Raw genomic sequence first — 47,200 nt, 5'->3', positions numbered from 1 at the left:
TTTGGAATTCCTCACTGGAGGAGACCCGAAGGGGCTCCGTAAGTGAATTCTACAAGCGTGCGAGCGCCAGGGATGCCCCTCCCTCCGCCCGTTTTGGCGATAAAGGCTTGAGCGTATACCTTTCACATCTTTTATTTATTGTATATAATACTGAGAATTATTATGGCAAAGAACTATCCCCTTATTAAACCTTATTTAAAATGGGCCGGGGGCAAAAGGCAACTATTAGCTGAAATAAAAAAATATCTACCCAAAAATGTAAGTACCTATACTTATTATGAGCCTTTTATAGGAGCAGGGGCGGTATTTTTTGAATTGCAACCCCAAAAGGCTATAATTAACGATATTAATACCCAATTAGTTTTAACCTATACCGTAATAAAGAACCATGTTGAAGAACTAATTCGATCATTGCAAAAATATAAAAATAGGAATGATGAAGACCATTTTTATAAAGTAAGGAATTTAGATCGGGATGCTATAAAATTCAATAAATTGACCGATGTTGAGAAAGCTGCCCGCTTGATATTCCTTAACAAAACTTGTTTTAACGGTTTGTATCGCGTCAATTCCCAGGGTCTTTTTAATGTTCCCTATGGAGGGTATAAAAATCCTGCAATATGTGAAGAAGTTGTATTACGACAGATTAACGATTACCTTAATGCCAATGAAATTACCATTTTAAACACAGATTTTGAAAAGGCAGTTCAAAACGCTGACAAAAAGTCTTTTGTGTATTTTGATCCACCCTATCATAGTCCCGGCAAAACTAATTTTACCGGATATCAGGCAGACGGATTTGGAGAGGAAAAACAAGAACGCCTGCGTGATGGTATGCTCAAATTGACAAACCGGGGAGTAAAATGCTTGCTCAGCAATTCTGACACAGAGTATATTCGCGAACTATATAATCATGATTGCTTTGATGTCATATCTATACAGGCAAAGAGATTGATTAATGCGGATTCCGCCGGCAGAGGAAATGTTCGTGAAGTTTTAATAAAAAACTGGAAAGAGTGATCTCCTTTTATCGAATTAGGCGCAGGGCTCAACGTTTCCCTGCTTTACTTTATAAATAGTTTTGAGAAAAACCCAACAGCGCACCCCAATAGTATCGTTGTAACAATAATAATTGGAAGGCCACTTGGATCAAGTTTATATATTAAAAATGTAATTGGCAAAACAAATAAAATTGATACAATAATACCATTTAAGAAAGAAATTGATACAAAATTTATTTTTGGAATAAATAGTCCCAAAACAATCCACACAAAAAATGCCGAAATTATAAATACCGTATCCATTTTCCTTATTATCATTGGGGTTGTATCAATAATAGCAGCAATTAAACCGATCACCAATGAAATTAAGTAATTCTTCATTCAATCCTCCAGGGGCCTTACTTTACTATTTTTTAAAAATTCATGTCAAGTTCCTTTTTAATAATTTTCAAACAAATTTTAGGGTGTATTGGGTAGTCTCGACAGGCTGTCATTTTCATACTTGACATTTCCCGCCATTCTATTGCATACTAATCTACGAAAGGAAAATAGCTTGAAAAGTTCCGTGGTGCTCAGAACAGATAAAACCCCCTCTTTTATGCAGGCCTACTATTATTATTTTTATCTGTCCTCGAATCCTGCGGAGCCGGCGGCCTTGGCTTAGACTAGGGCTGTAAACCTTGTAAACCAGGGGGACTCCGGGGCAATGAAATTGCCAAGGGGCCTCCCTTTTTTTATTTCTAAATTTTTATTAAGGAGATTTGTCATGATTATTGCGATTAAACCGGGAACTACAAAAGAGGATATCCGGGCTTTTACCACCCATCTGGAAAGACAGGGGATTAAGGTTGATTATTCCGAGGGGGCGTCCCAGACTGTTCTGGGTCTTGTGGGGGATACCACGGGGATCAGTGAGGAGGCCCTTTCGGCCCACCATCTGGTGGAAAAGGTTATCCGGGTGCAGGAGCCCTATAAGCGGGCCAACCGGATGTTTCATCCCCAGGATACGCGGATCGATATTCCCACAGGCGATGGCGCCCAACGGAGTATCGGCGGAGAGCAGCTGGGGATCATCGCCGGACCCTGTTCGGTGGAGACCCGGGAACAGATTGTGGCGGTAGCCCGGGCGGTCAAGCAGGCTGGGGCGGGCTTCCTTCGGGGGGGCGCCTTTAAACCACGAACCAGCCCCTACAGTTTCCAGGGGCTGGGCTGCGAAGGGCTGGATCTGCTTCTGGAGGCGAAGAAGGAGACCGGGCTGCCCATTGTAACCGAGCTCATGGCTATTCATCAGCTGGAACTTTTTGATGAGGTGGATATCATCCAGGTGGGCGCCCGAAACATGCAGAACTTTACCCTCCTTAAGGAGCTTGGCTGCTGCCGCAAACCCATACTGCTTAAGCGGGGCTACGCCTGTACGATAACCGAACTGCTCATGGCTGCGGAGTACATCATGGCCGGGGGAAATGATAAGATCATCTTATGCGAACGGGGTATCCGCTCCTTCGACAGCTTTACCCGGAATGTCCTGGACCTGGGGGCCATCCCGGCGCTGAAAAAGAAGAGCCACCTGCCGGTGATCGTGGATCCCAGCCATGCCACGGGTCTCGCCTGGATGGTGCCTGCCATGGCCAAGGCCGCCCTTGCAGCCGGGGCGGATGGCCTGATCATCGAGGTCCACAACAATCCTGAGGCGGCCCTCTGCGATGGAGAACAGTCCATTACCCCGGAACAATTCGGAACCCTCATGGGTACCCTAAAAAAATATGCGGAACTTGAAGGAAAGAAAATTTGAAACCCATAGAAGATTGTGTGGTTGGCATCGTGGGGCTGGGCCTTATGGGTGGAGCGGTGGCCATGGCCCTCCGTCCCCTGAAACCGGCGAAGATACTGGCCCTGGAAGCCGACCGCCTAACCCTGGATGCTGCCAAAGCCGATGGAGTTATTGACGATGGCTGGCTGGCCGGGGAAGAGGGCGGCGAACAAACAGCGGCAATGCTGAACCGCTGCGATCTGGTGTTTCTCTGCCTCAACCCCGCTACGCTGATCCGGTTTATAGGCAGATGGATGGGGGCCTTTCGTTCAGGATCGCTCATAACGGATATTGCCGGCATAAAGGGGAACATTGTTGCTGCGGTAGAGCGGACCCTGCGGCCGGACCTGGACTTTATTCCCGGCCACCCCATGGCGGGGAGCGAGAAGGGAGGTTTCGCCCAGGCGAAGCGCTGCAGCTTTCAGGGGAAAAACTACATCCTTACCCCCCTTACACGGAATAAGCGGGAGAACCTGGATTTTCTGAAGGCCCTCATCCACGGTATGGGTTTTGGACGGATCACCGAAACTACGGCGGAGGAACACGACCGGAAGATAGCCTTTACATCCCAGCTCTGCCACGTCATCGCCGCCGCTCTGATCGACTGCGAGGCGGACAAGGAAATTACCCGGTTTGGCGGCGGCAGCTTCGAGGATCTTACCCGCATAGCCATGCTTAACGCCCCCATGTGGACCGAACTCTTCCTGGAAAACAAAACAGAATTACTGCGGCGTATAGAACAGTTTGAAGGAAGCCTGGACGCCCTGAAGACCCTCATCTCAGGCGATCAGGGTGAGGCCCTGGAACAGCGGCTTGGGACAGTACGGGATCGGCGGGCCGCTATGAATTAAAAAAACAAACTAAAAACGACTAAAGCACTGGTGTTGTATTTTTTACCTACACAATTGAGATTAATTCTTCCGGCGTCACCGCCGGGACCAGTGAATTTTTAAAATCCTTGGCGTTTCGGGTTACGATATAATCCGCCTTTTCCCGATAGGCCGTTGCGGCAACCACCGCATCCTCAAAATCAGAAATCCCCAGGGAGAGAGCGGTATTGATGTCCTTGGCGGCGGTATCGCAAAAACCAACCAGAGTAGAAAGCTTTATAATAGTGTCACGGGATTTTTGGGCATTACCAGGGTTTTTGTTGATAATATAGTAAATATCCGTAACCGCCCCAGCGCCGATAAAACAATTGAACCGGCCTTGGAGGGCAAGTTGAATTACCCGGTAAGAACTTTCATAAAATTCCCCACGGCACTGAAGTACATCCAGAATAACATTGGTATCCACCAGGACCTTCATTGCCGGGCCAGCCTTTCCGCTCGGGCCTCCTCAAGGGTTAGCGGATTATCAGCGGCTATGCCCACCAAGCTGTCTAGAATGGCCTGTTTATCCTGAGTAGCGCTGGATAATTTAGCCACAATCTTGCCATTCCGGGTAATATACACATCATCCTGTATTATTTCATCCAGATAACGGCCAATATTTGCTTTTAATTCAGATGCGGTAATAAGCACAAAATTCTCCTTGTAAATCGTCTATTTATACTATATTATAATCAGACTATTTTATCAATGATAATCGTACCTATTAGCAAAAAATGCTGAACGGGTAGGGCTCGTCTTAGACAGAATACTAGTCGCCGGTGACCAGTTTGCCCTGTTTTTCCAGGGAACCAATGAACACCGTGCTTCCCACAAGGAGGGTAAGGCAGAGCGCAAGGATGCAGGGGTAAAGGTTCATGCTGACCCGCGAAATGACCAGCCCGGTAAACATAGGGGTAAGGGATGTGCCGATATACGAGACGGCAAACTGCCAGCCCATGATGGCCTGGGAAATCGCCATGCCGAAACGCCGGGGTGTTTCGTGGAGCATGGACGGGAAGACAGGAGCGTAACCAAAGCCGATAAGGAGAAAGGCAAAGAAGGAGAATATCTGCGGCAGGGGCAGGGCGAGAAGGATAATGCCCAGGGCGACAAAGAGACAGCCCAGGAAGATCAGGTTTTTATTGCTGAGAAAAGCGCTCACCAGGCCGGAAATGAAACGGCCAACGGTAAGGCTCATAAAATAAAGGGACAGCCACTGGGCGGCGGTATGGGCGCCCACTCCTTTTTGCATGACGAGATAGGTGGGACCCCATATGTTGATAATTCCCTCCAGGGATACATACGAAAAGAACGCCAGAAGGGCAGCTTTAACCCCGGGGATACGAAAGATGTTTTGCTTTACTTTTGTTTCTGTTTTTTCCGTGATGTCCGGGTTTTTAATTTCAAAGGGTTTCCACAGAAATAGTGTTGCTGCTAAGACCAATACAATACTCCATTGTATCAGGGAGATTGTCCGGTACCCGTGACGCCACTGGTCGCCCTGGGAGATGAACCAGGACATGATCACCGGGCTCAGACCGGCGCCGATGCCCCAGAAGCAGTGGAGCCAGTTCATATGCCGGGCCTTGTAGTGGAGGGCCACAAAATTATTCAGCCCCGTATCAATGGCGCCGCCGCCCAGGCCCAGGGGCAGGGCAAAAAAGAAAAACCAAAAGAAGGACGGCATGAAGCTGAATCCCAGGAGCCCCGCTGCGGTCAGGGTTACGGACACCAGGGTTACCCGGCTGGTTCCAAAGCGTTGTATTACCCGATGGCTAAAGAGGCTGGAGATGACGGTGCTCCCGGTAATGGCTGCGGAGGCCAGCCCGGCGAAGTAGAGGGGTACGCCGAAGTCACGGTGCATCACCGGCCAGGCGGATCCCAAAAGCGAATCCGGCAGACCCAGGCTGATAAAGGTAAGATAGATGACACACAGTAAAAATGTTGCCATTATTTCACTACGATATTAACAAGTTTACCCGGTACGGAAATGACCTTGACAATGTTCTGCCCTTCGATCCACTTGAGAATCCCCGGCAGAGCCAGGGCGGTCTTTTCAAGCTCTTCCCTGGACGTCCCTGCCGCAGCGGTAAACTTATCCCGGATCTTGCCGTTCACCTGGGCCACCACGGTAACTTCGTTGTCCGCAGTAAGCTTCTCGTCCCAGGCGGGCCAGGTTTCCCGGGACACCGAACCGGTGCGGCCCAGCTTTTCCCAGAGCTCTTCCCCCAGGTGGGGCGCGTAGGCGCTTATCATCAGTACCAGCGGTTCCCAGAGGCTGCGGGGGACCTCTTCCAGTTTCGCCAGCTCATTGGAGTAGACCATCATCTGGCTGATAGCGGTATTAAAGTTCAGTGTTGCGGTGTCCCTGCTTACCTTCCGGATAGTTTTATGAAGCAGCCGCACCAGGTCTTCGTTCCCCGCGCCGTCGCTTACCGGCTTTTCCGCGATAGCCCAGAGCCGTTCCAGGAACCGGGACACCCCGACGAGCCCCGCGGTGAGCCAGGGCTTTGTCACCTCCAGGGGTCCCATGAACATCTCGTAGACCCGCATGGAATCGGCGCCGTAGTTTTTTACGATGTCGTCGGGGTTGATAACATTTCCCCGGCTCTTGCTCATCTTCAGGTTATCTTCCCCAAGGATCATCCCCTGGTTAACCAGCCGCTGGAAGGGCTCCTTGGTATTGACCAGCCCCAGGTCGTAGAGGACCTTGTGCCAGAAACGGCTGTAGAGGAGGTGCAGCACCGCATGTTCAACACCGCCCACGTAGAGGTCCACCGGGGCCCAGTAGTCGATTTTGTCCTTTGCGGCAAAAGCAGTACTGTTGTCCGGGTCCAGGTAGCGCAGGTAATACCAACAGGACCCAGCCCACTGGGGCATGGTGTTGGTTTCCCGCTTGGCCTTGCCCCCGCACTTGGGGCAGGTGGTGTTCACCCAATCGGTGATCCCCGCCAGGGGGGATTCCCCGGTACCGGTGGGAGTATAGGACTGGACATCGGGCAGCCGCAGGGGCAAGTCAGTTTCGGGCAAGGGAACGATGCCGCAGTGATCGCAGTGGACCAGCGGGATCGGCTCCCCCCAGTAACGCTGCCGGCTGAAGATCCAGTCCCGCAGCTTGTAGTTCACCGCCTTTTTTCCCAAGCCCTGGGCCTCAACCCAGGCGGTAACTTTGGCCTTAGCTTCCGCCGTGGGGAGCCCGGTAAACTCGCCGGAATTCACCGACCAGCCATCGGCCACCGTACACTCCGGCGGCTCCGCGGAGTAATCCTGTCCAGGCGCGGGTTTTTCGTTGGATACCACTTGGATGATGGGCAGCTTAAAGGCCTTGGCAAAATCCCAGTCCCGTTCATCGTGGGCAGGAACCGCCATGATAGCCCCGGTTCCGTAGGAAATAAGAACATAGTCCGCTATCCAGATGGGTATCTTTTTTCCGTTCACCGGGTTTATGGCATAGGCGCCGGAGAAAACCCCGGTCTTCTCCTTTGCTAAATCGGTCCGTTCAAGATCGCTCTTCTTTGCCGCCCCTTCAATATAAGCGTTCACCGCAGCCTTTTGATCCGGCGTAGTAATCTTGTCCACCAGGGTATGTTCCGGCGAGAGGACCATGTAGGTCGCCCCAAAGAGGGTGTCCGGCCGGGTGGTGTAAATCTCCAGGGCGTCACGATGCCCGTCAATCTTAAAGCTGACATTTGCGCCCTCGGAGCGGCCTATCCAGTTTCGCTGCATGAGCTTGACCGGCTCCGGCCAGTCCAGGCTGTCCAGGTCTTCCAGGAGCCGTTCCGCATAGGCGGTGATCTTCAATATCCATTGGCGTATGCGTTTTCGGGTTACCTTGGTTCCGCAGCGGTCGCAGCAGCCGTCCTTTACTTCTTCGTTGGCCAACCCGGTTTTGCAGGAGGGGCACCAGTTGATGGGGCTCTCCGCTTCGTAGGCCAGGCCCTTCTCAAAGAGCTTGAGGAAGATCCACTGGGTCCAGCGGTAGTACTTCTCCCCGGAGGTATCAACTTCCCGGTCCCAGTCGTAGGAAAAACCCAGGGACTTGATCTGGGTGCGGAAATGATTGATGTTCGCCGCGGTAGTCAGCGCCGGGTGGGTTCCGGTCTTGATGGCGTAATTCTCCGCCGGCAGCCCAAAGGCGTCAAAGCCCATGGGGTGCAGCACATTGTACCCGCTCATACGCAGGTAGCGGCAGTAGATATCCGTGGCGGTATAGCCTTCGGGATGCCCCACGTGAAGCCCCTGGGCGGAGGGGTAGGGGAACATATCCAGCACATACCGGCGCTTTTCTTTGGGGAAAGACGGGTCCTCCACAGCCTTAAAGGTCTTAAGCTCTTCCCAATACTTCTGCCATTTGGGTTCGATGGTCTCAAAGGGGTATTTTGCCATGGTGATACGGACTCCTTACATAGTATGGCTTATCATATACGGCAGAGGGGGGGCGTTTCAAGACGGGGTAAAAGTAAAAGGAACTGGTTTGCCCTTGCCCGGCATTGGCTTAGATGTTATTCTTAAAAGGGTGGAAATAGGGCGTTGTTGTTACTGTAGGAGGCAAGATGTTATTAACATTTCAGGGGTTTTTTGAAAAAGGTCGGTTTGTTTCCAGTGAACCGGTGCAAGTGCCGGAACACAAAAAAGTCATTGTTACTGTTTTGGATGACGCAATATCACCGGTAACAAGTGAGGCGGTGGATAACGGGAAACGGCAGGAGGCTTTTGAAGGCTTAATGGAAATAATTAAGAATTCAGAAAAAACAGTACCCGCGGATTTTGACTATAAAAAAGAGTACCGGGAGTATTTGGATGAAAGATATGGCAATACTAATTGATACCAATGTTGTTATAGACTTTCTCGCTAAACGCGAACCGTTTTTTAATAATGCCGCGATAATAATGCAGAAATGCTCAGATAATGAACTGGCCGGCTATATTGCGGCACATACTGTGCCCACTGTTTTTTACATTCTGCGGAAACAATTCTCCGTAAGCGAAAGAAGAAATAGGCTATCAAGGTTATGTGGATTTATTGATGTTGCCGGAAACGATAAACAACAGGTAATTAAAGCAATTGAAAATGAACGTTTTGACGATTTGGAAGACTGTTTGCAAATGGAATGTGCCAAGGCTGTTGACGCAGATTATATTGTTACCCGGAATACAGATGATTTTAAAGATTCCCCTATACCGGCAATTTTACCGGAAGACTTTTTGAAACAACTTGCGGAAACAGCGCAGCCCTAAAAAGGGTACGTGAGAAAAGCCTTATCATGGAGAAAGGAATGTTTGAGAAATTAAATGACTCTGGCATTCTGATAAAACCCGGTGATGAAAACGAAGCCTACCTTACCCAGCAGCTGATAACCTATATCGGTAACAAGCGGTCCCTGTTGGGCTTTATCGGCGGCGGTATCAAAAAAGTTCAGCAGCGCTTGAATAAGGATAAGCTTGCCATGTTTGATGTGTTCAGCGGGTCCGGCATTGTGGCGCGTTACTTTAAACAATTTTCCGGTCTTCTGGTTGTGAACGACCTTGAAAAATATTCCGAAGTTATAAACGAATGTTATTTATCAAACCAAAGTGAATTAGATATGGCAGTACTCAGAAAGTACTACGATGACATCATTGGTGAATTAGCAGGGAACGAATTGAGACGGGGTATGATTTCCGATCTATACGCCCCGGCGGATGAAAGGAATATCAAACCGGAGGAACGGGTTTTCTATACGGTCAGAAATGCCGGGTATATCGATACGGCGCGGCAATTGATTGGGAATTTGCCGGAGATGGATCGGAAATACTTTCTTGCTCCGCTGTTGTCAGAGGCGTCCATACACGCAAACACATCGGGGGTGTTTAAGGGCTTTTATAAAAACCGGGAAACCGGGATAGGTCAATTCGGCGGGCGCAAACGGGATTCACTGCTGCGTATTACCGGTAATATCACGTTGCCTTTTCCGGTGTTTAGCAATTTTAATGCCGAAACTATTATTTGCCGGGGTGATGCAAATACGGTTATTGGGGATGTTCCGGAGGTGGATATTGCGTATTTGGATCCTCCCTATAATCAGCATCCCTACGGGTCCAATTATTTTATGCTCAATGCAATTTTGGATTATAAAATTCCGGAAAGCATCAGTAAAATATCCGGTATACCGGAAGACTGGAACCGGTCTGACTACAATAGCGGGGGCAAGGCCCTTGCTGCCTTAACAGAATTGGTAACAAATATCAAGTCGAAATATATTCTCATATCATTTAATTCAGAGGGCTTTATCGGCCTGTCTGAAATGAAAGATATGTTAAACAAAATAGGAAAGGTTGAGGTGTTGGAGACAAAATACAATGCTTTTCGGGGAAGCAGAAATTTAAACAACCGGGGTATTCATGTAAAGGAATATCTCTATCTATTGGAGAAATAAAATGGAAAATCCGGAGATCAAAACGATCATACTCCTCTGCGTAGTTTTTCTGTTCTGTCTGTTCTTCCTTCTCATAGGCCGCCGCATGGGGCTTAGCCAGGGGAGGCGGCAGGAGCGGGCGGATTGGGAGGGGCATAAGCTGCAGGATATTGTGAAGGCCCGGCTTAAGGCGTCACGGGCGGTGCTTGGGGGGCTCGTTTCGGAACAGATAGCGCCGCTTTTGCCGGACTTTCCCTTTGATCCCGGGGACTGCCGCTTCGTAGGAAAGCCGGTAGATTTTATCGTGTTCCGTGGGATGAACGAAAAAAACATTACCGAGGTAATTTTTCTGGAAGTTAAAAGCGGAACGGGGAAAAATCTGAACGACCAGGAAAAACGGCTCCGGGACGCGGTTCAGGCAGGCCGGGTACGGTGGGCGGAATACGATGTGCTTCAGTAATAGGCATCATCGGACCAAATTTTAATCATCTTCATCCTCAATCAACTCGGACCACACAAGACCACACGAATAAAGAGAATATAGTAAGTATTGTTCATTAATTAGTCTGTGTGGTCTGTGTGGTCCGTGGTTATTCCCTTATCTGTTTCGTTTTGACCTAGCTAAAATGCCAAAATGACCCATATGGGTAATAATGACACATTTATAAAATGTGATAGTTTTCGAGACATCTCTTTTGGCGGGGACTGAGTTTTCGTGCGTCCGGGCTTCATCTTTAATTCCTTATACTGTATAGAAATATAAAAATTACAAAAATAATTGTTTTTATTACAGAATGTTGGCACGGACCTTGCTTATATATAAGTGTGGGAAACCACAAGAGGCGCGTGGCGCTGGAAAAAACAAATTATTTTTAAGGAGATAAATTATGAAAGCTGTAACCCTGTATCGCCCTGTTACCATTGAGAAGGCCCTGAACGATTTTGACCGGTATATGGAATCCTTCTTTGGGGAATCCCCCCTGACTCCGGCTTCCTATTCCCGGGAACCGGCGGTGGATATCCGGGAAACCGGCGACGCCTATGTGCTGGAAGCGGAACTTCCGGGCTATGACGAGAAGAACATCGAAGTTCATGTGGATGGCGGTGTTCTGACCATCGAAACCAAAAAGGAAGAGAAGGCCGAACGGGATGTGTCCCCTTCCAAAGATGGGAAAGAAAGCGAAGAGCGGTATTTAATCCGGGAACGCCGGAGCGCAATCTTCAGCCGGTCCTTCAAGCTGCCGGAAAACGCCGACCTGGATGCCATTGCCGCCAATTTCAAGAACGGGCTTCTCAGCCTGGAAATTAAGAAAATGGCGGAGGCCAAGAAACGGGTCATCCAAATTCAAGGGAAGTAAAAAAAGAAGCTAAGAGCCGGGACCCACTGTGATAAGCCGTGGGTCCCGGTTTTTTTGTCTCCGCTGCTTACAGTCCCAGATCCTTGCCGATGAGGATCACCTTGATCCTTCCCGGGGGATTGCAGAGCCTTGTGGCAACGATAAACGTACAAATTGAATCCGGGGAATTGCAGTTGGCGCAGCTTCCGGTTTCGTTACAGGGGGTCTTTTTCCCGGGGAAACGCTGGGTGTTCCGGGGGGCGGCGATGGTCCTGGCCCTGGTATAGGCGTCTTCCAGGGTTTTAACCACCTTGTTCATCCCCGCCACGAGGATTACCTGTTTGGGGCCGAAGATCATGGCCGCTACCCGGTTTCCAAAACCGTCGACGTTTACCAGCTGGCCGTCTTCGCTTATGGCATTGGAACTGCAGAGGAAGGTGTCGCAGGTCAGGACCTGCCGCATAGTTTCCAGCCGGTCTTCCGGGGTTGCCGCGGCGTCCCGGTCCAGGACCGGATAGCCTTTTTCCCTGGCCAGCTTCGTCAGGCCCAGGGCTTCCACGGTAAAGGAACCGCCCCAGCCGATAAGATCGCCCTTGGGGATGAGGGAGAAGGCCTTCTCCACCGCCGCCTCCGGATCCTCCACGTACCATGCGTCAAAACGCCGGTTCTGCAGGGCCTTAACCACCTTGGGGCCCAGCTTCGAGTTACGGACTTCAATAGGAGTAGCCATGGAAACCTCGCTTAATAGGGTATGGGTGGTAAAGCAGAACTATAATCCCATATCCATCTTCTCGGGGTACCTTCATCTTCCTTAAAGGTATACGTACCGGATTGAATCTTGATATATGTGGCTGACAGTTTTGGACCGCTGTCCTTGCCTGCTCCATAATTGCCAAAAGCTTGTTCTAAAGAGGTATTGTCCGAAAGGGTTTCAATTGTACTGTTGGCAGCGGTTTTGAAAATAGTAATTGTTCCGGATCTTTTTATGATCGTGGTGAGGGGAGCGTTGAAGAAGGCATATTGCCCAATCTTCGTTACAGACGCGGGAATATCGATCTCCTTTAGCTTGGTACAACCATAAAATGCACTTTCGCCAATCGATACAACCCCATTGGGGATAAAAACATATTCCAACGCAGTGGATGCTCCAAACGCTAAAGCCGGTATTTCGGTTATGCCGCTGGCTGCAGAAAGATCAATGGCGGTCAGATAAAAACTGTTATTCCGAAAGGCCCCTTTCCCCAGCTTGGTAACCCCCGCAGGGATCGTAAGGCTTGCTATTCTGTTACCGGTAAAGGCTTCGTCATCTATAATAAGTTCACCCACGCCGCTTGCAAAAACAAGCCCTGACAATATGCTATTTGCAAAGGCTCTTTTCCCAATAAGCTTAACGCTTGGGGGGATTATAAGGGATGGGACTGTAAGTGAGGACAAGCTATTTTCAGAGAAGGCTCCTTCCCCAATTATCTTTACATTGCTTCCCAGGATTAACCCCGCGATTTTGTTACTCTTGAATGCATTGGGGCCAATTTCCTCAACCGAATTGGGAATAGCAAAATCACCGGCAAAGGCATTCCCCTCAAAGGCCCCGATCTGCGTACCGGGGAGGATTACGCCTATTTTTGTGAGAGATGCGGGAACATTGGTGATGATGGATATTTGATTATTTCTGAACGCTCCATTCCCGATTGTTTTAAGTTCACTGCCGGTGGCAAATATAATTTCCTTTAGAAAATTTCGGCTGTTATCATCCCCCGACTTAAGCGCATCAAAGGCGTTTACTCCGATACCGGGAACACCCGCGGTCTCATTATCCCTGACACCGGCGGGGATAGTAAGTATCCCCGGTGAACCCAGCGTTCCGGATAGCCCGGCGCGGGCAAAGGCGGATTCGCCGATGCTGAAGGGGCCCGGCGAAGCGCCAAGGTCCAGTATCGCCAAGGTTGAAGTGGGATTTCTGCTTGTATCAAACGTCAGGGGCAGGGTACTGTCCGCAAAGGCGTTTGCTCCGATGCCGGGGAAGAACTGGGCGCCGTCCGGAAGGGTGGTAGCAAGTATCCCCGTGGGAGGATTTGTATCCTTATCGCCAGACTCAATTATGAAGTCCTTAATACTCGAGGGTATAATGATGTTGATCAGTTTATTCGCCCGAAAAGCCCGGGCGCCGATAAGGGTAACCGCGTTGGGAATTGTTATGGTACTCAGACCGCAGTATGCAAAGGCGTCATCCCCGATGCTCGTTACGGTGCTGCCGTCAAAGACAACTTCGACCAAGGGCGTTTGAAAAAAAGCCCGGGCGCCGATAGCGGTAACATCAAGTCCCAGGACTTGTGCGGGTATGTGCAGGGAATTGGGTATGATTGGCTTTTCAGTAAGGTCCCTCAGGGGATTATAAGCTATAATCGTGGCGCCGCTTGCGTTGGGGTTAAAGGTCCATACCAGATTTATATCCCTTTCACACCGGTAACGTACATCACGACCATTTTCGTTTATGATAACGATTAAAATATCCTTATCCAGCAGGGTATCTTGATCCATCACGTAGTTTAACAGGACATTTCCGGTATTACCATTTAAAAGGCCCTTGTTTGCAATATACTCTATGGTAGGAACAGGGTTCGTACCCGGGTTACCCAGCCAATAACCATACTTAGACCCATTGAAGGCAAACCAGCCGCTGGCGGCAACGTCATTTTTCGTTGTAACTTTCCAGAGACCGGCCAATTTTTTGGGATCGTTTTTTTCTTCCCACTTTGCATACAGGACGACATTCCGATCGCCAATGGTTACCGTAGATGCTATTTCATATTCCGGAAGGCCGGTAACCAGATCCGGGGTCCAGGCGATAAACTTAAATCCCTCTCTTTTGAGACCCATCGGATCCGGGGCAACTATGCTTCCCCCTATCTCAATTCCCTTGCGGGGTTGAGGTACTGGACCCGTACCCCCATTTCCATCGAAAGACACGGTCAAACCGATTGAATTATTATAGGGATCCTCAAGCTCCGCGCACCGGGCAAATATAAGGGGCACTAAAAACGAACAAATAATTAAACCGCGAAAACTAATTTTCCCGCTCCTGAACATGCTATTTATCCTTTAAAAGTAGATCATATGGTGTAAAAATCAAAATACCTAATATTCGTTTACTTTCTCTTAATAGTATCGACCAAGGACGAGTATAAAATCAAGCGGGGCTAGTAATATTCAGGGGGTTTTACTATACAGTTAGGTATGCGTATTTTAAGACAATTGGGGCTGATTCTTGCCTTTGGGTTTCTTGGCGAAATTATTTCCCACTACCTTCCCCTGGGGATGCCCGCCAGTGTTTTAGGCATGGTTTTGATGCTGGCCGCCCTGGGATTACGGCTGGTAAAACCGGAACATTTGGGGGAAACCGGCGATTTTTTAAGCGCCAATATGGCTTTTTTCTTCCTCCCCGCTGCGGTGACGGTCCTGGAAAACTACGGGTATATACAGCCGGTGGTGGTACAGTTGTTTCTCATAGCGGTTATCAGTACCATGGTTACCTTCTTTGTTACCTACGGTACCGTACGGCTTTCCCGTATGATCCTCTCAAAACAGGGGTAGGCTGTGGGAAATCTTATCGCCCTGCCGGTTTTTGGTATTATTCTCACCATTATTTGTTATTTTATCGGGTTCCGGGTAGGGAAGCTCGTCCATTCCCCCCTGACAAACCCCATGCTGATAGCCAATGCCCTGGTGATCCTCATAGTCTGCGTCACCCCCCTGAGCCTGGAACAATATATGGCGGGGGGCAGTATGATCACCATGTTTATAGTCCCGGCTACCACCATCCTGGCCCTCCGGATTTACCGGCAGCGCAGCCTGCTGAGGGCTAATATCATCCCGATCCTCCTGGGCTGTCTGGCGGGTTCCTTCGCTTCCATAGGGAGCATCGCCCTGCTCTGCCGGCTTTTTTCTCTTGATACGGCGGTAACCCTGTCCATGCTGCCCAAGTCGGTTACCACCGCCATTGCCCTGGAACTATCGGTAAAAAACGGCGGCCTTGGGGGGCTTACGGTTTCCGCGGTGATAGTTACCGGTGTCTTCAGTGCCTCCATTAGCCCCTTCCTGATCAGGCTGTTCAAGCTCAAGGATCCGGTAGCCGCGGGGGTTGCCCTGGGAGCTTCCGGCCATGCCATAGGAACCGCAGCGGCCCTGGAGCAGGGGGAAATCCAGGGAGCCATGGGGGGGATCGCCATAGGAATTATGGGGATTATTACGAGCCTTATCTTTATTTTCTTATAATGCAAGCAATTATCAAACCTGGGCATTTTGACAAGACCCTGCGTATCCCCGCTTCAAAGTCCCACACCATCCGGCGGCTGATCCTGGCTGCCCTTGGGGAAGGGGTTTCGGCCATCGATTATCCCCTGGATTCCCTGGATGCCCGTTCCTGCCTGAGCGTCTGCCACGCCCTGGGAGCGGAGATTGAGGAGCGTCGCGCCGACTATCCCGGCTGTCCTAACCCCGCCGATGGGGATGGCAAGAAGCTGGTTGGCTGGACCGTCCGGGGCCTGGGTTTTGGGACGGAAACCGGCGGCGGTATGAAGGGCAGCGGTACAAGGCCCTTGGACGTGGGCAATTCCGGCACCACCCTGTTCCTGGTTCTGGCCGCCGCCGCCCTGGGGGATGTTCCGGTAAGCTTTACCGGGGACGAGCAGATAGCCCGCCGGAGCGCCGGCCCCCTGCTGGACGCCCTTTCCGGCCTGGGTATCGCCGTGGAATCCGTCCGGGGCTGCGTCCCCATCACCGTCCGGGGCCCCTGGAAGGGCGGCCGGGTGAGCATAGCCTGCCCCACCAGCCAGTACCTTTCGGCGCTGCTCCTGGCGGCCCCCCTGGCCCCGGCCGGAACCGTCACCGAAATCGACGTACCCCTGCTTAACGAAAAGCCGTATATAGAGATGACCCTTTCGTACTTACAGGCCCAGGGCATACCCTTCCAGGCCGCCAAGGATTTTTCCCGGTTCAGTATACCCGGCGGCGCCTGTTACCGGCACATGAACGGCCCGGTGCCGGGGGACTTTTCCTCCGCCGCTTTCCCCGGAGGTATCGCCGCCATCACCGGGGGGCCGGTCACGCTCCTGGGGCTGGACCGGGAAGATACCCAGGGCGATAAGGCCTTTTTCGATATGCTTGGTAAAATGGGCTGCGCCGTGGAGTGGTCCCGGCAAGTACCGGATACCAGGCCGGAAGCGGCTGCCGGACAAGCCGCCGAGTGGGCGCTGCGGGTTTCCCGTACCGGCCCTCTCCGGAGCGGCGAGTTCGACCTGAACGCCACCCCGGACCTGCTCCCCATGATGGCCGTGACAGCCGCCTACGCCGAAGGTGATACCGCCCTGGTAAACGTGGCCCACGCGCGGATCAAGGAAACGGATCGTATCGCCGTGATGGCGGAAGAGCTGGGCAGGTTGGGGGTGCGGACCACGGAGCGACCCGACGGCATGATCATCCACGGCAACGGAGCGAAGGGCCTTACGGGAGGCCGGGTTGATGGCCGGGGGGATCACCGGATCGTGATGGCCCTGGCAGCGGGGGCCCTGGGCGCCGCGGGGCCGGTGGAAATTGCGGCTGCCGAAAGCGCCGCCGTTACGTACCCGGGCTTTCTGGAAATGCTCGGCGCGGAGCTCCGGGAGTAAGCCGCCGCAGCCGTACGGCACCAGGTGTCTTTCTGCCCAATTATGTATAATGGCCTTTACAGGCAATAATATGCAGGTTTTGGTTTTCATCGGCTGTATATATAAGCCGGTTTACGTCATCAATACGACGACTATATGCTTTAAGATGTTTTAAAAATTCTGGCTTGCCGATACCTTGCAATAATCCGTTGCGTTGAATGTCCTTTATAAGCGCATTTATTTTTTTAAGTGTTTTTCGATCTTCCCTCTGCCATTCCAGGTATTCCTCAAAGGCATCCACATGAAAGGTTACCTCATTCATTCACCATAGCCTCAAGTTCCGCCATAGTTTTACCAATGCCTTTGCCCTCGTCAAGATCTTTAATGCGGTTCCGTAATTCCTCTGTAAACGCCGCATTGTGCCGTGCCTTTTCCCATGCATCATATTCGTCTTTGGGCAAAATAACGATTTCACGCTGGTGAAACGTGTTTTTCAGGCTTTGGATAACATCGACATTGAGTTCATCTGCTTTAAGGTGGTAGCTTGCATACATACTTATTCCTTCTCGTTCAAATATACGCTGTCCGGCGATCTATGGCAAGGAGGGTTCCTATTCGAGAGTCTGGTTTAATACCGCGTCAAACCTTTGGCTGTCTCTACACTTTACCAGATACGCCCCAAAGGTTGGTCGCCGTGGACGCCGACCAGTTTCCGGCTTTTTGAGTCCACCATGAGGTCCATGTTTTCCAGAGGGATTGAGCCAAGGAGCACTTCCTTCGCGCCGGGAAGTACCCAGGGGTCACAGGCCATGAAGCGATCCTTCCAGTACACCCGGACGGTCTCGGCTATCTTACAGACCACCGTTTCCCCATTTGCCAGGGTAGACTCGTGCAGATGCTCTGTCCGCAGCCCCAGTTCTTGCTGTACCGCTTCGCTGATAACCAGGGTCTCCGCACCGGTATCAACCACACACTGTACCGTCATTTCCCGGACTTCCGGTTCCTCAATAAGCCCGTGCTTAGCATTGCCGACATCCCGTGCATTCTTTAACGTGATTTCTTCATACACCGTTCCCACCATTTTACCTCGATCTCCATTAAGATTTAGTATACCATACGGGGTGTATTCCCGCAAACTGCGATCCGACTACCCCTGCACCCCGTATATGACGCCGCTGTATAAAATGCATTAGGAGTCCGTGGAAATCCCCCGCTTTTTTTCATATACTACTACCATGCGTATAGTTATCGTCGGGGCGGGAATGGTGGGAACCCAGCTGGCCCGGCATCTCGTCCTGGAAAAGCACGATGTCTCCCTGATTGAGGCTAACGAAGAGCGGGCCCGTCATGCATCCAACAGGCTGGACTGTCTGGTCATCCACGACGGGGGAAACAGCCTTTCTGCCCTGGAAGAAGCGGGGCTTGCCAAGGCGGACGCCCTGGTCTGCGTTACCGACTCCGACGAGGTGAACATGATCACCTGCGGGCTTGCCGCGTCCCGGTATCCCAAGCTGCTCAAGATCGCCCGGGTACGGAACGACGATTATATCAAGCTCAACGCCGGGGAAAACCGGTACCTGGAAGACCGCGCTATCCTGGGGATAGATTATTTCGTGCATCCCGATGTAGAGGCGGCCCGGTCTGTACTGAACGCGGTTGAACACGGCGCCATGGGGGATATCCTGGTGTTTGCGGATACCCCCTACGAACTGGGTTCCGTGGAGATCACCGGCGGAAGCGGGTTCGACGGCCTGGCCATGAAGGACTTCCGTAGCCTGGTAAAGGAGGACAGCCTGGTGACCCTGGTGGAACGCCGGGATGAAACCCTCCTGCCCCGGGGTTCCACGATCCTCAGCGTGGGAGACCGGGTCCACATCCTCGCTAAGGAACAGGACCTGGACCATATCTTTAAACTGGCGGGACGTTCGGAACGGGCGCTGCGAAAAATAGGTATAGTCGGTGGCAGCCGGGTAGGGGCCCTCGTTGCGGAGGGTCTTCTGGGGGAAAAGCAGCAGCATAAGGGTTCTCTGATTTCTTTTTTGAAGACCATGATTCCCCGGTCCGGCCGGCAGGTGACTATCATTGAAAAGGATTACAATCTCTGTAAGGATCTTGCCGCCCGCTACCCCGAGGCGCTGGTCCTCAATGAAGATATTTCCGACGAAAGTTTTGTTGCCGAAGAACGGATCGACGACCTGGACCTGATCATAACCGCCACGGAGGATCAGGAACTGAACATGATTGCCGCCCTTTACCTGAAGTCCCGGGGAGTCCACCGGGCAATAGCCATGGTAACCGGTTCCGGGTACGCGGCTATTGCCCGGCAGCTTGGGGTGGATGTGGTGATCCCCATGAAGTCGGTGGTGGTTGATTCCATTCTGTCCCACCTCATGGGCGAGGGGGTTACCGCCGTCCACCGCCTTGGCAACGGGGACATCAACGTTTTCGAGATTGAATTGGGTCCCGACACTCCTGCTGCGGAGAAGGGGATCGCCGAGCTAAACCTTTCAGGCGGCGCCCTGGTAATGCTGGTGAACCGCGGGGCCGGACCTGGGGACCGCAGCTCTTTTATTCCCCGGGGCGACTATATCTTCAAGAGCGGCGACCGGATCATCCTGATCGCCAAAGATGGCAGTGAAACGGAACTGGAACAGTTTTTCGGTTCCTTCCAGGGGAGGTGAGCTGAGTCATGCGGTCCTTCGTTTTACTGCGCGGGGAACTGCGTTGCAAGTGGCGCATCCTAATAATATTCCTTGGTATGGTGGCGGCGGTCATGCTTATCCCCCTGGCGCTGGCCGTGGTAAGCGGTGAGGGGAGCATGGTTTTGGCCATAGGCATTCCCGCGGGAATCGTCATTGCAGCGGCCCTGCCGGCCTTTTTTTCGTTCCGTAGGGATCGTCCCCGGTTCAGGCCCCGGGACGGTTTCCTCCTGGTCTTCCTCATCTGGGTTTTGATGAGTCTCCTGGGGACCATGCCTTTCTACCTTTCCGGCCATGGTTTCAGTTTTACCGATGCCTTTTTTGAAAGCGCCTGTGGTTTTGCCACCACCGGGGCTACCACCATTACTAATGTTGAGGCCCTGCCCAAGTCGCTCCTCCTGTGGCGGAGTATGAGCCACTGGATTGGCGGCATGGGGATAGTTCTGCTCACCGTGGCGCTCATGCCCCTGCTGGGGGTCGGCAGCTTCCAGCTTGTCAAAGCGGAGGCCCCCGGGGCGGATAAGGAGCGGATCACCCCCAGGATCACCGATACCGCCAAGCTGCTCTGGGTCAGCTACTGCGCCCTCACCGCGGTACTGGCGATACTCTTTCGGCTGGGAGGCATGGATTGGCTTGATGCCATCTGCCACGGCTTTACTACCATGGCGTCCGGTGGTATCAGTACTAAGAACGCCGGCCTTTCCTGGTATAACTCGGCTTTTATCGACATCGTATCCATAGTATTTATGCTCCTGGCGGGGCTTAATTTCAATCTTTACTACCGTCTTCTCCGGGGAAAGTTCAAGGACGTCATCAACAATACTGAAGGCCGGGCTTATCTGCTCATCTTTATTATAGCCGCAGCAGCGGTAACCATAAGTCTGGTTCCCTTCTACGGTTCGGTAGGTTCCGCCCTCCGTTACGGCGCCTTTCAGACCGCATCGGTCCTGTCCACCACCGGTTCGGTTATTACCGATTATACCCTCTGGCCTGCCGTTACCCAGGGCATTCTCTTCTGTCTCATGTTCGTCGGCGGCTGTTCAGCCTCCACCGCCGGGGGCATCAAGGTGATCCGCCATGTGGTACTCTGGAAACAAACCGGCAACGAACTGCGGCGCATCCTCTATCCCCAGGGGGTATTCGGTATTCAGCTAAACAAAAAGGTGGGCCGCAAGGACGTGGTCTACGGGGTAGCGGGTTTCGTCTTCCTCTACGCTGCGGTGATCGTCCTTACTACCCTGGCAGGCGCCGTTTCCGGCATGGACATCCTTTCTGCGTTTAGTACCGCTGTGGCGGTGCTGGGTAATATTGGAACCGGGTTCGGCGCCATAGGACCGGGCCGCAATTTCAGCCCATTCCCGGATTACCTCAAATGGTTCTATTCCTTCGCCATGATCGCCGGGCGGCTTGAACTGTGGACCGTACTGGTACTGTTTACGCCGGAGTATTGGAGACGGTAGGGAAAAAAGCTGCCCGGAAGTATTCCCGGACAGCCCATACATATTAGCGCAGTGAAGAAATGTCTATTTCAATCCAGGCGTTGTATCGTACCGGTTTTACGGGATCCCCGCCGAATTGGCCATGTGCATTTGAGCCTGAGGCCCAAAGCTTGCCATCTTCGGTTACCACCAGGGTGTGGTTGTATCCGGCTGCTACATGGGCTACCTTGTCCATAACCTTAACAGCCTTGTCTTGTACCGCGTCTCCTTTTATACCGAGCCGCCAGTCGTTGTTATTCCCCGCAGCCCAGAGGGTTCCGTCATTTTCTAAAATCATGGAATGAGCTTCCCCCAGGGCCACAAAAGCTACGTTGGACAGGACTTCCCCGGTAGAATTAATAACGGGTTTAAAGGATTGCTGATCCTGGGTATTCCCCACGCCTAACTGTCCAAGGGCATTGTTTCCTACGGCGAAAAGACGGCCGTCATTTTTCAGGAGCATGGTATGATTCAACTTTCCGGAAAAGACCATGGCGTTATCGCCGCCGGCCTCTGTATTCAAGGTCAGTTTCTCTGTTGTGTCCGCAGTAGTACCCGTTCGCCCATGTTCGCCGAAGCCGGCGGTGTACAGGGTTCCGTCATTTTTAACAGCCATCACATAGCTCTCACCCGCAGATACGGAGCGGATACTATCCCCGATTTTCTTAAACGTAAGCTGTTCTTCGCCGTTGCCATTCCCCAGGGCGCCAAAACACCGGCTGCCCGTTGCCCAATATTCACCGTTATCAGTGAGAATGGCGGTTTGGATTCTGCCGGCGGATACGGCTGTTATCTTAGATAAGGCGCTGGTATACGTGGGGCGGATTGGGGTGCAAAAAAACCCTGTCGCCGTATTATTCCCTAATTTTCCTAATTCTCCCGCTCCCCAGCCTGCAATGTTTCCATTATTTAAAATTGCAAAGGAATGATCTCCGCCGGATGCGACACCTTTTACGCCGCCGCCGGAAATGTCTCCGCCCACGGGTCCAAAATGCCATCGCATACCCGTGGTACCGTTTCCGAGCTCCCCATTACCGTTACCCCCGGAGGAATAGAGTTTTCCATCCCTGGTTATCAGCGTAGAAAACCCGTCTCCGGCCGAGATAAGGGGGAAAACCTTTTCCCAGGCAGCATACAACTTTGTTGCTTTTCCATCCTTAGTTATGGTTGAACCTGCCTCAAAATTATCGCCGGTTCCATCGGGATTGGTATTCCATCCTGCGAAATGATAGCCGACCCGGTACAGATCACCGCGATCCCGTATAGCAACAGTATCGCTGTCACTATTATCGTAACTTTCTGATACCAGAGCGGTGCCCCAGGTGTTACCATTGCCATAATAGTAGATCCCCGGTTTGCCGGGGTTGGAAGGGTCGGAAGGATCCGCCGGATGGGAAGGATCTGTAGAATGGGAAGAATTCCCCGGGCCTAAAGGATCCGTCGGGTTGGAAGGGTCGGAAGAGGAAGTGGGCGAAGAACATGCCCAGAACCCCATACTCAGAACGCAAAGGATTGGAAAAATCCATTGATGCTTCATAATAACAGTCATATAAACCTCTTGTAAAATCCGGAAAATGATTTCTTTTGTAACCGGACTCTTACACCTAAAATAGATTTGATATATATTTCAATATTTTTTGTCGAATGGAAAAAACAGATTCTTTGTCAAGCCCTTTAACTGGTGTAGGATGATACAAAAGCCATGTTTACTTGCTATCAACAGGAATACTAAAATAGATACCTGATAAGTGTATAGTAAATGTACTAATCATAACTAAAATAATCAACAATAAAAATAAAAATAAATTTACTGATTTTTTACAACGGAGTTTATTTGTTATTTTCTAAAAAATTGTATAATTATTAACAGTGGGAGCAAAAAAACTATAAACGTATAAAAATACTCAGTACTAACCCCGGATAAACTCCCGGAACCGTTCCGGCAGCGGCGCTTTAAAAATACTCGGCGTATCCTGTCCCGGCAGCGTTATTGCGAGGGTCCGTGCGTGCAGCATCAGTGTGGCGTGGAGGAAGCGTTTGTCCTGCGTTGAAATTACCGGAGCGCCGTAGATGGGGTCGCCGAGGATGGGGTGGCCCAGGTGGCGGAGGTGGACCCGGAGTTGGTGGGTGCGGCCGGTCCGGGGCTGGAGGAGGAGCAGCGAGTAGGCGCCCCAGGAACGGATCACCCGGTAGCGGGTTAGGGCGGGTTTACCCCGGTCCGGGGAAACGGTGAAGCGTTTGCGATCCCGGCTGTCACGGACTATCCGGGTTTCGATGATCCCCGCTTTTTCCCGGGGGGTTCCCAGGACTATGGCCCCGTAGGTTTTTTTTACGCGCCGTTCTTTGAACTGGTCCGCCAGAAACGCCAGGGCCTCATCATCGTAGGCGGCGATGATCACCCCGGAGGTGTCCTTGTCCAGGCGGTGAACTATGCCCGGGCGAAAGCCGGCGCCCGCAAGGCTATAATGGCGGAAGAGCAGGGCGTTGGCCATGGTACCGGTACGGTTCCCTGCGCCGGGGTGGACCACCATACCCTGGGCTTTGTCGATCACCACCACCCGCTCATCTTCGTACAATATGGTAAGGGGAATATCTTCGGGGATGAGGTTCAAGGGCGGCGGTTCCGCCCAGGAAAGTTCCAGCAGATCCCCGGGCTTTACGGGCCGGGATAGCTTAACCGGCTTTCCGTTTAGCCGTGCGCTGAGCAGCTTCGTTTTAAGCTGGGAACGGGTGAGGAGTTTGAGTTCCTCCGCTACGTAACGGTCAAGCCGGAGTCCTGGGGCTCCTGGTTGGAGTTCCTCGCTTAAACCGTCCTTCACGGTACAGGAATAATCGGGCATCAGGGGGTACTGGGGGCCTTATCCGGGGATGCCGCTTCGCCGCCGGCCGGGGTATCTTCAAGGGGCCAGGGTTTGCGGAGTATGATCAGATCTCCCTCGGGCAGTTGCTGCTCCCGCCGTTCTGCCTTTTCCCGTTTAAACCGGAAAATCAGATGATCCGCCAGGGCAATTGCCAGGGAACCGACTATGGCGGCGCTAAGGGTTAGTACGTGTTCATCGGTGGTCATGTCAACGGCGCCGGCGCCTTTAAATGGCCAGGGCATATACCGGCTGTCCCAATCATGGTTGGAGGCGCGGTAGCTATCTACCGAAAAGTTGCTGAGAAACATCATGAAGGGAAAGGATCCGAAGGCAATAATTTCCGCCCGCCGGAGATCCCGGACCCAGCGGGGGAATTCGGGTTTTTCCTTTTCGTATTTGTTTGAAGAAACGGCTTCCTTTGTGGATACCGCTTGCGCGGGGAGGCCCTGGGTACAGAGGATGATGAAAAGTAAAACGATTGAAAGAGCTTTTGGGGGGATCATGGATTCCGCTCTCCGAATATGGCGGTTCCTATTCTGATCAGGGTGGAACCCTCCTCTATGGCAATCTCAAAATCCCCGGACATGCCCATGGAAAGGCAGGACCAGTCATTGGCGGGAAAACGAATAGCCAATGCATCCCGGGCGGAAACCACGGCCTTAAAGGAGGCCCGGATAGGGGCTTCTTCCCCCGTAAGGGGGGCCATGGTCATAAGCCCCCGGAGCGCGAGACCCGGAAATTCCAGAGCCCTTTCCGCAGCCCGGAACAGGCTGTCCAAATCGGGGTACCCGGATTTGGAGTCCTCGGCGGTGTGATATTCTAACAGGATTATTAAAGGATTTTTCCGGTCCCCCGTCAAGGCTCCAAGGGTGGTGATAAGTTCGTCCCGGTCCACGGACTGGACTGCGTCGAAAAAATCGCCGGCAGCGATCTTGGCCTTATTGCGCTGGAGGGAACCTATCATGTGGATCTCCGTCCCCGGGTGAGCGGCCTTAAAATCCGGAAATTTTGAAACCGCCTCCTGAACCCGACTCTCCCCAAACAGACGAATTCCGGCGCTCCAGGCTTCTTCGATAGCAGGTAACCCGTGAAATTTCGACACCCCCATAAGGCGTACATCCTCCGGTTTCCTGCCCGACCGTACGCAAGCCCTGTCTATGCGTTCCTGTATAGTTTCAACCGCCTCTGAAATTCCCATGCTTACCCTTAGTGTTCCCCCAAATTTTCCAGCTCCCTGGCCAGGGCTAAAAATTCGCTTATCCCCAGGTTTTCCGCCCGTTCATTGGGATCTATACCGGCCTTTTCAAGCAGCTCCGGACTCAGGTCCTGCCCTTTCGCTGCAAAATGCGGCCCCTCCTTATGGAGTATACCGGAATGGAGAAAACTTTGCAGGTTGTTTTTAACCGTTTTTCGCCGGGCGGAAAACAGGCTGCGTACCAGGGGCCTAAAACAAGGAGGATAGGCGGCGGGATCGATATCCCTACGGAGCTCTAAACGGAGACCCTGGGAATCGACCTTTGGAGCGGGGTAGAAGGAGGCGCCCTTGAGGACCATCAGGGGATGGACGGTATAGACGGAGGCGCAGAGTACCGAAAGGGATGAGTAGTCCGCGGATCCCGGTTTGGCCGCCATGCGCCGGGCAACCTCCCGCTGGACGGTGACCACCATACGCTTAAAAAAACAGTTTTTCTCGATAAAGTCGGCAAGGAGGGTTGCGGCGATGTTGTAGGGGAGGTTTCCCAGAAAATATCCAGGGTTCCCCGTATTGGCCCAGACTGCGGGCCAGGTCTTGAGCGCATCCCCGGGGATCAGGGTGAAACCGGGATTATCGCCGAAAAATTCCTCCAAGGCGGTGATGAAGCCCCGGTCAATCTCAAAGGCGCTGACCAGGGCGCCCCGTTCCAGGAGCCCTATGGTCATGGCCCCTAAGCCGGGACCCACTTCCCAGACCCGTTCCCCGGGCTGCAGTTCCAGGGCGTCCAGGAGCCTGCGCCGGGCGTCGCCGTTTATAAGAAAATTCTGGCCGAATTGTTTGCGCATCCCCAGGCCCTTTCCGTCCAGATAGGAACGGAGCGCCTGGGGGGAATCGTAATTAATTGAAGGGGGCAAGGCTTTGTCTCCTTATGCTATAGGGACGCCCCGGGAAGATGCAGAGGACGACAACCAGGAAGGACAGGAAAAGTTCCCGCCCCCAGCCGTTTGCGGCAAGGCCGGGGACCCGGGCGGCCAGGGTGACCGTATGGTCCAAAAGGGAATAGAACAGGGTGAGCCCCATACCGGCAATCCCGGTGAGAAAAGGGGAGATGAAGCTGAGGGCCAGGGCAGCCATGGCACCTACCATAAATACGGTGGTAAGGGGAACGATGACAAGCCCCGCCAGCAGCCCCACCGGCCTGATTATGCCGAAGCCGGCGGCAACCACCGCGGCGGTTGCCAGGTATGCCCCCAGGGATGCAGCCAGGGGCGAGGCCAGTAATTCCGGCAGCCTCCCCCGGAGGATTCCGTGGAAGAATTCACCCACCGTAAGTATCCCCGCCAGGGCCAGGTAGGACAGGATGAAAGAGAGGCTGGTACCAGAGGAAGGCCGGAGGACAATCTGGATCAGGAAGGCCATGGCGAGCAAGGATATTGGACCGCTGGTCCGCGGTTGTCGGGGAAGGAAGCCCAGGACCACCGCCGCCCCAAGGAGATACATGATGGCGGCCCGCTCCAGGGAGGGCTGGGCGCCGATGAGGGCTACATAGAGCAGGATAAAAGCCGCTCCGGTGATAGACGATAGCTTGAGCCCCAGGGGTTTACGGAGGAAGAAGGCGGTGATGGCCGCGACTATGGCCAGGTGCATCCCCGATAGGGCCAATACATGGGAGCATCCCGCAAATTGGTACTTCTTTGCAAGTTCGCTATCCAGGTTATCCTTCACCCCCAGCAGCAGCGCGGCGCCCAAGCCGCCCCATATATGGGGTTTCAGTTTATCCAGGATGGCCAGCCGTATCCCGGTACGCAGCTGTTCCCAGGCCGGAGCGGGCCCTACGATGTGAACCGCCTTTGCCCGGAACATGGGCGAAGCTCCGTTAAAGCCGCCGGTCCCCCCGGCGAAAGCCCCCTCCACAAGGACCTCGGCGCCCCGGCCGAATTCCCGTAAACGGGGCAGGGCTTCGGGGGGGAAAAAGACCAGAACCCGGCCCCGGGCGGTGGCGCGTAGTCCCCCGGCGCCGGTAACGCCCCGTAGTTCAAGGTAACCCATCCCTGCCGCCCTACGGGCGCCTTGGCCGCCGCTTGATTCCCGGGGATCCTCCCCCATAACGCCGCTGATACCCCGAACCGCTTCCCCGGGCAGCCCCAGCTGCGGAGGGCCCTCCAGGGAGGCGGCGGCGGCAATCCCCAGGATGAGCCCCGCGCTAAGGGCGAGAAGCCGGCGCTGGATCCCAGCCTGAGCTAAGACCCGGCTGAGGGAGACCAGGGCGATGAGAAAAATCGACAGGCCAAGGATGAAGCGGGCACGGAAGGGGTCCCGGATTCCCGGCAAAGTGTAATAGCTTAGGGCAGCCCCCAGGGAAGCCCAAAGAACGGGTGTTAATTTAGTTTTAATAGATCACTCCTGCCCCTTGTATGCTTCCCTGGAGTATTTTGCTTTACTTGGAAAGAAAATTATCGTCCCCCGGATTCATACCGAACACCTCTCCAAATATGGAGTTTTTCAGTTCCTGTTTCAGGGGGTCCGCCTCAATGTGGAGTAGGGAACGGTTGGTTTCGTCGTTATACTCCACGGACCGGACGGTACCGCTCATGCTTGATGCCTTTTTATCGAGCACAAACTGGAGTTTAACCCGCATACCCTTGTTCGCCTTCCCGCCAATGGTTACCGAGCAGCCCGTATCGGAAAGATCCTCCACAATACACTTCAGTCCCGGCACTGTCTCGAGCTTATGGGAGCCCTCCTTACCGTTAAGAATGTAGAGAAAGGATGATTTATGGGTCTTTAGCCGGATGGATTTTCTTTTTTGGGTTCTGAAAAGGGAATCGGAATGGCTTATCTGGAGCGCCATGGTGCCATTGGTAAATACTTCATCCAGCACATCGCAGTCAAACACGTATCCCGCATCCCCTTCCTTCCAGAAATAGATGGAAAGCTTCTGCCCTGTCCAGGAGATGGAGGTCCTTATCTTCGGATTGGCAGGCCGGGTTATAAGGATATATTGGTAACTGTTTCTTATAACCCTGGCCTGGTACATCGCAGAATTGTTGATCACTATCCGTAAATTCTGACCTTCCGATATTTCCCGGGAACTGGTGATCCCCTGTTTTGTTCCCTCCATTTCGATTTTTTTCCGGTATTCATAGAGCCTTGCCAGGAAATCCTGTTTTGCCGGGTCCTCATCCCCACTAACCCGCATGGTCCGTGCCAGGGTACGGATACACGTATCCATTTGCGCCGGGGACTGAAAAAGGAGGGTATAATCCCCCATCATGGCTTGGATAGCAATATTCTTGAGGATATTGATCTCCTTAAAAGAAAATCCCGCCGCCTTTCCCTTGCCGTAAAACTGTGTTCGCGATCTCCGGGATCCCTTTTTTGCCTCCTGAGGGCGATGCAGAATAAGTACCAGGATAGCCAAAACCGGCACTATGCCCATTAGTATGTATAAACCCATTTCCCATTTCCCCTGTTTTAATTACAATACACTATACAGGAGCCGGGCAGACATGTCAAAAGGAGCGTGGGGAACGTATAACGCAGCCGCATATATTGAACCTTTCATCCTCTATTGGGTCCTCTTCCTCCCTTCCTGGGTCTTTTCTTCCCCCGATACCGCGGCCTACGCTTTTTCGATAAACCAGGAACTTGCCCGCATTTTTACCTATAACATCTCTTCCCTGGCCCTTATTTGGTATCTGCTCCTCCATACCGGCCGTCTATTTTCGTCCCTTTCCGATCTCCGTCCCCGCCCCCGGGACCTGGTCACCGTCTTTTTTGCCCTTCCCTGTCTCCTGGTCCTGGGCGCCCTGGTTTCCCTGGCGGGTACGCTTTTCCCGGCCCCTGTCTCGGCCCCCGACATCGGCGTTCCCCAAGGATTGGCTGCCTTTCTGGTTATGATCCTCTCCTGCCTCAGCACCGGCTATCTGGAGGAAAGCTACTTCCGGTTTTACCTGTTCACCCGGTTCAAGCAGGGCGGCATCGGTCCGGTAAAGGCCATGATCGTTTCAAGCATCCTTTTTGCCCTCTGTCATGTCTACGAAGGCCCCCTGGGCGCCCTGAACGCCCTTCTCGCAGGATTACTGCTTTTCTTTATATTTTCCCGCCGTCGAAGCCTCCATGGCATAGCCTGGGCCCACGGCGCCTACAATATTTTTGTGTATGTCATGGCGGGTATCACAGGCGGATGAATTCTGATACCATGACTATCGGTTAAATCATCCATGGAGAACTTCAAGGGCAGCTTCGACCTTACCGAAGGAAGCATCGTTAAAAAAATCATCCTGGTGGCGGCTCCTATTATGGGAACCCAATTTCTCCAAATGGCCTATAACCTAACCGATATGTTTTGGCTGGGCAGGCTGGGGAGTTTTTCGGTTGCGGCCAGCGGGGCTGCGGGGATGTACATGTGGCTTTCCATGGGCTTTCTCCTTATCGGGCGCATGGGTGCGGAAATAGGGGTTGCCCAAAGCCTTGGCAGGGGGGACAAAAACGGCGCCATTGATTTTTTGCGGAATGCCCTGCTTATCAATTTCTTGTTGGGCGTCTTTTGCGGCGGCGCTTTTATTTTTATTCCAAAACTACTGGCGTCGTTTTTTCCCATTGGAGAGGCCGTAGTATTGGACGATGCGGCGGCGTACCTGCGCATTGTGGGTTTCGGCATCATTCCCGCCTTTATTTCCGGTGTCCTGAGCGGCGCATTTAATGCGGCGGGCAATTCCCGGGTGCCCTTTGTGATCAACAGCATCGGTTTAGCCTGCAACGTTGTGCTTGACCCGCTGTGCATATTGACCCTTGGTCTGGGCATACGCGGTGCAGCCTATGCCACCATCTTTGCGCAAAGCCTGGTTTGTGTCCTTATGCTTATTGCCATTAAGCGGTTTAAAAGTCGTCCCTTTGACACCTTCCGTTTCCGTTTCAAACCGGACAGGAAAAAAATAGCACGGATACTCAAATGGTCGGTCCCCATTGGCCTTGAAAGTTTGTTTTTCTGTTTTTTGTCCATGCTGAGCCAACGGATAGAGGCGAGGTTTGGCCCTGCGGTGTTTGCCGTCGGAAAAATCGGCAGCCAGATAGAATCGCTGTCATGGCTCATCGGCGGCGGTTTTGGTTCCGCCCTGGTCGCCTTTGTCGGGCAGAATTACGGCGCGGGAAAAACTGAGCGCATTGCCCGGGCGGTAAAACTTTCCCTTGGGATGATGGCAGCCTGGGGCACATTGATTGTCGTTTTTTTCCTTACCGCGGGGAAATATGCTTTCTTACTATTTCTGCCCAACCCGGAAATTGCGGAACTGGGCAAACAGTACCTTTGGATTTTTGCGGTAGCGCAGATACCCATGAACATTGAAGCGGTTTTATCGGGAACCTTTAAAGGCAAGGGCAAAACCATCCCGCCTTCGGTGGTGAGCATCGCATCCAATGTGATGAAACCGGTTTTGGCGTTTACGCTCTCCCGAAGCTCCCTCGGCATTTATGGCGCTTGGGCAGGTGTTGCCGCCGGAGACGTGTTACGGTGCGCCGGTCTTTTTATTTGGTATAGGATTTCGGAGGCCACCGGCCGCCGGAAAGCTTTTCCTTAATCTGTTCCAAGGTAAAACCCTGTTCCATGAGTTCCAAAACCTCGTTCCGGCCTTCTTCCGTGCCTTCCCTATAGCTTTGTCGTTCCCGGCCCGCCTGGTCCATACGCTGTTTCCACTGGGCATCGGCTATCAGCCTGGCCCGCTCGTCATCGTTTAGTTCCATCACCAACGCAACCGCTTGCTTAATCGCCGGATCTTTTTCCGCTATCATGGCCAACTCCTCCGGGTTTTGGGCTTTGAAAAACTGCCCCCAGTTGAACAAACGTCCACCATCCGATTCCTTGGGCAATTTCCCCAATTCCAGAACATTAATTTCTATTAGATCCGTAAACTCAGCGCCGGACTGCGCATTGCGGATACTATACCTATTATAGTAACCTGCCTCCTCAGGAATCAATATGCCCCCGCAAATTACGATACTGACCACCCGTTCAGCCTGATTGTACTCGTCCCACCGCTTGATCTGTTCGGTGAGCATCTTGGCGGTCGAAATGACAATGCGTTTCCGTAATTCCTGGTTGGTTTCGACCTGCATTTCCACATTGATCACCGCGCCCGATTGGGTGTGGACCTTTACATCGAGGATACCCATCTTGTCACCCTCAAACTCTCGTTTTAGGAAGGGGTCAATGATGGTCAGATGATCAAATTCCACCTCCGGCAGATCCAGGGCGGCGGCGAGGAGCGCGGTTAGAACAGCGATGTTCCGCTGGTCCCCAAAAATAAGTTTGAAGATAAAGTCGAATAAGGGCGTGTAGAATCTTTTCGTCATAGACTACCTCCGCCCCATATAGGCGGCTGGTATCTATTTTGCTTTACTTAGAAGGAAAAATTATTGATTTTTTCGGTTCTCTATCGCGCAATAACCTTTCCCCGCTGTCCCGTAAGTTCCAGGTAGGCCAGGTCCGCCAAGCCGAAGTTTGCGTTCTCCGTGTAGGTCTTAGCGTATTCGTCGTAGAGCATATCCTCGTACATCTTCCCCGCAAAGCTGTCGTCAATCAGGCCGGTCTTCTGGACCGTGCTCCGCATACCGGAAATGAGGGTCTTCGTCAGAAAAGTTTCCAGCGCCAGACACTGTTCGTAGAGCTTGCCACTCTTGTCTATTATGGGTTTGCGGTTTGAGAAGGGGATCCTCTCGGTTTCAGGCGCAGCGCTGTCCCCGACGCGGTTCACCTTAGGCTCAGTACTTTCAGCGCCCTCCCCATCGGCATTGCCGGGCAGCTTGGGGACGGAGCTCAGAATCTGGTCCATCTTGGCGCTTTCCAGGAGAGCCGCGAAGGCGCCATTGCCCCCGCTCTCCGCCCCGGTCGATGACGAAGCGGAAAGACCGGACTGGGTTCCCCCGGTAAGCCCCGCGAAGGGCGAAGCGAACCGGGTGTTATTTAAGTACTGGGCTCCCAGGGCTTGGACATCCATCTATGTTCTCCGTTACCGTTTCAGGCTCGTTGCAGTGCCGAGCATGTTATCGCTGGTCTGAATAGTTTTAGAGTTGAACTCGTAGGCGCGCTGGGCCACGATGAGGTCCACCATTTCCCGCACCACCGATACGTTGGACATTTCCAGGAACTTGTGAACCAGCTTACCCATACCGTCGTAGCCGGGCTGACCGGGGATAGGTTCCCCCGAAGCCTGACTGAGCTTAAAGAGGTTTTCACCCACCGAGGTGAGACCCACGGGGTTGGGGAAACGGTAGAGTTCCAACTGGCCCACCTGGACAGAATCGTCGCCGGACTCGGGGGTCTTTACTTCCACCCTGCCGTCCTGGGAGACGGTGATGGTCTGGGGGAGGAAACCCTCGGGCATCACGATATCCGGGAGCACCCAGTACCCGTTGGAAGTAACCAATCGGCCGTTCTCATCAACCTTAAAGGCGCCGTCCCGGGTGTAGCCGTAGGTACCGTCGTACATCTGGATGCGGAAGAAGCCCTCTCCGTTGATAGCGATATCGTAGACATTCTCCGTGCTCTGGAGACTGCCCTGGGTGAACATCCGCTGGGTGGCGGCGAGCTTAACCCCGTGGCCCATCTGGACCCCCACGGGAACCACCGTGTCCTCCGTGGCGGGGGTGCCCGCAACCTTGGTAGTCTGGTAGAGGAGATCCTCAAAATCCGCCCGGACCTTTTTGAAGCCCGATGTGTTCACGTTCGCCAGGTTGTTAGAAATAGTATCAATATTGGCCTGCTGGCCTATCATGCCGGACGCGCCGGTCCATAAACTCCGTACCATCTGTTACCTCTTTTTTAACCGAATTTTGCAACTTGATTTATCAAGGTGCCGAGCATGGAATCTTCGCTCTGAATCACCTTTTGGTTCGCCTCATAGGCGCGGTTTACCTCTATCATTTGGACCATCTCCAGGACCGGATCCACGTTGGAGGCCTCCACAAAGCCCTGCACCACCCGGGGCCGCCCATTCATTTCCATAACCTGCGCTTCTCCCGAGGTATCGGTTGCCTGATATAGGCTGGACCCCTGCTTTTGCAGATACCGGTCCAGATCAAAGTCCACCACCTTCAGGGTATCCAGGAGCACCGTCTCGTCCCAGGTATTGTTTTCCCGGCCCACCATCAGCTCCGGATCGTCGGCATACCGGGCGTTAATCCAGACCCCGCCCTCTTTATCAACCTGAAAGTTATTCGCCTTCACCCGCAGGGGCCCATTTTCACCCAGCACCGGGTAGCCTTCCTTGGTTTCCAGGTAGCCCTCTTTGCCCAAAACAAAGGAGCCGTTCCGGGTATACCGTTCGCCCCAGGGAGTCATCACCGCCAAAAAGCCCTTCCCATCCAGGGCAATATCGAAATCGCTCTGGGTTTCCTTCATGGCCCCCTGCTGGAAGTCGGTGTACAGCTCGTTCAGCTCCACCCCGGTACCCAGCTTCCCGATAATCGGCGCCGCATCGGCGGACCCAAAGGGATGCCGGTAGACCCCATCGTCGTCCATACGGCGCATCAGCAGTTCCGGAAAAGCCTTGTGGACCGCCGTATCTTTCTTATACCCGTCCACTTCCACGTTAGCCAGATTATTCGCCACCGCATCGAGCTTCCACTGCTGGGCCCGCATCCCGCTGGCCCCGGTATACCATCCTCTAATCACACTGTACCCCTCTATAAACTTTATCGGCGTAGGAAAATAAAAGATTAGCAGGGGGAAGTCTCCCCCGCGCTCCAGCCCTATGGGCTTCCGCTGCCCCCTCAGCGGGGGAGACCCCCGCAACGCCCCCCGCCCGGTCCCAGATGTTTTTCGGGAGGATATTCTGCAATAACCTCAAAAAACGTTAGTTTCACTAATGCATTTCCCTGGGCAGTACCATACATAGGGTACGGGGAAGGCTAGATCTTAGGCCCGCCGGCAGTTTGCCGGAATATCCCCGGTGTGGTATAATAACTTTATATGGAACGAGGTAAAATGGTGGGAACAGTTTTCGAAGAAATCACCCTGAAAAACGATGGTGATGTGAGTAATGCCCGGCGCGGGCTTATTAAGGAGTCGGAAGTCCGGCAAACAACGGTACAGGTCGTAGTGGACACCGGTGCGGCGACCCTGGTTATCAACGAAGCGGTGCAGAAGACATTAGGGCTGCGGATCGACCGGGAGAAAGAGTCCCGGTTGGCAAATGGCGAATGGGTATTTTGTAAGGTTGCCGAAACCGTGCGGGTGTGCTGGAAGGATCGCTCCATGACCTGTGAGCCCTGGGTTCTCCCCGGCGCGGACTTAATTCTCCTCGGGGCAATCCCCCTGGAAGACATGGACCTTATGGTGGATCCCAAAAACCTGCGGCTAGTCGGCGTCCACGGCGACAAAGAACTGGGGATGCTCTTATAAACCCCGGTAGCTGACCCGTTTATTGGTGTTACCCATTACGATAACACCAATGCCCTGTATCGTTATTTTATAACCAATGTCCATCCTCAGTGGTTGGGAAATCATAGGTTTTCCCATTGAAGGTAAGTTTAGTTACCCATAAAACCCGTGCGCCGGTATTAAAGGGGATCGCCGTTACGGGGCCTTCCAGCCTAACGGCGGAGCCTTCTTTTAATCCGTCAACAAACCCGACGAGACTTTTGACCGGGCCGTTTATATAGTAGGTTTTACCCTCGGCGGCTACGGCAATGTGTCCTTCAATAAGTTGTAAATTGCCATTAATGGTTACCGTTTCTGTGGCAGTGGGGCATGCATGACCGTGGGCCGCCCGTCCCCGGCCATGCCCCCATAATGGGGCGTCCTGAGCCCATACTGAGCCGGCAAAAAGCAGGCCGATAAGGGTAAGCATGAAAACTCGTGATGTCTTTTTCATAAAGACTCCTAAAACAAAAAATACTATATGGCCAACGGCCATATAGTATAGAGCAAATATCATGCCAAGTCATTTTTTGCTGGTTATTTTCAAGAAATACGATAAAAATGGTTTGTTTTTAATATCCTTCATTAATGTTTAAAATAACTGTTCTGTATAATAATTACACGCTTATGAATTATTTACACATACTTCCCGGCGCGGACTTAATTCTCCTCGGGGCAATCCCCCCGGAAGACTCGGACTTTAGTCCACCGGACCTCATGGTGGCTCCAAAAATGAATCACTATGATTAATCTTACACCCCTTCGGGCAATTTTTCAAACATAATCCGCCGATGGTTTATTTTTTCCCCATCAACAATAAATCTGCCGTCCCCAACAGCGTGGAAGCATCTTTTTTCTGTATGCTTGTTATCAATCCAGGCTGCAACCGCATCCAGAATAAATAAATTGTGCTTTTTAACATGATCTACGATACGGCACTCTATATTTGCATAACACTCCTGTATTAAAGGGGCATCGACAAACTTTGCTTTTAACGGTGTAAGTTTGAACTTTTTAAATTTATCCAGCTCTGCGCCGGAACAGGAGCCAATTTTCACAACCGTTTTAGCCATGTCAACCGTGGGTATACTAATCACACACTCCTTTGTTTTTATGAGCGCTTCGTAGGAATAATTCCAAGGACCGGTTAAAAAGGCAAAGCGGGGGGTAAAATCAATGACCATGGTCCAAGACAGGGTCATAATGTTTTGTTTGCCCTTATCGACGCTTGTAACCAAAACCACCGGACCGGGTTCCAAAAGCGTAAATGCTTTGTGTAAAGGAAATACTTTCATTTTAATGTACCTGCGTGTTCCTGAATTCCTTTTCAAACCGATTTATCAAATCCGGTTCCTTCATAAACGGCCTGGCCATACCAAAATATGCAATTTTTGTAGCGTTTACAATTTCAGTCATTTCTTTGAAGTATTTATTTCCGCCGGTTAAAATTACTGCCGTATCGTTTTCGGCAGCGATTCTTGCGGCTTCGTCTTTGAAAAAAGATGTTGTTTCTAGTGTAAATTTTGCCCACGATCCGCTTATTTCAATGGCATTGATTCCCCGTTTGGTTAATTCTTTACATAAATATAAAACATCATCAAAGGATACGCCGTTTTCAAAACCATCGGTAACATTTATTTTTATCCAAATAGAAAAATCATTGCCAACCGTTTTACGGATAAGGTCATAGGTTTCTAAGGTCATTCGGGATCTGTTTTGAACAGTCCCCCCATACAAATCTTCCCTGCAATTATAATAGGGCGTCATAAACTGGCTGAGCAAAAAGCCATGCGCCGCATGGAGCTCAATGCCGTCATAGCCTGCGCCTTTTGCCCTTAAAGCAGCGTCGGCAAATTTTGTTTGTATTTTTTTTATTTGTTCAACGGTAATTTCTGCGGGTATAATTTTTGTATTTTTATTTTCAACCGCGCTTGGCCCCAAAATAGTCATTTCCGTGGAATCGCCCATGACATAGGACCCAACGTAGACCAATTGCAAAATGATGTTTGTGTCGTTCTTATGAACTAAATCGACCAACATTTTATGTCCGTTGAAAAACGTATCATCGTAAAATGCCATCAAAGGGAACTGCTTTTCCCTTTCATCGACTAAGGTAAAACCGGTAATAATAGTTCCCACGCCGCCTTGGGCAAGTTTAGTATAGGTATCATAAATAGTATCATTTATTTGCCCCTGGGATACTTTTTCATGAATAGCCGCACGGATAAATCTGTTTTTTAATGTTAATTCGCCTAATTTAGTACTATCAAATAATGTTTTCATAATCCTCTCCCGATTTTAGTATTTCTCCCCAGTGCCCGTACGAAACCGCTGATCACAAAAATCAGTGAAACTCCCTGTTGGATAATCAGAATTATCTTACCCTGAATAAACATTAAACTGCCCATGCTGATAATCATCAGTCCATAAAACAGCCATCCTGCGGGGTTTTTCCCGGCCAGGAGAAAACTTCCCAGGAGGAATCCTATGGTAACGCCAATTTCAAGCGCCTGGGAGAAGGCAGTGAGGCCGCCAAAGGAGTAGAGACTGTAGGTGGTTCCTAGTACAATCATGATGTAGGTAAAGATCCTGACGGCCCAATCAAAAAATTTCGGCGCCCTATCAAGTCTTTTCCAGGCTAAGACCAGACCGAGCAGCAGAGCGGGGCCGCCTCCCGCTTCGTTTGCGGCGGCGATCCAATTATGCCTGCCGGCCAATAAAATGACCCAGGCGGGAAGGCCGAGCAAATACATAGACCAGCCTGCCATGCGCCATGTTCGATCCTCCCGTAGCCCTTCGGCATGGGAAAGCAAAATTTTTGCCAGAAGGTAAGCGCCGCCTCCCCATATTTGAAGAAAGATATCCATTAATCACGCTCCTTTGGATAACCTATTCATTTTTTAAGGATTTTGCCGTTCATTTCCGCTAAATTTTTAAGGACATTGCGGGCAAAAACCTGGACTTCAGGCATAAGCTGCTTATAAAAGCCAATTATTTCCTTTTCGTCCTTTTGCCAGCTATCCGCATCTTCCTGGGTAATAAACATATTCCCCTCCCCAGTCCTGAGCCATGCCGGGTTAACTGAAAACGTGGAAGAAATAAGCCTGATATGACGGTCGTTTACGGTACGCTGGGATTTTTCGAGCAGCGCTACTTGGGAACGGGAAACAGAAATTGCTTTGCCAAAGTCCAGTTGACTAAGGTTCAGCTTTTTCCTCAATTCCAGAAGTCTGCTATTAACTGATCCCTTATTCATAAAATCAAAATAGCAAAGAAATGGCATTAAAACAAGAATAGCATTGACAATGTTGCATTGTACCTTTATTATATGATACAAATAGGAGTTTCTTTGTGAAAACTGGCGAAATTTCCGATTTCCCCCTGGAGACCTACCGGCAGCTCCCCTATAAGAGTAAACAATTCCTCAAATTTATCTATCGTAATCTGGTGTTAATCCAAAATTCCATTGCCGCAAAGGAACCGGACCCCAAAAAGGGATTAGGCGCGTCCAGGCATAGAGAAAAATAGAACGGCCGGAATACTTTGTTCCTTTATAATAATTTTTTTAGGAAATGAAAAAGGGGTGGTTATTATGAAAAAACGGTTTGGAACGGCAATACCCGGCAAAGCTGCTTTAGTAGCCATGTTGGTATTCGTGATGGCGCTTGTGTCTTGCGGCGATAAGGATTCAGGCGACCCCTTAGGCGATGGCCCCGACAAGGAACTCCCCGATGGCGCCATTGATACACGTTTAATAGGGACTTGGAAGGATACTGAGGATGGCGCCCTATTAACCGTTACCTTTCAATCCAATGGAACCGTAAGCTGGGGCGGCAGTATCGGTTCTTCGTTGAATGCAGCATATCAAGGGGGTGGTCAATTTGCTTGGATTGCAAATAATGGTACTATTTCATATCAATACAGTAATCCTCCACAGACCGTTGATGTCTATGGTTATTCCATAAATGGCGCAGGAGAACTTATATTAACCGCATCAGGAGTGACCGTTGTTACCTTAAGTAAGGGCTCTTTTGTGGCGGTTTATGACATTATTGATGTCCCCACATCTGTTGTCGTAGGAACCACCCTTACCTTAAGTGGTACGGTGTCGCCTTCTAACGCCACCAACCAGACTATTGTGTGGAGCGTTGCAAACGCCGGCGCCACGGGCGCTGTCATAAGCAACGGGAATAGCTTAACCACCACCGGAGAGGGAAACGTTACCATAACCGCGACCATTACCAATGGGCTGCAGAATTCAAACTACACCCAATCCTTTACAATAACCGTCACATCCGATTTTGTGCCCGTTACGGGCATTAATGATGTCCCCTCATCCGCCACCGAAGGAGTACCCCTTGTCTTGAGTGGTACGGTGATGCCTTCTAACGCCACCAACCAGACTATTGTGTGGAGCGTTCCAAGCGGTAACAATGCTACCATAACCGATGGAATCCTTACCAAAACCACATCGGGAAGCGTAAACATATACGCGACCATTATCAACGGGAAGTTACCTTCCTCTGACTACACCCAATCCTTTTATATATACGTCAATAGCATGACGTCTGTTTACACCATTACCGGTGTCCCCACATCCACCACCGCAGGGATCCCCCTTGCCTTAAGCGGTACGGTGTCGCCTTCTAACGCCACCAACCAGACTATTGTGTGGAGCGTTGCAAACGCCGGTACCACCGGCGCTGCCATAATCGATGGAAACAGCTTAACCACCACCGCGGGAGGAACCGCTATCATAACCGCGACCATTATCAACGGGAAAAAGACGGATTCCTACACCATCGCCAACTACACCCAAGACTTTACGATAATCGTTATCCCGACAAATAGCATTAGCCTGAGCTTTACCGACGAAAGCGGCGGCGCCTTTAACCAGGGTAGTTTTACTATCAGTAAGGGTAATGCGATGAATAACACTAAAACTATCAGCCTGGTTGGTTCCTGGGTCAGCAAAGAATGGCGGGTGGATACCGTGTCCAAGGGTACCGGCGATAGCTTTATCGTGAACGCTGCGGACTATACCACCGGAACTCATACGCTGGGCGTTAGGGTTTTTAAAGACAGCGTCCCCTGGACTAAAAACATAACCTTTACGGTTACCGAGTAAAGATTTAAGGAGAAGAACCATGGCTATGATGAATATATGGACTTTAAAACACCGGTTTGGAGCCTTCGCCGCATTGGCCCTGGCAGTCAGCCTGGTTTTGGGCTGCGAAAGCCCGATCAACACGCCAATCGCCGTGTCCCAGGGGGCGCTGGTGCAAATCGATCAGGGTATCCCGGCCCGTACCCTGCTTCCCAATGGGGAGGGGCTCTACTACACCCTGGTCTTTACCGCCCCCGGGAAGGAACCGGTAAACGAGGTCCTGAACAGCGGCGTTTCAAAATCAATTTCCCTGAGCGCAGGAACCTGGGCTCTGGCTGTTAAGGGCTACCTGTCCAAGACCGATGCAGAGGCCACGCCGGCGGAGACAGCGGTGGTAAGCGGAAGCACAGAGGTCAAGGTGGATCCCGGGAAAATTACCCCGGTAATGGTAAAACTAAGCCCCACCCAGACTGCCGGAGGATCCGGAACTCTGAGCTACAAGGTAACATTCCCAAATTCTCCTGGGGTAACCACGGCGGCGCTGACTGTGCAGAAAATCGATGGCAGCCCGGTTAAGGTGGTTGATCTTTTATCAAGCGCCGCGCCAAATACTATCACCGGAACCGGCAGCAGCGCTTCCAGGACAGCCGGCGGTGTTATTGAGCTGGGATCCGGGTATTACGAGGTCCTTATAACCCTGAATAACGGAACCGCTTTTAAGGATAGCGATATCGCCCATATCTACGACAATCTGGAAACTCCGGCTACCTTTACCTATACCGGGGCAGGGACCGGTTTTGCCAAGGCGGACTATTCCGCAGAAGGGGTATACATCGGGCTCATCTCTTTTGCCGGGACCGCCACAGATTTACTCGATGGGAACCTGGTTTTTTTGGACGCCGCAGGAAGGACAAAACTTACCAATGACTTGCAGTCCAAGTATACTATTGCAACGCAAAGCGGAACCGCATTATTTTACGGTGTACACAAAGCCATAGCAAATTTAAAAAACAACGAGACATTATATCCAACAAATCTAGAATCGATAAATATTATTACATTTACCGATGGGTTGGACAATGGTTCGTTTTTGCAATCAAATTCTGCCCCGCTAGAAGGTCAAACCGGAATAACAAGCGATGCATACGCCGCTTATATTGGAAACCAGATCACATCCCGCACCATTAGAGGAAAGCCAATAACTGCATATTCCGCAGGTGTTCGGGGCAGCGATGTTGCTGATACCGGAAAGTTTACCAGCGATTTGTCAGCCCTGGCGAGTCCCGGTAAAAGTTCTACATTATCCAGTTATGGGCTGCTGGAAAACCAGTTTAAGGAAATCGCCGAGGGTTTAAATATTACCCATAGTGATACCACCTTTACCATGGTAACAACCGGAAATGATCCGGGCACAATAATTCGTATGACCTTTGATAATAGTGGTACAGGTTCAAGCGCCGCATCCGGATCGACCAAATATTTCGAAGGCACATTAACCTATGCAGGCGGCGTTTATTCCTTGACTAATATTACCTACGCAGACGGTTTTGGATCTGCGGAAGGGGCTGGCCCAATAACTGGAACGATAAATGGTTCAGAAATAAATTTTGTGCTTAATAATTTTCAAGGCTATAACAGAGACAATAAGGACTACGTGAAGCAATGGACCAAAAAAGAGACAGATACATTGTGGCAGAGAAACAGTGAGTATTCCGTAGGCAGCGCCGTTGCTTACACATTTGACAGACGTTCAGCAATAATATACCTTGTTTTAGACGCCAGTACATCCCTCGCCTCAAGCGATATATCCCAGATACGGAGTGCTGCTGTTTCATTTATTAACTCAATATATTCGCAGTATCACGAAGGCGAAATTAGTAATATAAACTCACCCATATCAGGTTCCTGGGAATTGCAGAGCGATGGGCGATATAAATCACCTCCTATTGGGGATGGTGAGACGACAAAAATGAAGATATATTTTACCACCATTGGGACAACAACATTACAAATCAAACTAGATGTTTCATCAGAATCGGATGGCGATTATGCATTTGTTGGCAATTTGGATTCTCTGGCATCACTGTCCAGTTATCGTAACCGAATATCCGGAGATACTTCGCAAACCATAGCCATACCGATAACATCAGCAAGCAATCCTTATATTGAAATCGGTTATGGGAAAAATGGTTCGGTGTCCGCAGGCGATGATTGCGCATGGTTCAAGATTGAGTAAGTGGAAAGCGCTCGGCAAGGAGGGTGACGGGGACGAGTTTCTCGGGTCTATGCCCCAGCGCCCTCCCTCCCCGTTATCCTTAGGCGAGTTGAAGATTGTGCCAAAAACATGCTATACTGGGTGGTATGAATCAAGCGTTAGAGAACCTTAAAACCCGCGGACTTTTCCAGCAGTGTACCGACCCGGATGCCCTTTCAAAGCTTATGGACGAAGGGCCGGTAACTTTTTACGTGGGCTGCGATCCCACGGGCCCGAGCCTGCACATCGGCCACATGGTGCCGTTTTTTGCGTTTCGCCACCTCATGGCGGCGGGGCACAAGGGTATAGCCCTCATCGGCGGGGGAACCGCCCGGATCGGGGACCCATCGGGGAAGACCGAGATGCGGAAGATGCTGAGCTACGAGCAGCTTGACGCCAACGCCGCCTGTATCGCCGCCCAGCTGGACAGGTTCCTGGGCTTCGATGGGGACAGCGCCCGAACGGCCAACAACAAGGACTGGCTGGCGAACCTGAACTACATCGACTTTCTCCGCGAAATCGGCAGCCATTTCTCGGTGAACCGTATGCTCAGCTTTGAAGCCTATAAACTGCGGATGGAAACCGGCCTTTCCTTTATCGAATTTAACTACCAGCTCCTCCAAAGCTACGATTTCCTGGAACTGTACCGCCGCTACGGCAACCGCCTCCAGATAGGCGGAGACGACCAGTGGGGCAATATCGTGGCCGGAGCGGACCTTATCCGCCGCATTGAGGGCGCCGAGGTTTTCGGCATGACCTTCCCCCTGGTGACCACCGCGGACGGCAAAAAGATGGGCAAAACCGAAAAGGGCGCCATCTTCCTGGACCCGTCAATCACCAGCCCCTACGAATTTTTCCAATACTGGCGCAACATCCAGGACGCCGACCTCCGCCGCTTCCTCCTGATGTTCACCTTCCTCCCCACCGCTGAAATTGACAGCATTACTGCGGCCGGCAAAAACCCCAACGAAGGTAAGGAGCGTCTCGCCTGGGAAGTGACGGCCCTCATCCACGGCAAGGACGAGGCGGACAAAGCCCTGTCCGGCGCCAAAGCTGCCTTCGGCGGCGGCGGCGGAGACCGGGAAGCCATGCCCAGCGTCGAATTACCCCGCTCAAAGTTCGAGACAGGCTACAATGTGGTGGACCTCTTCACCGACGCCGTCTTAGCCCCCACCAAAAGCGAAGCCCGCCGCCTGGTGCAGCAGGGCGGGGCCTTTGTTTCCGGCGACGGCAGCACCGCTTCACTAACGGCGATTACCGATGTGGCAGCCCTTATCAAAGCCGATGCCCTGGACAGCGCCGGGGAGCTGCTGCTTCGCGCGGGGAAAAAGCGCTTCTGCCGGGTGGTAACCAAGTAGCGGAGTGAAGTCAGTCCCGTATATTATGTAAAAACCCTCCAGTTCCTATTACCGGAACCGGAGGGCCAGAAGCTGCCGTAAACAGCAGTTCTATATTTTTAAATATACTTTGGCTTCATAGGGTTGTAATGCTTTTCCGTCCGCCCCTGTGTCATGGTAGTTTGCAATCAAGAGCTGATCGCCCTTGCTTCGCAGATCATCAATATCAATACCGGTAACTGTTTGAGGGGTAAAATTGCATATCGTCAGGAGGGAGGCATTCTCAAAACGGCGGCGGTATACAAAAAGTTTTCCATCATCCGGTAAGAGGAGCTCATAATCGCCCTGTACAATAACCGGATATGCTTTGCGTAATTGTATCAGCCGCTTATAAAAGCTAAACACGGATTCCGGATCTTGGATCTGCCTGGCGGCATTGATTGTTTTGTAGTTGGGGTTTACCGCTAGCCATGGAGAGCCGGAACTGAACCCCGCATTTTTACTGTCGTCCCACTGCATGGGAGTACGGGCATTATCCCGGCCTAGTTTGCGGATTCCTTCCATTATTTCATCATGGGTAAGTATTTTCTTTTCCCGTACCAATTCCTTGTAGGCATTGTGGATCTCCACATCATTACATTCCTCAAGATCCTTAAAAGGGTAATTGGTCATACCCAGTTCCTCACCCTGGTAGATATAGGGAGTGCCCTGCATCATGTGGAGGCAGAGGGCCAGCATCTTGGCGCTTAATACCCGCAGTTCTTCTGTGGAATCGTTCCCAAACCGGGAAACAATGCGGGGTTGATCGTGGTTATCCCAATACAGGCTGTTCCATGCTTTTCCATGGAGGCCGGTTTGCCAGCGGGAAAGTATTTTCTTTAATTTGGAAAGATCCAGGGGGATGGGCTTCCATTTTCCCAATTCCTTGTCATGATCCACCCAGGTGTGTTCAAACTGAAACACCATATTGAGTTCTTTCCCATCGTTGCCCGCAAAGAGTGGCGCCGTTTCCACGGTTACACTGGAGGTTTCCCCCACGGTCATAATGTCATACCGGGACAGGACTTTCCGGTTCATTTCCTGTAAATACCCATGTACCCCGGGATTACCGAAACAGGTTTCCGCCTCTCCTCCGGATGCTGCAAGGGCAGAAGCGGGTTTATCAAGGGCATCGATCACGTCCATACGGAAACCGTCAACACCCTTATCAAGCCAGAAGTTCATCATCGTATACACTGCGTTCCGCAGATCGGGGTTTGTCCAGTTAAGATCCGGCTGGGCAACTGCAAAAAGATGCATATAGTACTGTTCGGTTTTTTCATCCTTCCTCCAGGCGGAACCGGAGAAAACACTGGGGAGCTTATTGGGAGGACCATCCTTAAAGCCGTCCCGCCAGATATACCAGTCTCGTTTTGGATTATCCAGGGAAGATCGGGATTCGATAAACCACGGATGCTGATCCGATGAATGATTTACCACCAGATCCATCACGATTTTCAAGCCCCGCCTGTGGGCTTCGGAGAGGAGCCTGTCGAAGTCGGTCATGGTTCCAAACTCGTCCATGATGGCCTGGTAATCGCTGATATCATAACCGTTATCAACATTGGGGGAACTGTAGATCGGTGACAGCCATAGCACATCAACACCTAAATCTTTCAGATAATCTAATCGCCGGGTAATGCCATTTAGATCTCCTACACCGGATCCGGTTGAATCCTGAAAACTGCGGGGGTATATTTGATACACCACCGCTTCCTTCCACCACTTACTTTTTTCCATAAAAATTTCCTTTTCACAATATTATTGTCGCAATGATTTTATCGTTACGATTTTACCGCGCCGCTTGTTACACCCGCTATAATCCACCTTTGAAAGAAAATGTAAACAGCTACCACCGGAAATAAAACCAAAATATAGGAAGCAAAGGCCAGATTATAGTTGGTTGAAAACTGTGTTTGGAAAACATACTGGGCCAGTTGGAGGGTTTGGTTATCCGCTTTGGTAAGCAATAAAAGGGGCATAAGAAAATCATTCCAGGTCCACATGATACTCAAAATTGCAACGGTGGAATGGATGGGCTTCATGATAGGGAATACAATACGGATAAAAATCTGCATCGGGTTTAATCCTTCGATCAGCGCCGCTTCCTCAATGGATTTCGGCAGGCTCCGCACATATCCGCAGTACAGGAAGGTATTCATGGGCAGTCCAAAAACGATATAGAGAAAGGTAATGCCCAGAATATTATCAAGGTGAAAAAATGAAGCCTGTTTTACCAGCGGCAGCATGAGTACTTGAAAAGGTATAAACAGGGCGCTGATAAAGTAGTAATATACCCCATTGAAAAACTTGCTTTTGTCACGATTTCTGGTAATGGCATACGCCGCAGCGCTGTTGGTAATAAGCGTAAAGGGCAGACAAATGACTGTAATGATAAGGGTATTTAAAAATTTACGGGGATAATCAGTCATCTTCCATGCTTCTGCAAAATTTTTCAACACCAAAGGTTTTGGCAGGCTGAGTACACGAGTCATCTGCGTAGTATCCTTCAATGCAACTACCAGGGTAATGTATAGAACCCCAAGAATAAAAATGCTTGATCCTATCAGCAATAGTATGGTTATCGGCCAATTAACAACAGCCTTAGGCTGAGTTCGCAGGGATAGTGTTGAATTATTCATATTTTTTCTCCCTCCGTTCCAGGAATTTCATCTGGAATAAGGATAATCCGATAACTACGAAGAAAAGTACCGCCGCATTTGCACTTTGGTATGCAAATTGTCCGCCGTTAAAGCCCCGTTTATAAATAAGCACGGCAATGGTTTGGGTTGTAGTGCCGGGGCCGCCGTTTGTCAGGGCAAGAACCTGATCGAACATCATCAGAAAACCTTTCCCGCACAAAACCATGTTGATCGTAAAGAACGGGGCAATCAGGGGGAAGGTAATTTTCCGAAAAGTCCGGAAGCCGGTGCAGCCGTCAATGGACGCCGCTTCATAGACATCCGGGTCTATGCTCTGCAGTCCCGAGAGGTAAATGATGGTATTGAAAGCCAGGGACTGCCAAACGGTTACAAAGAGTATGCCAAGCCAGGCGTGGTTGGTTCCCAGGATATTGACCGACAAAGCGGGAATACCAAGGGCCTTGGCCCATACGGGGATGATATTGGAAAATATTTGCTTAAAAACATAACTTACCACCAGGGATCCCAATATATAGGGCAAAAAATATACGGCCCTTAAAAAGTTTTTTAATTTTATTTTTGCATTCAGTCCACAGGCTATGGACATACTAAGAATATTTACCAACAGGGTAGCGCAAATGGTGAACTTGAAGGTAAAAAGATACGCCTCCGCAATTTTTGGATCCCTGAACATCTGGGTATAATTATGCAAGCCGGTAAATTCCCAGGGACCATAGCCTTTCCAGTTGGTAAGACTATAAAAGAGTCCCTGTAGGAACGGAAAGGTATGGAGTACAAAGAATAAAACTACGAGTGGAAGAATCATTAAATAGAAATGAAATGATATCTTATTTTTCATAGCCGTTGCTCCTTTATCCTTTGGATTTATTGCAGGGCATTATATTCGGTATCGCAGTTTTGAAGCGTTTCCCTGATATTTTGGGTATTATCCATCCGGTTGGTATAGTTTAAAGCAAATGCTGACAGGATGGATGCCAGATCAAAACCCGCAGGATAGAGGTGATCGACAAAATCTGACACACGGCCTTCGGCAATGGTTTCCTTTACACCCTGTACCGTAGGATTATTCTGATCCACCCCTTTCACGGCGCT

50 protein-coding genes (1 of these 50 cut by a window edge) are annotated in these 47,200 nt (G+C 51.3%); 20 read left to right on the top strand and 30 right to left on the bottom strand.

Annotated elements, in window-relative coordinates:
• Nucleotides 1-162 precede the first annotated feature (162 nt).
• Nucleotides 163-1,020 carry a DNA adenine methylase gene (locus TPRIMZ1_RS0100885; protein WP_010253310.1) on the top strand — a complete coding sequence of 286 codons (858 nt, stop codon included), beginning with the start codon at nt 163-165 and terminating at the stop codon, nt 1,018-1,020.
• A gap of 44 nt (nt 1,021-1,064) precedes the next feature.
• On the opposite strand, the gene TPRIMZ1_RS0100880 is transcribed toward TPRIMZ1_RS0100885, so the two are convergent.
• Complete coding sequence (locus tag TPRIMZ1_RS0100880; protein WP_010253308.1) at nt 1,065-1,382, bottom strand: hypothetical protein; 318 nt, start codon at nt 1,380-1,382, stop codon at nt 1,065-1,067.
• Between the two features lie 385 nt (nt 1,383-1,767).
• Between TPRIMZ1_RS0100880 and aroF the strand changes: the two genes are divergently transcribed.
• Both aroF and TPRIMZ1_RS0100865 read left to right on the top strand, forming a co-directional pair.
• Nucleotides 1,768-2,793 carry a 3-deoxy-7-phosphoheptulonate synthase gene (aroF, locus tag TPRIMZ1_RS0100870; RefSeq protein WP_010253306.1) on the top strand — a complete coding sequence of 342 codons (1,026 nt, stop codon included), beginning with the start codon at nt 1,768-1,770 and terminating at the stop codon, nt 2,791-2,793.
• Complete coding sequence (locus TPRIMZ1_RS0100865; RefSeq protein WP_010253304.1) at nt 2,790-3,662, top strand: prephenate dehydrogenase; 873 nt, start codon at nt 2,790-2,792, stop codon at nt 3,660-3,662. Before aroF ends, TPRIMZ1_RS0100865 begins: the two co-directional genes overlap by 4 nt.
• A 46-nt stretch (nt 3,663-3,708) precedes the next feature.
• On the opposite strand, the gene TPRIMZ1_RS0100860 is transcribed toward TPRIMZ1_RS0100865, so the two are convergent.
• The 4 genes from TPRIMZ1_RS0100860 to leuS all read right to left on the bottom strand — a co-directional run bounded on the left by TPRIMZ1_RS0100860 (nt 3,709) and on the right by leuS (nt 8,069).
• A complete protein-coding gene (locus tag TPRIMZ1_RS0100860; protein ID WP_010253301.1) occupies nt 3,709-4,119 on the bottom strand; it encodes a PIN domain-containing protein in 411 nt (136 codons plus the stop codon).
• Nucleotides 4,116-4,334 (bottom strand): type II toxin-antitoxin system Phd/YefM family antitoxin, encoded by a 219-nt coding sequence (locus TPRIMZ1_RS0100855; protein WP_010253298.1) that lies wholly within the window; start codon nt 4,332-4,334, stop codon nt 4,116-4,118. The genes TPRIMZ1_RS0100860 and TPRIMZ1_RS0100855 overlap by 4 nt, the downstream gene beginning before the upstream one ends.
• Before the next feature lie 118 nt (nt 4,335-4,452).
• Nucleotides 4,453-5,634 (bottom strand): MFS transporter, encoded by a 1,182-nt coding sequence (locus TPRIMZ1_RS0100850; RefSeq protein ID WP_010253294.1) that lies wholly within the window; start codon nt 5,632-5,634, stop codon nt 4,453-4,455.
• The gene (gene leuS, locus TPRIMZ1_RS0100845; protein ID WP_010253291.1) at nt 5,634-8,069 is read right to left on the bottom strand and encodes a leucine--tRNA ligase; all 2,436 of its coding nucleotides are present in this window, start codon (nt 8,067-8,069) and stop codon (nt 5,634-5,636) included. The genes TPRIMZ1_RS0100850 and leuS overlap by 1 nt, the downstream gene beginning before the upstream one ends.
• Nucleotides 8,070-8,236: 167 nt before the next feature.
• Between leuS and TPRIMZ1_RS18125 the strand changes: the two genes are divergently transcribed.
• The 5 genes from TPRIMZ1_RS18125 to TPRIMZ1_RS0100820 all read left to right on the top strand — a co-directional run bounded on the left by TPRIMZ1_RS18125 (nt 8,237) and on the right by TPRIMZ1_RS0100820 (nt 11,436).
• Nucleotides 8,237-8,509: a hypothetical protein gene (locus TPRIMZ1_RS18125; RefSeq protein WP_010253288.1), complete on the top strand. Its 273-nt coding sequence runs from the start codon at nt 8,237-8,239 to the stop codon at nt 8,507-8,509.
• Nucleotides 8,484-8,921 (top strand): type II toxin-antitoxin system VapC family toxin, encoded by a 438-nt coding sequence (locus TPRIMZ1_RS0100835; RefSeq protein ID WP_010253285.1) that lies wholly within the window; start codon nt 8,484-8,486, stop codon nt 8,919-8,921. Before TPRIMZ1_RS18125 ends, TPRIMZ1_RS0100835 begins: the two co-directional genes overlap by 26 nt.
• 38 nt (nt 8,922-8,959) lie before the next feature.
• A complete protein-coding gene (locus tag TPRIMZ1_RS0100830) occupies nt 8,960-10,099 on the top strand; it encodes a DNA adenine methylase (protein ID WP_010253281.1) in 1,140 nt (379 codons plus the stop codon).
• A 1-nt stretch (nt 10,100) separates the two neighbouring features.
• Complete coding sequence (locus TPRIMZ1_RS0100825; RefSeq protein WP_010253279.1) at nt 10,101-10,538, top strand: Holliday junction resolvase-like protein; 438 nt, start codon at nt 10,101-10,103, stop codon at nt 10,536-10,538.
• Nucleotides 10,539-10,965: 427 nt separating this feature from the next.
• Nucleotides 10,966-11,436, top strand: coding sequence for an Hsp20/alpha crystallin family protein (locus TPRIMZ1_RS0100820; protein ID WP_010253277.1), 471 nt, complete (start codon nt 10,966-10,968; stop codon nt 11,434-11,436).
• A gap of 67 nt (nt 11,437-11,503) precedes the next feature.
• On the opposite strand, the gene TPRIMZ1_RS0100815 is transcribed toward TPRIMZ1_RS0100820, so the two are convergent.
• On the bottom strand, nt 11,504-12,145 hold the full coding sequence (locus TPRIMZ1_RS0100815) for a lactate utilization protein (RefSeq protein WP_010253275.1): 642 nt from the start codon (nt 12,143-12,145) through the stop codon (nt 11,504-11,506).
• Between the two features lie 11 nt (nt 12,146-12,156).
• Nucleotides 12,157-14,292 (bottom strand): leucine-rich repeat domain-containing protein, encoded by a 2,136-nt coding sequence (locus tag TPRIMZ1_RS0100810; protein WP_332829104.1) that lies wholly within the window; start codon nt 14,290-14,292, stop codon nt 12,157-12,159.
• A 357-nt stretch (nt 14,293-14,649) separates the two neighbouring features.
• Here TPRIMZ1_RS0100810 and TPRIMZ1_RS0100805 point away from each other — a divergent pair, with 357 nt between their 5' ends.
• From TPRIMZ1_RS0100805 to aroA, 3 genes are read left to right on the top strand one after another with little or no spacing between them, the layout of a single operon-like run.
• Nucleotides 14,650-15,006: a CidA/LrgA family protein gene (locus TPRIMZ1_RS0100805; RefSeq protein ID WP_010253271.1), complete on the top strand. Its 357-nt coding sequence runs from the start codon at nt 14,650-14,652 to the stop codon at nt 15,004-15,006.
• Nucleotides 15,007-15,009: 3 nt separating this feature from the next.
• Nucleotides 15,010-15,687: an LrgB family protein gene (locus TPRIMZ1_RS0100800; protein WP_010253269.1), complete on the top strand. Its 678-nt coding sequence runs from the start codon at nt 15,010-15,012 to the stop codon at nt 15,685-15,687.
• Nucleotides 15,687-17,078, top strand: coding sequence for a 3-phosphoshikimate 1-carboxyvinyltransferase (gene aroA / locus TPRIMZ1_RS0100795; protein WP_010253267.1), 1,392 nt, complete (start codon nt 15,687-15,689; stop codon nt 17,076-17,078). The genes TPRIMZ1_RS0100800 and aroA overlap by 1 nt, the downstream gene beginning before the upstream one ends.
• A gap of 40 nt (nt 17,079-17,118) precedes the next feature.
• Here aroA and TPRIMZ1_RS0100790 read toward each other — a convergent pair whose 3' ends face one another.
• The 3 genes from TPRIMZ1_RS0100790 to TPRIMZ1_RS0100780 form a co-directional block, all read right to left on the bottom strand.
• On the bottom strand, nt 17,119-17,379 hold the full coding sequence (locus TPRIMZ1_RS0100790) for a Txe/YoeB family addiction module toxin (RefSeq protein ID WP_010253265.1): 261 nt from the start codon (nt 17,377-17,379) through the stop codon (nt 17,119-17,121).
• On the bottom strand, nt 17,372-17,611 hold the full coding sequence (locus tag TPRIMZ1_RS0100785) for a hypothetical protein (RefSeq protein ID WP_010253262.1): 240 nt from the start codon (nt 17,609-17,611) through the stop codon (nt 17,372-17,374). Before TPRIMZ1_RS0100785 ends, TPRIMZ1_RS0100790 begins: the two co-directional genes overlap by 8 nt.
• A gap of 110 nt (nt 17,612-17,721) precedes the next feature.
• Entirely contained in the window at nt 17,722-18,138 is a 417-nt protein-coding gene (locus TPRIMZ1_RS0100780) for an aspartyl protease family protein (protein ID WP_010253259.1), read from the bottom strand.
• Between the two features lie 118 nt (nt 18,139-18,256).
• Between TPRIMZ1_RS0100780 and trkA the strand changes: the two genes are divergently transcribed.
• Nucleotides 18,257-19,738, top strand: a complete 1,482-nt coding sequence (gene trkA / locus TPRIMZ1_RS0100775) for a Trk system potassium transporter TrkA (protein WP_010253256.1) — start codon at nt 18,257-18,259, stop codon at nt 19,736-19,738.
• 8 nt (nt 19,739-19,746) lie between these two features.
• Nucleotides 19,747-21,216: a TrkH family potassium uptake protein gene (locus TPRIMZ1_RS0100770; protein WP_010253253.1), complete on the top strand. Its 1,470-nt coding sequence runs from the start codon at nt 19,747-19,749 to the stop codon at nt 21,214-21,216.
• Between the two features lie 43 nt (nt 21,217-21,259).
• Here TPRIMZ1_RS0100770 and TPRIMZ1_RS0100765 read toward each other — a convergent pair whose 3' ends face one another.
• The 7 genes from TPRIMZ1_RS0100765 to TPRIMZ1_RS0100735 form a co-directional block, all read right to left on the bottom strand.
• A complete protein-coding gene (locus TPRIMZ1_RS0100765) occupies nt 21,260-22,783 on the bottom strand; it encodes an InlB B-repeat-containing protein (protein WP_010253250.1) in 1,524 nt (507 codons plus the stop codon).
• 361 nt (nt 22,784-23,144) lie between these two features.
• Nucleotides 23,145-24,074 (bottom strand): RluA family pseudouridine synthase, encoded by a 930-nt coding sequence (locus TPRIMZ1_RS0100760; protein WP_010253247.1) that lies wholly within the window; start codon nt 24,072-24,074, stop codon nt 23,145-23,147.
• The gene (locus TPRIMZ1_RS0100755; protein WP_010253245.1) at nt 24,074-24,598 is read right to left on the bottom strand and encodes a hypothetical protein; all 525 of its coding nucleotides are present in this window, start codon (nt 24,596-24,598) and stop codon (nt 24,074-24,076) included. Before TPRIMZ1_RS0100755 ends, TPRIMZ1_RS0100760 begins: the two co-directional genes overlap by 1 nt.
• Complete coding sequence (locus tag TPRIMZ1_RS0100750; RefSeq protein WP_010253241.1) at nt 24,595-25,293, bottom strand: YggS family pyridoxal phosphate-dependent enzyme; 699 nt, start codon at nt 25,291-25,293, stop codon at nt 24,595-24,597. The genes TPRIMZ1_RS0100755 and TPRIMZ1_RS0100750 overlap by 4 nt, the downstream gene beginning before the upstream one ends.
• 8 nt (nt 25,294-25,301) lie before the next feature.
• Nucleotides 25,302-26,204, bottom strand: coding sequence for a 16S rRNA (adenine(1518)-N(6)/adenine(1519)-N(6))-dimethyltransferase RsmA (gene rsmA / locus TPRIMZ1_RS0100745; protein ID WP_010253239.1), 903 nt, complete (start codon nt 26,202-26,204; stop codon nt 25,302-25,304).
• A complete protein-coding gene (locus tag TPRIMZ1_RS0100740) occupies nt 26,188-27,621 on the bottom strand; it encodes a ComEC/Rec2 family competence protein (RefSeq protein WP_010253236.1) in 1,434 nt (477 codons plus the stop codon). Before TPRIMZ1_RS0100740 ends, rsmA begins: the two co-directional genes overlap by 17 nt.
• Nucleotides 27,622-27,727: 106 nt before the next feature.
• Entirely contained in the window at nt 27,728-28,747 is a 1,020-nt protein-coding gene (locus tag TPRIMZ1_RS0100735; RefSeq protein WP_010253233.1) for a PilZ domain-containing protein, read from the bottom strand.
• A gap of 52 nt (nt 28,748-28,799) precedes the next feature.
• Between TPRIMZ1_RS0100735 and TPRIMZ1_RS0100730 the strand changes: the two genes are divergently transcribed.
• Together TPRIMZ1_RS0100730 and TPRIMZ1_RS0100725 are read left to right on the top strand one after the other, a co-directional pair.
• Nucleotides 28,800-29,480, top strand: a complete 681-nt coding sequence (locus TPRIMZ1_RS0100730) for a CPBP family intramembrane glutamic endopeptidase (RefSeq protein WP_010253230.1) — start codon at nt 28,800-28,802, stop codon at nt 29,478-29,480.
• A gap of 33 nt (nt 29,481-29,513) precedes the next feature.
• On the top strand, nt 29,514-30,869 hold the full coding sequence (locus TPRIMZ1_RS0100725) for an MATE family efflux transporter (RefSeq protein WP_010253227.1): 1,356 nt from the start codon (nt 29,514-29,516) through the stop codon (nt 30,867-30,869).
• Here the strand turns inward: TPRIMZ1_RS0100725 and TPRIMZ1_RS18120 are convergent.
• The 4 genes from TPRIMZ1_RS18120 to flgF form a co-directional block, all read right to left on the bottom strand.
• Nucleotides 30,817-31,641, bottom strand: coding sequence for an Rpn family recombination-promoting nuclease/putative transposase (locus TPRIMZ1_RS18120; protein ID WP_010253225.1), 825 nt, complete (start codon nt 31,639-31,641; stop codon nt 30,817-30,819). The genes TPRIMZ1_RS0100725 and TPRIMZ1_RS18120 overlap by 53 nt on opposite strands.
• A gap of 80 nt (nt 31,642-31,721) precedes the next feature.
• A complete protein-coding gene (locus tag TPRIMZ1_RS0100715; RefSeq protein ID WP_010253222.1) occupies nt 31,722-32,285 on the bottom strand; it encodes a rod-binding protein in 564 nt (187 codons plus the stop codon).
• Nucleotides 32,286-32,297: 12 nt separating this feature from the next.
• Nucleotides 32,298-33,095 (bottom strand): flagellar basal-body rod protein FlgG, encoded by a 798-nt coding sequence (gene flgG / locus TPRIMZ1_RS0100710; RefSeq protein WP_010253219.1) that lies wholly within the window; start codon nt 33,093-33,095, stop codon nt 32,298-32,300.
• Nucleotides 33,096-33,109: 14 nt separating this feature from the next.
• Nucleotides 33,110-33,961 (bottom strand): flagellar basal-body rod protein FlgF, encoded by an 852-nt coding sequence (flgF, locus tag TPRIMZ1_RS0100705; RefSeq protein WP_010253216.1) that lies wholly within the window; start codon nt 33,959-33,961, stop codon nt 33,110-33,112.
• A gap of 312 nt (nt 33,962-34,273) precedes the next feature.
• Here flgF and TPRIMZ1_RS0100700 point away from each other — a divergent pair, with 312 nt between their 5' ends.
• Nucleotides 34,274-34,690, top strand: coding sequence for an aspartyl protease family protein (locus TPRIMZ1_RS0100700; protein ID WP_010253214.1), 417 nt, complete (start codon nt 34,274-34,276; stop codon nt 34,688-34,690).
• Nucleotides 34,691-34,757: 67 nt separating this feature from the next.
• Here TPRIMZ1_RS0100700 and TPRIMZ1_RS0100695 read toward each other — a convergent pair whose 3' ends face one another.
• The 5 genes from TPRIMZ1_RS0100695 to TPRIMZ1_RS0100675 all read right to left on the bottom strand — a co-directional run bounded on the left by TPRIMZ1_RS0100695 (nt 34,758) and on the right by TPRIMZ1_RS0100675 (nt 37,964).
• On the bottom strand, nt 34,758-35,162 hold the full coding sequence (locus TPRIMZ1_RS0100695) for a hypothetical protein (RefSeq protein WP_010253212.1): 405 nt from the start codon (nt 35,160-35,162) through the stop codon (nt 34,758-34,760).
• 298 nt (nt 35,163-35,460) lie between these two features.
• Nucleotides 35,461-36,003 carry a flavin reductase family protein gene (locus tag TPRIMZ1_RS0100690; RefSeq protein WP_010253209.1) on the bottom strand — a complete coding sequence of 181 codons (543 nt, stop codon included), beginning with the start codon at nt 36,001-36,003 and terminating at the stop codon, nt 35,461-35,463.
• 1 nt (nt 36,004) lies between these two features.
• Nucleotides 36,005-36,991, bottom strand: coding sequence for an NADH:flavin oxidoreductase (locus tag TPRIMZ1_RS0100685; RefSeq protein ID WP_010253205.1), 987 nt, complete (start codon nt 36,989-36,991; stop codon nt 36,005-36,007).
• Nucleotides 36,988-37,575, bottom strand: coding sequence for a hypothetical protein (locus TPRIMZ1_RS0100680; protein WP_010253203.1), 588 nt, complete (start codon nt 37,573-37,575; stop codon nt 36,988-36,990). Before TPRIMZ1_RS0100680 ends, TPRIMZ1_RS0100685 begins: the two co-directional genes overlap by 4 nt.
• A gap of 26 nt (nt 37,576-37,601) precedes the next feature.
• Nucleotides 37,602-37,964, bottom strand: a complete 363-nt coding sequence (locus TPRIMZ1_RS0100675) for a helix-turn-helix domain-containing protein (RefSeq protein ID WP_038077449.1) — start codon at nt 37,962-37,964, stop codon at nt 37,602-37,604.
• Nucleotides 37,965-38,059: 95 nt separating this feature from the next.
• Here TPRIMZ1_RS0100675 and TPRIMZ1_RS20650 point away from each other — a divergent pair, with 95 nt between their 5' ends.
• The 4 genes from TPRIMZ1_RS20650 to tyrS all read left to right on the top strand — a co-directional run bounded on the left by TPRIMZ1_RS20650 (nt 38,060) and on the right by tyrS (nt 43,427).
• The gene (locus tag TPRIMZ1_RS20650) at nt 38,060-38,236 is read left to right on the top strand and encodes a hypothetical protein (protein WP_010253197.1); all 177 of its coding nucleotides are present in this window, start codon (nt 38,060-38,062) and stop codon (nt 38,234-38,236) included.
• Nucleotides 38,237-38,300: 64 nt separating this feature from the next.
• Complete coding sequence (locus tag TPRIMZ1_RS0100665) at nt 38,301-39,836, top strand: Ig-like domain-containing protein (RefSeq protein ID WP_010253195.1); 1,536 nt, start codon at nt 38,301-38,303, stop codon at nt 39,834-39,836.
• Between the two features lie 19 nt (nt 39,837-39,855).
• Nucleotides 39,856-42,051, top strand: coding sequence for a hypothetical protein (locus tag TPRIMZ1_RS0100660; RefSeq protein WP_010253193.1), 2,196 nt, complete (start codon nt 39,856-39,858; stop codon nt 42,049-42,051).
• 125 nt (nt 42,052-42,176) lie between these two features.
• Complete coding sequence (gene tyrS / locus TPRIMZ1_RS0100655) at nt 42,177-43,427, top strand: tyrosine--tRNA ligase (RefSeq protein ID WP_010253191.1); 1,251 nt, start codon at nt 42,177-42,179, stop codon at nt 43,425-43,427.
• 90 nt (nt 43,428-43,517) lie between these two features.
• On the opposite strand, the gene TPRIMZ1_RS0100650 is transcribed toward tyrS, so the two are convergent.
• The 4 genes in view from TPRIMZ1_RS0100650 to TPRIMZ1_RS0100635 are tightly spaced (at most 44 nt apart) and all read right to left on the bottom strand, a layout consistent with a single transcriptional unit that may run on beyond the window.
• Nucleotides 43,518-45,185, bottom strand: a complete 1,668-nt coding sequence (locus TPRIMZ1_RS0100650) for a glycoside hydrolase family 13 protein (RefSeq protein WP_010253189.1) — start codon at nt 45,183-45,185, stop codon at nt 43,518-43,520.
• 44 nt (nt 45,186-45,229) lie between these two features.
• Nucleotides 45,230-46,087, bottom strand: a complete 858-nt coding sequence (locus tag TPRIMZ1_RS0100645) for a carbohydrate ABC transporter permease (protein WP_038077418.1) — start codon at nt 46,085-46,087, stop codon at nt 45,230-45,232.
• A complete protein-coding gene (locus tag TPRIMZ1_RS0100640; RefSeq protein ID WP_010253186.1) occupies nt 46,080-46,946 on the bottom strand; it encodes a carbohydrate ABC transporter permease in 867 nt (288 codons plus the stop codon). Before TPRIMZ1_RS0100640 ends, TPRIMZ1_RS0100645 begins: the two co-directional genes overlap by 8 nt.
• 26 nt (nt 46,947-46,972) lie before the next feature.
• Nucleotides 46,973-47,200 carry the final stretch of an ABC transporter substrate-binding protein gene (locus TPRIMZ1_RS0100635; protein ID WP_010253184.1) on the bottom strand. The gene runs 1,017 nt beyond the window's last position, so 228 of the gene's 1,245 nt are visible here — the last part of the coding sequence; the start codon falls outside the window, past its right edge — the gene reads right to left on this strand; it ends in the stop codon at nt 46,973-46,975.

Origin of the sequence: Treponema primitia ZAS-1, from assembly GCF_000297095.1 — a bacterium.
Lineage (GTDB): Bacteria > Spirochaetota > Spirochaetia > Treponematales > Breznakiellaceae > Termitinema > Termitinema primitia_A.
The sequence above is the reverse complement of the archived record's forward strand: the minus strand, read 5'-3'. Positions and strand labels throughout refer to the sequence as shown.

Bases quoted from the DNA above. Each gene is read 5' to 3' on its own strand.
- TPRIMZ1_RS0100765 (WP_010253250.1), bottom strand. From the start codon at position 22,783: ATGACTGTTATTATGAAGCATCAATGGATTTTTCCAATCCTTTGCGTT.
- TPRIMZ1_RS0100760 (WP_010253247.1), bottom strand. From the start codon at position 24,074: ATGCCCGATTATTCCTGTACCGTGAAGGACGGTTTAAGCGAGGAACTC.
- TPRIMZ1_RS0100735 (WP_010253233.1), bottom strand. From the start codon at position 28,747: ATGGGTTTATACATACTAATGGGCATAGTGCCGGTTTTGGCTATCCTG.
- TPRIMZ1_RS0100785 (WP_010253262.1), bottom strand. From the start codon at position 17,611: ATGTATGCAAGCTACCACCTTAAAGCAGATGAACTCAATGTCGATGTT.
- TPRIMZ1_RS0100820 (WP_010253277.1), top strand. From the start codon at position 10,966: ATGAAAGCTGTAACCCTGTATCGCCCTGTTACCATTGAGAAGGCCCTG.
- flgG (WP_010253219.1), bottom strand. From the start codon at position 33,095: ATGGTACGGAGTTTATGGACCGGCGCGTCCGGCATGATAGGCCAGCAG.
- TPRIMZ1_RS0100825 (WP_010253279.1), top strand. From the start codon at position 10,101: ATGGAAAATCCGGAGATCAAAACGATCATACTCCTCTGCGTAGTTTTT.
- TPRIMZ1_RS0100695 (WP_010253212.1), bottom strand. From the start codon at position 35,162: ATGAAAAAGACATCACGAGTTTTCATGCTTACCCTTATCGGCCTGCTT.
- TPRIMZ1_RS18125 (WP_010253288.1), top strand. From the start codon at position 8,237: ATGTTATTAACATTTCAGGGGTTTTTTGAAAAAGGTCGGTTTGTTTCC.
- TPRIMZ1_RS0100770 (WP_010253253.1), top strand. From the start codon at position 19,747: ATGCGGTCCTTCGTTTTACTGCGCGGGGAACTGCGTTGCAAGTGGCGC.
- TPRIMZ1_RS0100860 (WP_010253301.1), bottom strand. From the start codon at position 4,119: ATGAAGGTCCTGGTGGATACCAATGTTATTCTGGATGTACTTCAGTGC.
- TPRIMZ1_RS0100725 (WP_010253227.1), top strand. From the start codon at position 29,514: ATGGAGAACTTCAAGGGCAGCTTCGACCTTACCGAAGGAAGCATCGTT.
- TPRIMZ1_RS0100690 (WP_010253209.1), bottom strand. From the start codon at position 36,003: ATGAAAGTATTTCCTTTACACAAAGCATTTACGCTTTTGGAACCCGGT.
- aroF (WP_010253306.1), top strand. From the start codon at position 1,768: ATGATTATTGCGATTAAACCGGGAACTACAAAAGAGGATATCCGGGCT.
- TPRIMZ1_RS0100685 (WP_010253205.1), bottom strand. From the start codon at position 36,991: ATGAAAACATTATTTGATAGTACTAAATTAGGCGAATTAACATTAAAA.
- TPRIMZ1_RS0100750 (WP_010253241.1), bottom strand. From the start codon at position 25,293: ATGGGAATTTCAGAGGCGGTTGAAACTATACAGGAACGCATAGACAGG.
- TPRIMZ1_RS0100645 (WP_038077418.1), bottom strand. From the start codon at position 46,087: ATGAATAATTCAACACTATCCCTGCGAACTCAGCCTAAGGCTGTTGTT.
- TPRIMZ1_RS0100810 (WP_332829104.1), bottom strand. From the start codon at position 14,292: ATGGGTCTCAAAAGAGAGGGATTTAAGTTTATCGCCTGGACCCCGGAT.
- tyrS (WP_010253191.1), top strand. From the start codon at position 42,177: ATGAATCAAGCGTTAGAGAACCTTAAAACCCGCGGACTTTTCCAGCAG.
- TPRIMZ1_RS0100650 (WP_010253189.1), bottom strand. From the start codon at position 45,185: ATGGAAAAAAGTAAGTGGTGGAAGGAAGCGGTGGTGTATCAAATATAC.
- TPRIMZ1_RS0100665 (WP_010253195.1), top strand. From the start codon at position 38,301: ATGAAAAAACGGTTTGGAACGGCAATACCCGGCAAAGCTGCTTTAGTA.
- TPRIMZ1_RS0100660 (WP_010253193.1), top strand. From the start codon at position 39,856: ATGGCTATGATGAATATATGGACTTTAAAACACCGGTTTGGAGCCTTC.
- TPRIMZ1_RS18120 (WP_010253225.1), bottom strand. From the start codon at position 31,641: ATGACGAAAAGATTCTACACGCCCTTATTCGACTTTATCTTCAAACTT.
- TPRIMZ1_RS0100850 (WP_010253294.1), bottom strand. From the start codon at position 5,634: ATGGCAACATTTTTACTGTGTGTCATCTATCTTACCTTTATCAGCCTG.
- aroA (WP_010253267.1), top strand. From the start codon at position 15,687: ATGCAAGCAATTATCAAACCTGGGCATTTTGACAAGACCCTGCGTATC.
- TPRIMZ1_RS0100730 (WP_010253230.1), top strand. From the start codon at position 28,800: ATGTCAAAAGGAGCGTGGGGAACGTATAACGCAGCCGCATATATTGAA.
- TPRIMZ1_RS0100715 (WP_010253222.1), bottom strand. From the start codon at position 32,285: ATGGATGTCCAAGCCCTGGGAGCCCAGTACTTAAATAACACCCGGTTC.
- TPRIMZ1_RS0100835 (WP_010253285.1), top strand. From the start codon at position 8,484: ATGAAAGATATGGCAATACTAATTGATACCAATGTTGTTATAGACTTT.
- TPRIMZ1_RS0100885 (WP_010253310.1), top strand. From the start codon at position 163: ATGGCAAAGAACTATCCCCTTATTAAACCTTATTTAAAATGGGCCGGG.
- TPRIMZ1_RS0100815 (WP_010253275.1), bottom strand. From the start codon at position 12,145: ATGGCTACTCCTATTGAAGTCCGTAACTCGAAGCTGGGCCCCAAGGTG.
- TPRIMZ1_RS0100675 (WP_038077449.1), bottom strand. From the start codon at position 37,964: ATGAATAAGGGATCAGTTAATAGCAGACTTCTGGAATTGAGGAAAAAG.
- TPRIMZ1_RS0100805 (WP_010253271.1), top strand. From the start codon at position 14,650: ATGCGTATTTTAAGACAATTGGGGCTGATTCTTGCCTTTGGGTTTCTT.
- TPRIMZ1_RS0100880 (WP_010253308.1), bottom strand. From the start codon at position 1,382: ATGAAGAATTACTTAATTTCATTGGTGATCGGTTTAATTGCTGCTATT.
- TPRIMZ1_RS0100790 (WP_010253265.1), bottom strand. From the start codon at position 17,379: ATGAATGAGGTAACCTTTCATGTGGATGCCTTTGAGGAATACCTGGAA.
- TPRIMZ1_RS0100680 (WP_010253203.1), bottom strand. From the start codon at position 37,575: ATGGATATCTTTCTTCAAATATGGGGAGGCGGCGCTTACCTTCTGGCA.
- leuS (WP_010253291.1), bottom strand. From the start codon at position 8,069: ATGGCAAAATACCCCTTTGAGACCATCGAACCCAAATGGCAGAAGTAT.
- TPRIMZ1_RS0100830 (WP_010253281.1), top strand. From the start codon at position 8,960: ATGTTTGAGAAATTAAATGACTCTGGCATTCTGATAAAACCCGGTGAT.
- TPRIMZ1_RS0100780 (WP_010253259.1), bottom strand. From the start codon at position 18,138: ATGGTGGGAACGGTGTATGAAGAAATCACGTTAAAGAATGCACGGGAT.
- TPRIMZ1_RS0100640 (WP_010253186.1), bottom strand. From the start codon at position 46,946: ATGAAAAATAAGATATCATTTCATTTCTATTTAATGATTCTTCCACTC.
- TPRIMZ1_RS0100755 (WP_010253245.1), bottom strand. From the start codon at position 24,598: ATGATCCCCCCAAAAGCTCTTTCAATCGTTTTACTTTTCATCATCCTC.
- TPRIMZ1_RS0100700 (WP_010253214.1), top strand. From the start codon at position 34,274: ATGGTGGGAACAGTTTTCGAAGAAATCACCCTGAAAAACGATGGTGAT.